This window comes from Paenibacillus sp. USDA918EY (assembly GCF_009870825.1).
GTDB lineage: Bacteria > Bacillota > Bacilli > Paenibacillales > Paenibacillaceae > Paenibacillus_AQ > Paenibacillus_AQ albilobatus.
Map to the genome: position 1 here is coordinate 1 of NZ_WTWY01000004.1, position 57,509 is coordinate 57,509.

Here is a 57,509-nt window from a genome sequence, read left to right on the forward strand (position 1 = left end):
TGATGATCTGCAGTGGGCTCGAACCACTGACCCCCACCCTGTCAAGATGGTGCTCTCCCAGCTGAGCTAGCAGATCGTATCGGAGAACAATTAATATAATATCAGGCTGCGATTTAAGTGTCAACATTTTTTTGAAAAATATAAAACAGCGACCCTTCCGGCGATCCGGAAGGCATATTAGACTACTATTTTTTTGGAATGAACGAATACTTCGCCGCATGATCCGGGAACAATGAGCGATAAAGCCTGTTTCAGGCCGTTGGCGTTTCGAAACGGGCAAAAAGGTTGTATAAGTGAGTAAACCGGCTAAAGGAGTGGCATACCATGCCGAAAACATGGCGGTACAAAATTTGGGGCTGCTGCCTGATCGTTTGGCTTTCCGGCTGTTCGGCGGGCCAGTCCAGCGCGAACAGCGGCGACGGCTCCCCGGTGATGAAAGATATCTACAACCGGTCGGTCCCGGCAGACGTGTACTCCAAAGGCGAAATCACCCCACCATGATCATGCGACCAAGTGCAAGAGAGGCAGCCGCCGCTGCCTCTCTTTATTCTTCATCCCATTTGCGGGAATATCCTTTTTTCGTCACGTAAATAAAAGAATAGATCAATACGGCAGACATTACCGCGCAAAGAAAGATCGTGAACCCCATCCCCATATCGCCCTTTCGGCTCCTCTCCGTGATTATAGCTTAACTATACATGAAATTCATTTTTTTGTATAATAATCGAACCGTGCTTTTTCGCAAATGGAAGCGGCAAACGGAACAATGAATGACGAAGGAGAGGTTTCATCATGGCTGCCGAAATCATCACCGTGACGACGCCGGAACAGCTGCAGCAAGCTCTGGACATCCGGAAGAAAGTATTTGTCGAGGAACAGCTCGTTCCCCTTGATCTTGAGATCGACGAGCACGATACGATCAGCGAAGACGCGCATCATATTTTGGTGCAGAACGAAGACGGGGGGTACGTCGCCACCGGGCGGCTGATCTACTACAATAACGACACCGCCAAAATGCAGCGGATTGCCGTGCTTAAGGAGCATCGCCAAGGAGGGTACGGCCGCATTCTGTTGATGGCGCTCGAGAACCGCGCGCGCGAACTGGGGCTGGCTTACTCCATTTTGGATGCGCAGTGCCAGGCCGAAGGCTTTTACGCCAAACAGGGCTACGAGACCATCTCCAAGGAACCTTTCGACGACGCCGGCATTCCCCATGTCCGCATGAAAAAATCGCTGTAAGGCGAATAACGGCTCTTTTGACAGGGGATGCTAAATGAAGCCCGCAAGCTGGGCATCTCACCTGTAAAGGAGCGATGACACAATGGGAACTCCAGGCCGTGAACATTTTATCGCCGTGCAAAAAAACGGTGACGGAGATTTGACTGCGTTCAAAACCTCGTCGGGGCGTGTCCTCAATTACGAGGAAGCGATGCAGGAAGTCAAGGCCGGTGCGATCGCCGGCGTGAACGTGTTTAAAGGAAGGGACGGGGAAATGTATATCCGCGGCGACGCGGATGGCGATCCATCAAACAATTTGGATAATTTGCCCCGCTTTGAATAGGATAACGCAAAAATCCGGTGCAAGCATGTCCCCATGCCTGCGCCGGATTTTTTTTGGGCTCCCCGAAAAGCATCCGAACCCGCTTCGGAGCCGAAGACGCGCTTTGCGGGGGTTGTTTTGCGAAGCCTCAAACCGTATAAATGCGCCCCTGCTCCATGAAGGTCATGCCGGCCGTTTTGCCAACGAAATCATCTTTGTTGTCCCCGTAATGCATCAAATAAGTCATGCCGCGGATGCGTTCCGGAAGGCTCCTTAGCTCGGTCAGCGTCGTGTGGACGTTGCCCGGACCTTCAAGCTGGCAGTCGTGCATGATCATGCGGCACCCGCGCTGCTCGACCAATCGCTCCAGCAGTTCGGGATCGAAGACCATGTCGGAGCTGTAGAACAGCTTTTCGTTTATGTACAGGGAATAGCTGTTTTTTCCCGGAATATGCCGGTTCGGGATCAGCTCCAACCGGATATGGTCCGAAATGTCATAAGGCTTGTTCGGCGCAAGCGGGCAAACCTCGAACAGATCTTCCAAGCAGGTGATTTCCCCTTCCTGATACAGGCCCCCCTTTAACGTATGCTCCCACAAGATTTCGGTCAACGTCTCGGCAATGTACAACTTGATTTTTCGTTTGTAGGTGAACTTCATTTTAAACCCGAGCTCTTCGAGCCCGCCGACATGATCCGCGTGGATATGGGTGATAAGCACGGCGTCCACGTCCTCGAAGGATTTGCCGAGCCGGTGCAGCGCAAGCGGAGCGGTCACTCCGCAATCGATCAAAAGCGTAAACGCACCGTCCCGAAGCAAAGCGTTGTTGTTGAAATAGTTTTTGGCAAAGGCGCTGCCCGTGCCGATCATTTGCAATTCCAAATTCAAAACAATGTACCTCCCGCGTTGGTTTAGAATTCATTATATACCATAAGTTCCACTTTTGTTTTCATCTCCATACAATGCAGCAAAGGCATTTAGGAAAGCGGGGGCTTAGGGCATGGTTAAAGGCAAAAAACCGGCGAAAGCCAAAGGGGAAAAGGTTTATAAAGGCATGAGGCTCGTCACGTCGGATGTATGCGAAGCTTGCAAAACGCCTTGCGAACGCGGCATGGCCTATGCGGCACGCATGAGGGAACCCGGCGCCGTCGGCAAAGGCGTTCCTTGCATATTAACCAAGGTGAAATAAACGCCTTGCACGAACACAACCCAAACCTGCGCGATTGCGCAGGTTTTTTCGATACCAAGAACGCGCATTTCAATTTTTAGGAAATTTCAGAGTTGAAAAATTAACCTGATAAAAGGATGGTTGGACCGCAACTTGCGTACTTACTTTTAGTATATATATACAACAGCATGAAGGAAATGGAGGGAATTAAAGGATGAGAAACTGGAAAAAGATATTGGTATGCGTCTTCGCCTTCTCCCTGATGGGCAGCTCCGTCATGTTCGCGGATTCGGTGTCCCAGAAGATCCGGGTTTGGATCAACGGCCAGGAAGTGCAGGACGGCGGTTACGTCATCGACGGCAAAACCTATGTCCCTATCAGGGAATTCAACGGTGTGGTCACGTACGACGGCGATTCCAACCAGGTGAAATTCATTAAGCCGAATGTGCATATTTTCCTGTTCAAAGGCGATACGGTGTTCGGCAATGTCAATAAAGGCAAGCTGAAATTCAACGTATTTTGCCAAGTGGACAGCCTTTCGGAGAACGTGTCTTCCGTCAAAGTCGCCATCACCGATCCGTCGGGCAACGTGAAGGACATCCAGTCGCAGGATCTCGGCAGCGGCCAAAAGGACAATTTTTGGTTCCGCACATACGATTTTACATACGACTTTAAGGTGGCCGGCAAATACAAGGTTGGATTTTACATAAAAGCTTCCAAAAACGCCGATTACGAACTGGTTGCCGAAAAAGTGATCACCGCTCTGAATTAAAAACCCCTTTTTGGAATAGGATAAATTGACCAGAGCCTTCCGGCGTGATACGATACGAAGGTATGACTATATAACCTAAAGCGAGGTTTTTGTAATGAGCGATCACACACATGAGCACGGCGATGCATGCGGCCATGACCATGATCACGATCATGAGCATGAAGAATTTGTTTTGACGCTGACCGATGAGCAAGGAAACGATGTAGAGATGGTTCTTGTCGAAACGTTTGACGTTGGCGAGAATTTGTACGCATTGCTGCTCGAGCGTGAAAATCCGGAAGCTGACGGCATCATTCTGCGCGTGGAAGAAGAAAACGATGAGATGATGCTTTACAATATTGAAGACGAAGAAGAATGGAATGCTGTGGAAGCGGCTTACAACGAGCTCGTTGCCCAGCTGGAAGACTGATTCTTCGCGAAGCGCCCCGAACGTAAAGAAACCCGGCACCGCGATAAGCGGTACCGGGTTATTTTGTTTCCTTTTCGGATTAGAAGATCGGATCGGTTTCGACGATGACCTTGACGTTTTGGATATAGCGGTCCTCAGGTCCTTTGACGGGAAGGCCGACATCCACATGATCCACGATGTAATCGATGTTGTCCTGGGAAATGACTTCGCCCGGAAGCAGGATCGGAATTCCCGGAGGATAGACATAAATGAACTCGGCGATGATCCGGCCGGCGGATTCCTTGAACGGAATCACTTCCGTGTCCCCGTAGAAAGCATCCCTTGGAATGAGGGAGAGCTGGGGAATTTCCGGAATTTTGACGATCAGTTCATTGGCCGTGTTGACGTTGTAATACGTTTCCGACAGCTTGCGGAGAGCTTCAAGCAGGATCGAAACCGTCTCCTCGTTGTCGCCCGGCGTGACCAGGCAAAGGATGTTGTACATATCGCTCAGCTCGACTTCGATGTTGAAATGATCGCGCAGCCAGTTTTCCGTTTCGTAACCGGTAATGCCCAAATGGCGGACATGGATGGTCAGCTTGGTCGGATCGTAATCGAACGTGGCTTCCCCTCCGAGGATTTCGTCCCCGAAGCAGTACAAGCCGTCGATTTCGTTGATGCTGCGGCGGGCTTTTTGCGCGAGCTCAATCGTTTTTTGCGCCATGTCGTGGCCGTTGATCGCCAAATTGCGCCGGGACGTGTCCAGCGATGCCAGCAGCAGGTACGAGGTCGAGGTGGTCGTCAGCATGCTGATGATCGTCTGCACGCGCTGCGGGTTGACGTAACCGTTTTTCGTGTTCAGATTCAGCACCGAGCTTTGCGTCATGGAGCCCCCAAGCTTGTGGACGCTTGTGGCGGCCATGTCCGCGCCGGCTTCCATCGCCGACATCGGCAAATCCTCATGGAAATGGATGAGCACGCCGTGAGCTTCGTCCACGAGGACGGGCACATGGCGGCTATGGGCCAGGTCGACGATTTCCTTCAGGTTGGCGCAAACGCCAAAGTACGTCGGATTGATGACGAGCACCGCTTTCGCATCCGGATGGCGGTCCAGGGCGCGCTGTACGGATTTGGTCGTGATGCCGTGGTCGATGCCCAGATTCTCGTCGCGGGCCGGGGAGACGAATACCGGTTTGGCGCCCGAAAAAATGATGGCGGACATGACCGATTTGTGAATGTTGCGGGGGACGATGATTTTTTCTCCCGGCGAGCATACGGACAGGATCATCGTCATGATGGCGCCGCTTGTCCCCTGCACGCTAAAATAAGTATAATCCGCGCCGAAGGCGTCGGCGGCAAGCTTTTGCGATTCTTCGATGACGCCGGTCGGCTGGTGCAGGTCATCCAGCGGCGCAATGTTGATCAAATCTATGGATAGGGCGTTGTCGCCGATAAACTCTCTGAACTCGGCGTCGGTTCCCATGCCCTTTTTATGTCCGGGAATATGAAACTGTACGGGATTTTTTGCCGCATGCTCCTTCAGAGCGGTAAATAGCGGCGTACGGCGATGGTCCATCGTATGCTGTCACAACCTTTCATCTGTTAAAATTACAAGGATGAGTATAGCAAAATGGGGGGCGATTGCAAGCACGCATTTTGCTCCCTCGTGAAAATATGGAAAGATTATGGGGTACATTATAAATATGCTTCATTTTCATGCCTGGATTTATGAATGGAAATTTCGCCAACAAGGAATAAAGGAGTGAGAACATGCCGCCGAAAGCGGGAGCGGCTGCCGCCGTGCAACGGCTGCGGTCCCCCTTTTTTATAGGACTGCTTATCATCATCTTTTTGGTCGAATTCATGAAAGGATCGCTGCTAGTGGCCGTATTGCCCGTATATATGAAAAACTCGCTCGGGCTGTCGGCCCATACGATCGGAATCGCGTTTTCCCTTCAGTATATCGGCGATAACCTGTTTCGGAGCCCGTTCGGATGGATCGGGGAAAGGCTTGGGTACCGGAAAACGATGGCAGGGGCGTTAATCATGACGGTTATTGCCGTTTGCATGATTGCGTTTTTATCGGGGGCGCTTTGGCTATCGTTGGCCTGCTTTATTCTCGGGCTGGGCACGTCGCCGCTGTGGCCGACCGCCATGACGGGGACGACGGAAATATCGGGGCCGCGAGGCAGCAACGGGCAGGCGATGGGGACGCTGGAAATGGCTTCGCTCGCCGGCACCGGCTCCGGGCCGATCGTCATGAATTTTTTGATGGACCGGACAGAAAAAAATTATCATACCGCTTTTTTGATCCTGATCGGCGTCGGCATCATTTTGGTGCTTGTCGCGCTTATGCTGCCGTCAAAAGTGAAAATCCCGCTCCATGCGGCGGCCGCATCGGCGGCTGAAGCGGGGAGAGGTTTTATGGCGGTTTTCGGCGGCAAGCTCGTCCAACTGTTCGGAAGCGTCAAGGCGACGCTGCACGAAGTCAGAACGACGCTGAAGGTGAGCTGGATGGTATATCCCGCGCTGTTTCTTCAATCGTTCGTCATCGGGCTTTTAAGTCCGGTCATCACGTTATACGTGCAAAACGAGCTCCGCCTTTCGCCGAACATGTACAGCCTGCTGCTGATCGCCGGGGGAGGAATTACGGTACTGGCCTTGATTCCGAGCGGCAAGCTCATCGACCGGTTCGGAACGGGACCGTTTTTGAATACGGGGTTCCTGCTGGCCGCGTGTTCGCTCAGCGTCTTTTCGATGGTGCGTTCCTTGCCGCTGATTTTTGTTTTCGTATGCATTGTCGGCGTCAGCTACGCGATGATCCTCCCCGGCTGGAACACCTTCGTGTCGCAGCTGGTTCCCAAAGGCGAGCGCGGGGCGGTATGGGGATTTTTCCTTACGCTGCAAGGGTCGGGAATGGTCGTGGGGCCGATCGTGTCCGGCCAGCTGTGGGACAGGCTGGGGCATTCGTCGCCATTTTTGGCCAGCGCGATCGTGATGGCATTGCTTTTCGTGATCCACCTTATCCTCTCGCGGCGAATGAAGGCCGCACTCCAAGTCTCTTGAACGCGCCATGACCCAGGTAGCCAATGCTTGGAAAACAACAAAAGCTGCATCCGTTCCGGCGATTCGCCGCGAACGGACTGCAGCTTTTTTAACATTGCAGCGTTGCAAATTTCGGGGCTCCCCGCAAAGTACCTGAATCAGCTTCGAAGCCAAGGCACCACGTGTTAGTTAAACGGCTAAAACGCCATTTTGTACAGGGGAAGCAGCGTCTCGAAGGTGGATTGGATCAGGGAGACCAGCTCCGGTCCGTTTTCCAGCACCGCTTCGCCTTTCGGGATGCGAAGGCCGCAAAGCACTTCGGCTTTTTTTACTTTTTCCAGCCTTTCCGCCATCTGCGAGAAGTCTTTTGCGCTCATCTCCGCATGGGGCGTGAAGCCCGGATCCATATGGTCCATAGACCAATAGAAATGGTCCGGCAAGCTTTTTTTCACTTTGCTGCGGTTCTTTTCGAGATGCTTCGCGAAAACCACCTTGTTTTGGCTTTCGTAAATGACGGCAAAAATGATGAACAGATGGGATTCGAACATCCCGACCTGAAAATGGGGCAGCGCTTTGTATCCCCTTTTGCTGGCCGCCCAGGCTACCCAAGTGTCATTGGGCGGATTGATGGTGCGGCGGGCGTGTTTGGCCACATGGGGGAACATTTCTTCGCCGCACAGCGCCGACAGGAACGGAGTCATTTCCCGCCCCAGCTCCTCGAGCTTCGGTCTGACGTTTGCGATCAAAGCTTCCATCCGGGGTTCGAGCCCGGGCACGGTAAAAACTTCAAAATCCTTGGATCGGAATCCTTCAAACGGCATGTTGCGCCTCCTCTAGTACGATGGATGTGACGTTTATTTTAACCTGGCCGCGCACGCTCAGCTGCCTGTTTGGCAGAGGCGGGAGGCGGGTAAAAATAGTCAATAAACCAAGTTACCCTTACATAAGATAAAGTATAAAATAGAACAAAACCTTTTTTCAACGTACCCGGGACGTTAAAACATTCACCCTTTCCCGCAACGCAAAGTCATGCATAATCCTAAAGTCGCAGGTTGTTCGTCAAAGGCGGTCCAAAACTGAAGGAGGGAGTGCCGTGAACAAGAGCTATGAAGTGGAGTATTGCAATCTGGAGCTTCGGTTTAACCGGCGGCATATTCAGGACCTGATTAAGGAATTGATACAGGAGGGATATTCCCTGTACTGGAGCGAAAACGAATCGTTGTTCATCGTTTCCGTCAGAACGGGGCGCAAACTTGTCAAGCTGCGGTTTAACCGGACAAAAAACGGCTACAAAATGGTTGGGGATTACGTCATCCGCGACGCCAAACTGGCGGAGTGGATGGAGAAGCTGATCGAGGATACGCGGGGCCATGCGGTGGTCAAAAGGTTCAAGGACCGCCAGATCCTGGTGGAAAGCATTTTATTCGGCGAAGTCATCCGTTTGGTTGAAATATCCGGATACCAGCAAAGGGTGCTGTATCAAAAGGGGCCGTTCATGACAGAGCAAGAGATATCGAAGCTCTATTTCTCGAAGGAAGGCGAAATGCGCCTGCTTCTGCTGCGGCTGGAAGTGGATGATGAGCTCGAACGGCTTCATGAGGCGCTGCAAAACGGGGATGAGGAAAAAGCGGAGCTTAGCCGCCAAAAGCTGGCCGAAATGTCCAAACAGCTGCTTATGCTTGAATGGTGACGTTTTCGTCGGGATGGATCCGATGTTCCGGATGGTCGGGGATGATATGAAGCAAAATAAAAGCAAGTGACGGAAGCACCTCTGCCGGCAAGCGGGGTGTTTTGTCACGAGATGTTTTAAATCGTGGGGTTCACTTTGGCGCGTAAACACGCTAAAATAGGCTTATTCTAAATTTTTCCCTAAAAAAACAAGTAAAGGATGGAGGACCATATGTCGAAGCAACAAATCGGTGTTATTGGCCTTGCCGTCATGGGCAAAAACTTGGCTCTCAACATTGAAAGCAGAGGTTTTACCGTTTCCGTATTCAACCGTTCCCCGGAAAAAACCGAGGCCCTTCTCGAAGAAGCGAAAGGGAAAAAACTGACGGGCACTTTCTCCATGGAAGAGTTTGTCGAGTCGCTCGAGAAACCGCGCAAAATTTTGATCATGGTACAAGCCGGCAAAGCGACGGACGCTACCATCGAGCAATTGATTCCGCTTCTGGACGAGGGCGACATCATTATCGACGGCGGCAACGCTTATTTCCCGGATACGCAGCGCCGCAGCAAAATGCTTGAAGAAAAAGGCTTCCGCTTTATCGGCGCAGGGGTTTCCGGCGGTGAAGAAGGGGCTCTTAAAGGACCATCGATCATGCCTGGCGGACCAAAAAGCGCTTATGAGCTGGTCGAGCCGATCCTGACATCGATTTCCGCCAAAGTGAACGGCGAGCCTTGCTGTACATACATTGGTCCGGACGGCGCCGGCCATTACGTCAAAATGGTGCATAACGGCATCGAGTATGGCGACATGCAGCTGATCTGCGAAGCCTACCATCTGCTGAAGGATGCGCTGGGTCTCGGCGCGGAGGAGCTGCACCAAATTTTCAGCGAGTGGAACAAAGGGGAGCTTGACAGCTACCTGATCGAAATTACCGCCGACATCTTCTCGCATAAAGATGAAGACACGGGCAAACCGATGGTCGACGTCATCCTTGACGCCGCCGGCCAAAAAGGAACCGGAAAATGGACAAGCCAAAGCTCCTTGGATCTCGGGGTTCCGCTGTCCATGATTACCGAATCGGTATTCTCCCGCTTCCTGTCCGCCATGAAGGAAGAACGCGTCGAAGCAAGCAAAATCCTGAGCGGTCCAAAAGCGGCGCCGTTCCAGGGCGACAAAGCCGAATTCATCGAAAACGTGCGCAAGGCGCTGTTCGCCAGCAAAATCGTATCCTATGCCCAAGGGTTCGCCCAACTTCGCGTCGCTTCCGACGAATACGGCTGGGATTTGAAATACGGCGACCTGGCAAGAATCTGGCGCGGAGGCTGCATCATCCGTTCCCGCTTCCTGCAAAACATCACGGACGCTTACGAAAAAAATCCGGGGCTCAAAAATCTGCTTCTTGATCCGTTCTTCAAAGACATCATCGAGAACTATCAAGACGCATGGCGCCAAACGGTGTCCGCTGCCGTTGGCCGCGGCATTCCGGTGCCGGGCTTCTCGAGCGCGCTGGCTTATTTCGACAGCTACCGCACCGAAAGACTTCCTGCGAACCTGCTGCAGGCGCAGCGCGATTACTTCGGCGCGCATACGTTCAAACGCGTCGACAAGGAAGGCGTCTTCCATCACAACTGGATCCAGGAATAAGAGGAGCGTGAGCCGTTAGGACCGTTCGCCGGAAGCCGGCGGGACAAGCCCGTGCATCGCCTCCCGAAGGCAGATCCGGATCCGCTCGTCTTGCGCATGGCCTGCCGCGGAGCGGTCCAGCAGCAAAAGCGCGGCTTCGCCGAAGAACTGGAAATTTTGCAATAATCGTGGCTTGGGGAGCTCCAGCAGCGCTGGTTCTCCTTGAGCCACTTTTTGTTGCACGTAATGCAAAACCCATAACATATCCTCCCGGCAAAGGATATGGCGCGGGTCGGCAATTTTTTTGATTCTTGACAACGTTTCTGGCGAATGGGAACGGGATTCTGGCATGACGGATGCTTCCACTCCTTACGATACTCCGATTTTTTCCTGAAAATCGCATCGCTAGTCGTCGTATTTATAGTCCATAGAATGTATATGCTAGACTGGCAAAAAATAGACTGCCGATGGATCCAGCTATGGATCGGGCTTCCCATCCGTGCAGCAGCGGCAATTCAGGGTATATTAGCGGGCATATGCGGGATAACCAGGCGAAGGAAGACCGAATGGTTTTGCGAGATTGTCGAAACTTTTTGGCCTGTGTTATGATATGAAAAAGCTTGAGAATGACAGGAAGCAAATGGGGTGCAGGATTGAGCCAGACGAAACGAAACATCATATTGATCGGAATGATGGGGACAGGGAAGTCGACGGTCGGCGACATTTTGGCGAAGAAGCTCGGATATTCGCTGGTCGATTTGGATGCGGCCATCGTGGCCGAAGAAGGCATGACGATTCCCGAAATGTTCGAGCTTCACGGGGAGCCTTATTTCCGCAAGGCGGAAACCGGCGTTTTGCGCAAAATATTGGCGCAGGACGGCAGCAAGGTCGTGGCCACCGGCGGCGGCTGCGTTTTGCGCGAAGAAAACCGCGACCTTATGCTGCAAGGCGGATTCGTGGTCGCCCTCACGGCCGATGCGGAAGCAATCGTAAACCGGGTAAAAGGCGACGCCAACCGGCCGCTGCTCGCCGGCGACGCGGAGGAGCGGGTCCGGACGATTTTGAAAGAGCGCAAGGACGCCTACAGGTTTGCCCACTGCACGGTGGACACGAGCCGTCTCGGCGCCGATGAAGTGGCGTTGAAAATTTTAACGCATTACCGCGTCTAAGCCGTTTTGTGTTAAGATAGTATAAAAGAGGATTTAAGGGACGGGCATTCGCAAGAAAACCGGGAAACATAAGGAAAACGTCTATCGGCGTATTTTGACAGAAGACAGGCCGCACTTTGCGGGGATTTTCCTTGAGATATAGGGAAGGAATTCGCTTCTTATATCTAAAAAAAACGGCAAGCCCTTATCAGGCCTGCCGCTTTCGTCAAGTCATTAAGCTTCGTCTTCGTTCCATTGGAGCATGCCGCCCGTCATGTTGACGCATTCGATGCCAAACTGCTGCAGATATTGACATGCTCTCATGCTGCGGCCGCCGCTGCGGCAAATCATGATGACTTCGCCTTCCTTCGGTATTTCATCCAGGCGGTCCGGAATTTGCCCGAGCGGGATATGTTTCGCTCCGCTGATCATGCCCTGCGCGACTTCGTCATCCTCGCGGACGTCGATCATCTGGAGCGTTTCCCCGGCAAGAAGGCGCCGTCTCAATTCGGACGGTTCTATTTCACGAATGGACGTCATATGCAATAACCTCTTTTCAGTTGTCGTTATTTTGGACTTCGCAAAAATTTCCGATTCAGTCGGTTAAGGGAAACAAGATGCGGACAAAATGCGGTCCGTTCCTTCGAATGCTCCCATGCTTGAAAGCCGCTTGTTTCGGATTTTTGCAAGATCCCTTATGTAATTATATTAATGATAACCAAGCTTTAAACGGGCTGTCAAATCGCACTTGCATTCCGGCTGAAGCGTGAACTTATTCGAGAAGGAGACATGGGGCATATGGATTTGATCGTTAAACCGACTCCGCGGTTACAGGGGGAAATCGGAGCGCTTTCCTCCAAAAACTATACGACGCGTTATTTGCTGGTCGCGGCCTTGGCCGAAGGGACCAGCACGGTATATTTTCCGGCTCATAGCGAGGACAGCGACGCGATGCGCCGCTGCATTCAGGATTTGGGAGCCGTGCTTGTCGAAGACGAGGAAAAAGCGGTCATTACGGGCTTCGGCCGCCATCCGCGGGACGTGAAAGAACTGAACGTCGGCAATGCGGGAGCCGTTCTCCGATTTTTGATGGGCATCGCTTCGCTTTGCCCGGACGTGACGTTCGTGAATACATATCCGGATTCGCTCGGCAAACGTCCGCACGACGACCTGATTGTAGCGCTGGAGCAAATGGGGGTTGAGGTGGAGCATAACGACGGCCGCCTGCCGATCCGGATTCGCGGCGGACGGCCGAAAGGCGGCCGCATTCAAGTCTCCGGCTCGGTCAGCTCGCAATATTTGAGCGCGCTTTTGTTTTTGACGCCGCTGCTTGCGGAAGACAGCGAAATCGAAGTGACCGGCGACCTGAAATCGAAGGTCGTTGTCGGCCAGACGCTGGAGGTGCTGGAGCAGGCGGGCATCGTCATTCATGCGAGCGACGATTACATGCGGTTCCGCGTCCCGGGCAGCCAATCCTACCAGGCGAAAACGTACACGGTCCAGGGCGACTATCCGGGCTCGGCAGCCGTTCTCGCCGCCGCCGTGGTGACGGAATCCGACGTGCTCGTCAAACGCCTGCCGGTGGAAAGCAAGCAAGGGGAGCGGGCCGTCGTAGACGTGCTGCGCATGATGGAAGCGCCGCTGACGCATGAACATGACGAGGTGCACGTCAAGGGCAACGGGAAGCTGAAAGCGGTCGAGTTCGACGGCGATGCTGCGACCGACGCGGTGCTGGCGATGGTGGCGGCCGCCGTGTTTGCGGAAGGAACGTCGCGTTTCTATAACGTGGAGAACCTTCGTTACAAGGAATGCGACCGGATCACCGATTATTTGGCGGAGCTTCGCAAAGCCGGGGCGAACGTGGAGGAGCGACAAGCCGAAATTATCGTCCACGGGCGTCCGGAAGGCGTCGAAGGCGGCGTGGAGATCAACGCCCATTACGACCATCGCGTCATTATGGCGCTGACGATCGTCGGGCTGCGCGCCAAACAGCCGATCACGATTAAGGACGCGCATCACGTCGCCAAATCCTATCCGCAGTTTTTTGAGCATATGAAGGCGCTTGGAGCGCAGGTTGAATGGGTAAAATAAAATAGCGGATTATCATAAGCTCATATCATGAAGTTCATATAATAAGGAAGAAGGGATCGAACATGGCATTCGAAAATCCGACGCGCGACGAAATCAAGGTGATTTTGGAGCAGGCCGGGAACATAGCGGTCGTAGGATTGTCCGACAAACCGGACCGGACCTCCTATATGATCGCCGAGGCGATGCAAAACCGCGGCTACCGGATCATCCCGGTCAACCCGAATGCGGCGGGAAAGCATATTTTGGGCGAAACCTGCTACGCATCGCTGAAAGAGATCCCCGAGCCGGTCGATATCGTGAACGTGTTCCGCCGGAGCAAATATTGCGCGGACGTGGCCAGGGAGGCCGCTGAAATTCATGCGAACGTGCTGTGGCTTCAGCTCGGCATCGTCAGCGACGAGGCTGCGGCGATCGCTCAAGAAAACGGCATGAGAGTGATCATGGACCGCTGCATCAAGGTGGAAGAGGCGGTTACGCAGCCGGACCGTTCCGGTCACCGGTAACCGGCAGGCTAAACATCTCCGGGGAGCGAAGCTTCCCCGGGGATGTTTTTGTGCCTGCCTAAACGGGCGGACGCTAAGATCGGAATATGCAAAATCCTTTTTGACAAAACGTTGATCTAAGCTTACCATTTGAAATATGCGCAGATTTTGCAAGGATAGGCAAGCTGGGATTTTGCAAATTCTGATCTGTTTTTTGAAAGGAGAGTGCCTTTTCTTGAATTGGCTCGGATCACTGCAGCAGCTCGGAAGAGCGGTTATACTGCCCACGATGGTCCTTCCATCAGCCGCCATATTGCTGAGCGTAGGCAGTCTTCCCTGGGCCGCATGGGGTCTTCCTCACGTCGCTGAGGTTTGCACGTGGGCCGGACAGGGCATTTTCTATTTCCTCCCGTATTTGTTTGCGGTCGGCGTGGCCTGGGGGCTTTCGAATCAGGCGGGACCCGCGGGGCTTGCGGCGCTGGCGGGCATGTTTATTTACGACCAAATCACGCGGCATTTGGGCAGCGGCGGCATCCAGCCCACGACGCTGATCGGCGTCCTGTTCGGGATTTTGTCCGGCGTCGCCTCGAACCGTTATAAGCATATCAAACTCCCCGAAGCGGTGCAGTTTTTTGGCGGGTCGAGGTTTGTCCTTTTGTTTATGGGCTTGTTTTCAACGTTGTTTTCTTGGGTGCTGCTTTTCATCACCCCGTATTTGCAGAAAGGCCTGGATGAACTGACGCTGCTCATGAGTCATTTGGGCGGTTTCGGCTTGTTTTTGTATGGCATTTTGTACCGGGTGCTGACCGCATTCGGTTTGCATCATCTGCTCAACAACATTTTCTGGTTCCAGGCGGGTTCCTACCAAACCCCTTCGGGGAACATCGTGCAGGGCGACCTGCCGCGCTTTTTTGCCGGGGACCCGACTGCGGGCGGCTATATGGCCGGCCTGTTCCCGATCATGATGTTCGCGCTGCCGGCCATCGCGCTGGCCATTATACAGGAAGCGCGCGAAGACTTGAAACCGAAGATAAAAAAGACATTTTTGACGGCGGCGCTCGTATGTTTTTTAACAGGGGTGTCCGAGCAGATCGAGTTTGCGTTTTTGTTCGCCGCGCCGTATTTGTTCATTTTGCACGCGGTGCTCTCCGGGGCCGCCATGTGGCTTACCTATGAACTGGACATTCATCACGGCTTCTCCTATTCGGCGGGGGCCATCGATTTTTTTCTCAACCTGCATTTGTCCCATCATGCGTGGCTGCTGATTCCGATCGGCATCGGCTACGGTTTCGTCTATTATTTTTTGTTCCGGTGGGCGATCCGCAAATTCCAGATTCCGACGCCGGGGCGCGAGGAAGGTTCGACGCTCGAGGATTGGGCGGGAAGCATTCCGTATCAGGCTCCGCTTATTTTGGAGGCGCTCGGCGGCAAGGACAACATCGTCCAGGTCGAATCCTGCATCACCCGGCTTAGGCTCACCGTCAAAAACGACAGGCTTGTGGACGGCAACGCGTTGAAGCTGCTCGGCTCGGCAGGATTGATCAAGCTTGGCGGAGGCAACGTTCAGGTCGTGTTCGGCACGTACTCCGAACTGATCCGCGAGGAAGTGAACAAGCTGCTTCAGCGGGATTTGCCGCGGGTGCTGTTCAGCGCGCCGGTGCAAGGCCGGATGCTTCCGATCGAGGAGGTTCCGGATCAGATCTTCGCAGCCAAGCTCGTCGGCGACGGCGTCGCCTTCATGCCGGAGCGGGGAGAACTGGTCTCGCCCGTGTACGGCACGATCGTTCACATCTATCCGACGATGCATGCGATCGGTATTTCCACGCCGGATGGCCTCGAAGTGCTGCTGCATATCGGCATCGATACTTCCCAGCTTAAGGGAGGGCATTTTACGGCGGTCGTTAAAGAAGGCGACGCGGTCGAACCGGGTCAGCTGCTTGTCAAGTTCGACCTGGCTTACATTAAGGCGCATGCCACCTCGATCGCGACGCCGATGGTCATTACGAATCCGGACCGCGTCAAATCGTGGAGCTTCGCCCCGTTCAAAGCGGTCAAAAAAGGGCAGACATCGGTTATGTCCGTAGTATTACACGACAGAAATGTTGGGGGTTTGGAATCATGATACAAGGCATCGGAGCATCTGCCGGCATCGCAATTGGAAAAGCATTCGTTCTGCCGAACTGGGAATGGGATTTGCCCGAAACCGGTATAGACGCAGTTGATCTGGCCAATGAGTTTGAGCGGCTGTATGAAGGGATACGCACCTCCAAAAACGAAATCGAATATATCAAAAACGAATTCCGGGATATCGTCGGGGAAGAGGAGTCCAGCATTTTCGACGCCCACCTGGCCATTTTGGACGATCCGGTGTTCATGAACGAAATCCAGGGCGTGATCGAACGCCAATACAAGGCGGCCGAAGTGGCGGTCAAGGAAGCGATCGACCATTTCGTCACGATGTTTGACCTGCTGGATGACGAATATATGAAAGAACGGGCGATGGACATCAAGGATGTCGGCAACCGCCTGCTGAAGCATCTGCTTGGCGCGCCGGAGATTACCCTTCCGGCGGATACCCAGCCGTACGTGCTTGTGGTAAAGGAATTGTCGCCTTCCCAGCTGGCGCACCTGAACCCTGCCCATGTGCTCGGCGTCGTTACGATGCTGGGGGGCAAAACGTCGCATGCCTCCATTATGGCCCGGGCGCTGGGCATTCCGCTCGTCGCGGGCATCGAAGGCAAGCTGCCGGACCCGATTCAAACGGGCGATCTGATCGTTATGGACGGCGAATCCGGACGGCTGTTCATCAACCCGGACAAAAAAACGGTCGATCAATTTGAATGCGCGCGGACCGAACAGCAGGTACGGAAAGAGCGCTTGGAGCTGCTCGCTTCGGTCGACGCCGTCACGAAAGACGGCACGGAGATGCGTTTGTCGGCTAACATCAGCTCGGTGAAAGAGCTGGATATGGCCGTGAAATACGGCGCGCTTGGCGTCGGTCTGTTCCGGACGGAGTTTTTGTACATGGACCGCGCCAGCTTCCCGAGCGAAGAGGAACAGTTTGAGGTTTACCGTCAAGTCGTACGGAAAATGGAAGGACGCCAGACGGTCATCCGGACGCTGGATATCGGCGGGGATAAGCAGCTCGATTATTTTCCGCTGCCGCAGGAGGACAATCCGTTTCTCGGTTACCGCGCGATCCGGATCAGCCTCGAACGGCAGGAGCTGTTCCAGACGCAGCTGACGGCCATTTTGCGCGCGAGCGCGTACGGCAAAACCAAAATCATGTACCCGATGATTTCCTCGGTGGACGAAGTGAGACAAGCCAACCAGGTGTTGCGCCGGGCCATGGCCGATCTGGACGCGAGGGGCATACCGTATGATCCCGAAATTCCGGTCGGCGTGATGATTGAAATTCCGGCAGCGGTCACCATCGCCGATTTGCTGGCGAAGGAATGCGATTTTTTCAGCATCGGCACGAACGACCTGGTTCAGTACGTACTGGCCGTGGACCGGATGAACGAACAGATCGCCCATATGTACCATCCGTACCATCCGGCGATCATCCGCATGCTGCGCACGATCGTGGAAGCGGCCCGCCATGCGGGCATTCCCGTCAGCGTATGCGGGGAAATGGCGGGGGACGAGCGGTCCATACCGCTCTGGATCGGGCTTGGCGTGCACGACTTGAGCATGTCGATCCAGTCGCTGCTCCGGGTGAAGCACCGGATTCTGAACACGTCCGCCGAAGATGCCCGCGCGGCCGCCGAGGAATGCTACAAGCTGACGACCGGCGCTGAAATCGACAAGCTTCTGACGGATTTTAACGAATCCAGCCGTTTTGAAAATCAAAAACCTTGAAAGACTCAGGGAAAAACAGCCACGTTTCGTGAAGCGAACATCCGCCGAAGCATGTTTATGGCGGATAGGCGACCCAAAACCCCGGTACTCGTAACAGAGTGCCGGGGTTTTTTTGCAGCAGAGGTCTATAAGAAAGTGATGGGCTTTTTGGTAAATAAAACAGCGGCGCGCGGGAGGAAGGAATTGCGGAGGGCAGGGGCGAATACCATCAGCAGCTGAAATATTAGCACTCATTCGAGCAGATAGATAGAAAGAATTAAAGTTTTTACTCGTCCTTCCTTGATCCACGGGGAATATCCGTTTCAAAAATGTGACTTGCTTTAATTCAATCTATATAGATAGAAAAGATTGAGGTGGGGTATTGTGTCAATGAAATGCAGCTGCGAACAAAGCCTGAAGCTGGAGCTTCGGACCGTAAAATACGCCCGGAGCGTAACGATCCGCCATGTGCCGGTGCTTGTTTGCAATCAATGTTTGACGTACGAGCTTATACCTACGATGAGATCCGATTTAAAGAAATATGTCGAATTGCTGGGCCCCCGGCCGAAACAAACGACCTTTTCGATGAAGGATTACCACGAGCTGGCCGATGTGATTTACGGTGTGCTGGCCGATGCCGCATGTCCCAACGAAGGGCTGGACGCCAAAATTGAGCACGAAATACAGGAGCGGATCAACCTTCTTTTGGATATGTATCGATTGGCCGAAAGCATGAACGACGATGGCTGGATTTCAGACATTCGCCAGCGGCTCTCACAGCTGTCCGTAATCCTGCCGGAAATGAATGTCTTCCATGCCGATGTATGAAAACACAAAATTTTCAGAATTATTTTCATAGTTCGTTGGATTTTTCACGAAGTTTTTGATACGATAGAGGAAGGAATGAATCGAAAAAAGGAGATGTATATCAAATGGCGACGATGACCAAACTGACTACTAGCGAGGAGCTTAAGTCCGCATTGGCAGCTTCGGTTGACAAGCCCCTGCTCCTGTTCAAGCACAGCACCCGCTGTCCGATCAGCACAGGCGCCTATCGGCAGATGATGTCATATTTGGAAGACGAGCCGAACGAAGACGTAGAATACGCATTGATTCACGTTGTCGAGGATCGCCCGGTCTCGCTTGAAGCGGCCGATTTGCTTGGCGTGCAGCATGAATCTCCGCAGGTTATTTTGGTCAAAAATCAGGCGCCCGTCTGGCATACATCTCATTCTAATATCACTGAGGATGCTTTGAAACGGCATCTGAAAGGATAGTAAAGCGTTATCATTGCAGAATGCGACAATTTGTCGTATCATAATTTTAATGGGTTGACGAGTGAAAATTTATTGGCAATGGAGAGAAGGAATTTGACGGTAACCATTTACGATGTGGCACGTGAAGCAGGCGTATCGATGGCAACGGTATCGCGGGTTGTAAACAACAACCCCAACGTGAAGCCTCAGACCCGGAAAAAAGTTTACGAAGCAATCGAACGTTTGGGATATCGCCCTAATGCGGTGGCAAGAGGCCTTGCCAGCAAAAAGACGACGACGGTCGGGGTGGTCATTCCCGATATCTCGAACTCTATTTTTGCGGAAATTGCCCGGGGCATTGAAGACATCGCCAACATGTACCACTATAATATCATTTTGTGTAACGCCGACAAGAAGAAGGAAAAAGAAATCCGCGTCATCAACACGCTGCTCGAGAAACAAGTCGACGGCCTGCTTTTCATGGGCGGCACCGTAACGGAAGAACATATTCAGGCATTCCAGACTTCGGCCGTTCCGATCGTGCTTTGCGCGACGCGGGACGAGCAGGGGACCTATCCTTCCGTCGATATCGACCACGAAGCGGCGGCGTTTGACGCCGTTAATACGCTCATCCGCCACGGACACCGCGAAATTGCGATGATCAGCGGCACGCTGCAGGATCCTGCCAACGGCTATTCCCGTTTCCAAGGCTACAAAAAAGCGCTGGAGAATGCGGGCATCGAATACCAAGAGGATCTGGTCCGCATCGGCAATTACCGCTACGAGTCCGGCGTGGAAGCGATGAAATATTTCCTGGGGCTGAAGAAAAAGCCGACGGCCGTTTTTGCGGCCACGGACGAAATGGCGATTGGCGCCATCCACAGCATTCAGGACGAAGGCCTGAAAGTGCCTGACGACTTCTCCGTCATCAGCGTCGACAATACGCGCATGGCTTCCATGGTGCGTCCGCTGCTGACGACGGTAGCCCAGCCGATGTATGACCTCGGCGCGGTTGCCATGCGGCTTTTGACGAAGCTGATGAAGAAGGAAAATGTGGACAACCCTCGGGTGATTTTGCCGCATGAGACGATTTTGCGTTTATCCGTAAGCCACGTGAACGAATAAGAAATAGAAACGATATGAAAAAGGTTAACATACGCTGAAAAAAAGCTCCCGCCAGGAGCTTTTTTCACATGCCGGTCTTGAAACATCAATTCAGAACAAAGGGGAATGAAAGATGCAGGAAACCATCGGAATCATCGGGGCAATGGACGAAGAGGTGGAACTGCTTTTGGCCGGAATGACCAGCTCGGAAACGGTCGAGAAGGCCGGAATCCGCTATCATAAAGGAACATACCGCGGCAAAAACGTCATCGTTTGCAGATCGGGAGTCGGGAAAGTAAACGCGGCGGTGACGACGCAAATTTTGATCGATTTTTTCGGCGTGTCGAAGGTGCTGTTCACGGGAGTCGCGGGTGCCGTCCATCCGGAGCTGAATATTGGGGATATCGTCGTGTCTTCCGAATGCCTTCAGCATGATATGGACGTTACCGCGCTTGGTTTCGAACGGGGAGTGATCCCTTATCAGGAGGTTTCCGCTTTCCAAGCCGACAAGGAACTGATCGCGCTTGCCGAGCAAGCGTGCAGGGAATTGGGCGAAGTGAACTGCCGCGTCGGACGCGTGCTTTCCGGGGACCAGTTTATCGCCAGCGTGGAGCAGGTCGCGTGGTTCTATGAACATTTGCAGGGAGCTTGCGTGGAGATGGAAGGGGCGTCGGTCGCACAGGTTTGTTACATGAACGGGGTGCCTTTTGTGGTCATTCGTTCGATGTCGGACAAAGCCGACGGTTCGGCGCATGCGAACTTCGCCGAGTTTACCGTGGCGTCTTCGCGCCGTTCGCACGCGATTTTGGATTACATGCTTGAACATATGTGAGGATTTTGCAAAACTCTGATGTAACAAAATAAGCTTTTAAAAAAGAAGAAGCTGCCCGAGACGGCCGACATTGGCCGGGGGCGGCTTCTTGCTTTTGAAAAAGAGGTAGGCTGTTAGTATTGATTGCTGCGGCCAAACAAATAGGCCTCCTGCAAGCCATGGCGCTTGAACGCGGGACGGCCTACGTTTCTGGTGCTTAAATGTGTTTAAACAATTGGGATATATCAATAAAATGAACTTTAATACATGAAACGATGCTGAAAACGAACGCGGTCGAATTGTTCCTTCGACGAAAGCGGGACGTCCCGGCCGATTCTGACCATCAGGCAGTTCGCGGGATGCGAGCAAATTTCCGGATCGTCGGTCGCATACCAGACCATGTCGACGACCTTCATCAGCCGTTCCATCATCTTGCGGTAATCCCATACGCTGAGCCCGCTGCTTTTCAAGTCCCAGTGCCAATAATATTCGGTCGTGAACACGATATATTGTTCCATTTGCCCACCCTCGAAGGCGGTTTTGATCATTTTCTGGCCAAGCCCGAGCGAACGGTAGTCGTTGGCCACTTCGATCGCGCCGAGCTCGATCAAATCCTGCATATGGCCTTGGGACCAGCGTTCCTGCTCGTCCGGGTAATGGAAGGTTACGTAGCCGACGATGACGTTTTCTTCCCGGGTGATGATGATTCTGCCTTCCTCCAGGCCGGCGATCTCCACCAGCGCTTCGTGCTGGTCGTTCGGACGGCGGAAAGCGTCAAGGTCGGGATGCATGGTCAACTCGGACAATCTTCCGGGCGGCACGGGTCCTTCAACGACCAGGCAGCGATCGCCAAGAGGCACGGTTTCGACATGGTACAGTTTAAGGTGTTCCATCTGGACGCTCCTTTCAGCTTCTAACCTACTTATAGCAAAAAAACAATTAAATGAAAAGCGATGGCAGGAATTTTCATCCTATGTTATAATGATTTCTGACATAAAACAGTCACAATTTTTGATCTGAACATCTGCCAGACCTGCTGTATCATGTATTTCGCTTAACGGAATCATCGAAGCTTTGTTTTGAAGACTGATTGCGTGTGTATGTTGTCATTATGGCATGAACTCATACAGATTGTAAGCGCTGCCCTATCAATTTTTGGGAGAAACAGAGGGAGGATGAAAGAAATGGATCAAAATCAAAACGAAATTCTGCCAAGCGTCGCGACAACGTCCAACCTGGGCGATTATGAACAAGCCCGCTCGAAGTTCCAGTGGGAGGAAGTGGAGAAGCACTTCAGCTGGTACACGACAGGCAAGGTCAATATGGCGTACGAAGCGATCGACCGCCATGTCGAGGAAGGCCGCGGCGACAAAAAAGCGCTGCTTTACAGCGACGCTTCGCGTGATGAAAGCTATACCTTCGCCGACCTGAAGGAGCAATCCGATAAATTCGGCAGCGTTCTCCGCAAATACGGCATCGGCAAGGGAGATCGGGTGTTTATTTTCATGCCCCGCAGTCCGGAACTCTATGTTTCTCTCATGGGCATTTTAAAAGTAGGCGCGGTTGTCGGTCCGCTGTTTGAAGCGTTTATGGAAACGGCCGTCAAGGACCGGCTCGAGGACAGCGGCGCGGTTGCGCTCGTTACGACCAGCCAGCTGCTTGGACGCGTGAAACGCGACGAACTGCCTGATTTGAAGCATATTTTCGTGGTAGGCGATCAAGTGGAGGATGACGGCCAAATCCACGATTTCTTCGGCGAAATGAAGGAGGCTTCTTCCGAGCTTCAAATCGAATGGCTTGAACGCAACGACGGCTTGATCATGCATTACACGTCCGGTTCGACCGGCAAGCCGAAAGGTGTCTATCATGTGCAGAACGCGATGGTTCAGCACTATTATACGGGCAAAATGGTGCTCGATCTGCGCGAAGACGATATTTACTGGTGTACGGCCGATCCGGGCTGGGTTACGGGGACCTCGTACGGAATCTTCGCCCCATGGCTGAACGGCGTAACAAACGTCATCCGCGGCGGCCGTTTCAGCCCGCAGGACTGGTACGGCACAATCGCCAAAAATAAAGTGACGGTATGGTACAGCGCGCCGACGGCGTTCCGTATGCTGATGGGCGCCGGATCGGACGTCATTTCCCAATTTGATCTGAGCAGCCTTCGCCACGTGCTTTCCGTCGGGGAGCCGCTGAATCCGGAAGTCGTCCGTTGGGGACAAAAGGTTTACGGCCAGCGCATCCACGATACGTGGTGGATGACGGAAACCGGCGGGCATTTGATCTGTAACTACCCATCCATGGCCATTAAACCGGGTTCGATGGGCAAACCGATTCCAGGGGTGGAAGCCGCGATACTTGATGACAACGGCAACGAGGTGCCGCCTTACACGATGGGCAACCTGGCCATCAAAACGCCGTGGCCGTCCATGATGAATCAAATTTGGAAAAATCCCGCCAAATACGAGGAGTACTTCCGTATCCCCGGCTGGTATGTCTCCGGCGACTCGGCCTTCATGGACGAAGAAGGCTACTTCTGGTTCCAGGGCCGCGTCGACGACGTGATCAACTCCTCCGGCGAACGGATCGGACCGTTCGAAGTCGAAAGCAAGCTCGTCGAACATCCGGCCGTAGCCGAAGCCGGCGTCATCGGCAAACCCGATGCGACGCGGGGCGAGATCATCAAAGCGTTCATTTCGCTGCGCGAGGGTTATCAGGAATCCGAAGAACTCAAAAACGAAATCTACAAATTCGTAAAAGAAGGCCTCTCCGCTCACGCGGCGCCGCGGGAAATCGAATTCCGCGACAAGCTGCCGAAAACGAGATCCGGCAAAATCATGCGCCGGGTGCTCAAAGCTTGGGAGCTGAACCTGCCGACAGGCGACCTTTCTACGATTGAGGATTAATCATACAATATCTACCCATTGATCAGGAAGCACCGGATAATGTATCCCGGTGCTTCTTTTTTTCGTGCCGGCCAAGCGCAAAAGGGGAAGGGGCAAAGGGCAAAGCTGCCGTGCTTGCCTTCCCGCCATCGCTTCAAAAAGCGCAATTTCCCGTTGCAGGCTTGGAACGGACACAAAAAAAGCTTACCCTGCACAAGGCAGGATAAGCTTTTCGGAGCGTTATTTTTTCTCGAAATATGACGCCGGAGACGGGGCGGATTCTCCCGCCTTATTGACGGCCGTAACCCGGAAATACCCCGCAACCGGAGCTGCGGATGTATATTGGAAGCCCGGTTCATGGCTTGTGCCGATTTTGGCATACGGCCCGGTTGGTTTCTCGCTGGAATAAACGTAGTATTCCGTAACGTTCTCTTCGGGATTTGACGGATTCCATTGGAACAGGATTCCGTTGTCCAGCGCCGAAATCTGCAGGCTTACGGGCGGTGCCGGCACTTGCGGCGGGTTTGAGTCCGTGTTGGACTGACCCGGAACGTCCTGATCGTTCGAGCCCGGATCGCCCGGATTCTCCGGATCGGTCGGAGGCGTGACCGTTCCATTCCCTTCAGGGCCCCCGACGGTGCCGCTGCCCAAACTGTTTACCGTCGCGCTTGGTCCCGACTCCTTGCCTGCGACATCGACGGCCGTCACATAAAATGCCGATCCGGCGTCTGCAGGGCTGGTGAAGGAGGTCGAAGCGCCTGCCAGCACCACTTTTCCCGTGTTTTGGAACGGACCGCCGTTTTTGGAAAGGTACAGCCGGTAACCGACGACGTCGGCTTGACCGGAAGGATTGAAGGTAATGGTCGCTTTGCCGCCGTTTAGAGCCATTCGAACGTTGATCGGCGCATCCGGCGCGGCTCCGTCATCTACGCGCGGGTCGATTTCGGTCGGCATATCCTCGCCTGCATCCCGCGGAATATAATACGATAACGGCTGATGTCCGCCGCGCATTTTGGCAAAAGCAGCCTCCAGTTCTTTGATCAGATCCGGAATCGGCTTCTCGCGCTTGACTACCGTTTTTTCCGAAAGCATATCCTCAGGCGTTCCATCCCTAGGGATGTAGTTGACCCCGTTATACGTAATGTATTTGACTTTGGCGATGCCGTCATCGCCTTCTTTCGGCACGTATTTAATGTTAAACAGATCCGTCACGAATTTATCGGTTAAGGAAGTCGGAAGCTTTCCGCTGTATGCGGACACCGTTTTGGAGACGATGCCATCGGGTTTATCGAATTTCGCGGTTTTGAACAAATCCGGCTCTTGTTCCGTCACCTCATTCATGATCAACGTCCAGATCGATTGGGCGCGTTTTCTGGCCGGTTTGGTCTCAAGCACGTTTTTCGGCTCCTTGTAACCCGCCCATACCCCGAGCGTGACGTCGGGAGAAAATCCGACGAACCAAACGTCGGCATAGTTTTGCGTCGTACCGGTTTTTCCGACGACCGGCACGGTTTTGAAATGTTTATAGTTTTTGCGGACGACGTCGCCCGTGCCTTCCGTAATGACGGTCCGGAGCATATCGGTCATGAGATAGGCCGTTTGCTTCGAAAACGCCTGAACCGGTTTGGCTTCATGCTGGTACACGATGTTGCCGTTCGAATCCACGATTTTTTCAATCATGTAGGCGTCGTTAAACGTACCCTGATTGCCAATCGCGGAATAAGCGTTGGTCAGCTCCTCAACGGTTACCCCGTACTTTAATCCGCCGAGAACACCGGTTTGGGCCGAATAATCCTGTTTCTGGATGGTGGTGATTCCCAACTTTTTAGCAAAAGCCCACGCTCCGTCAATGCCAACGACGTTGTTGTACAGCTTCAATGCAACCGTATTAACCGATTTGTTCAAAGCCGTGCGCGCTGTCATCAATCCGCTGTAACCCGAAGTCGAGTTTTTCGGGATATGGAAGCCTTTCTGGCCGTCCTTCAAAATGATCGGCGCGTCGTCCACAACGCTTGCAGGCTGGATGGCGCCGGACTCGATGGCGGGCAGATAAGCGGCGATCGGTTTCATGGCCGAACCCGGCTGGCGAACCATCTGCGTCGCGTAGTTCATCTGTTCTTTGTTGAAGTCACGGCCTTCGAGCATGCCCAAAATAGCGCCCGTCTTGTTGTCGATCAACATGGCGGCGGTTTGCTCAGGGCCTTTTGTTTTGCTGTCCGGACCGAAGTTTTTATCGTTTTCGCCGATTTTATGCATGGAATTGTATACGCGTTTGTCGATGGTCGTGTATACCCGGTATCCGCCGGTTTTCAGCTGCTGATTCGCCGCCTCCAGCAGATCGCTGTCTTTTGCGGACGGATCGTTCGGATCTTTGCCGGCTTCCTTCAAATTGAGCTCCATCAAAATTTCCGAAGCTTGGCGTTCCGTCTCCATCATCAGGTAAGGATAGGTCGAATACGCCTTTTCGACGCGCGGAGCCAGCGCTTTGCGGATATCGAAAGCCATGGCCTCCTTGTATTGCGCTTCGGTGATTTTGTTTTCCTCCCGCATGCGGCGCAGCACGAGGTGCTGGCGGTCCAGCGCGCGCTTGAAGGCGTCGGCGTTGAAATCGCCCTTGGAATTAAAAGCGGAATATCTCGTCGGAAGCTGAGGCAAGCCCGCTAGATAGGCCGCTTCAGCCACATTGAGCTGGTTGAGATCATTAATATTGAAGATGCCTTTTGCAGCCGCTTTAATTCCATACAAATTGTATCCGCTGGAGCCTTTGCCGAAAGGAACCTTGTTCAGGTAAGCGGTTAAAATCTCTTCTTTTGTCATGAACCGCTCAAGGCGGAGCGCAAGCAAAATTTCCTTGATTTTTCGGTCATCGGTTTTGTCGAGGCTCAGAAAAACGCGTCTCGCCAGCTGCTGCGTCAGCGTGCTGCCGCCCGTCTGGACGGATTCATGAAGCACTTTTTGCCTGACGGCACGCAGCGTGCCGTTCATGTCGACGCCGTTATGTTCAAAAAAGTGGTTGTCTTCTATGGAAATGACCGCGTCGACGACAAGCTTCGGAATTTGCTTGTATTCCACGGGGCGCCGGTCCTCATCCGTACGGATCTGGCCGATCGGCGTCTGCTGGTCGCGGAAATAAGCGAAGCTGGTGATGGCGTTTTCGCTCATTTTCTGGTCGATCAGTTCCCTGGAACGGACGGGTTCGTCCTTGACGATATGAGCGACATAACCCACGGCGGTCCCTCCGACGAACAGGGCTCCCATCAGGCCTACGACAAACAGCCAAAGGATGACCAGGCCCGTGACCCGGGCGTAGGACCGCCTTGGCTTCGTGGCCGGCTGTTTATCAGGTTTTTTATTGTTATTTTCAACCATTCGCGTGCGTTCCTCCTTTTAACGGAACTATTATAGCATAATTTGTTGATTTTGAATGCAGGGAGCGAATGAGGGTTTTTTTTCGTGAGAATTGACATATTTAGAGGGCAAACAGTACAAAGAATGCGGGGTTTTGCCCGTCCCATAAACGGCAAAAAGCCCGGAACCCCATGGTTCCAGGCTTTCTTTAAGGCAAAGATTAACGGTTGTAGAATTCGACGATTTGTTTTTCGTCGATGTCTTGGGAAAGCTCTGCGCGTTCAGGCAAACGGATGTATTTGCCTTCCATAGCAGCTTCGTTGTATTCCAGGTAGCCAGGAAGATGGCTGCGGTTTTCCAACGCTTCCTTGATGGAAGAAAGGCCGCGGCTTCTTTCGCGAAGGCCGATCACGTCGCCGATGCTTACCGCATAGGAAGCAACGTTGACTTTTTTGCCGTTTACGGTGATGTGGCCGTGGGAAACGAGCTGACGCGCACCTGCACGGGAGTTAGCGAAGCCAAGACGGTAAACGAGGTTGTCCAGGCGGCTTTCCAGCAGGAACATGAAGTTTTCGCCGGCGATCCCTTGCATTTTTTGAGCTTTGTTGAAAAGGGTGCTGAACTGCTTTTCACCCAAACCGTACATGTGGCGCAGTTTTTGCTTTTCAGCGAGCTGCATGCCGTAGTTGCTCACTTTTCTCCGTTGGTTAGGACCATGTTGTCCCGGAGGGAAAGGGCGCTTCAATTCTTTGCCTGTACCGCTCAGGGAGATGCCCAGACGGCGGCTCAATTTAAACTTTGGACCTGTGTAACGTGCCATGTTATAGTAGACTCCTTTATTTTCAAATAATGTGAAATAGGGCTCTATTTGCGCCGGGTTAGTTGATTGTGCTAGCCTTAACTGGCAGCAGCACCTGATTGAAAAGTTCAGCCGCTGTTCGATCAGCAACAAACCGCGAGAGGGTGACACAACGTTACGCCCAAATTAGACTGTCAATGCAGTCTTGTTCAACAATAGATTTTATACGAACGGTTATGGCAAAGTCAAGTCCTGAGAAATATCGAGAAACGTCTAATTTTGTCGATAGGCCTATGGTCCCAAAAAACTAGGACAAAATCTCTGAAATTTTGATGCAAAATCAGATTGAAGAGAGTAGAATAAGATTATTATGATCGTTATTCGAGCAATCTTATCGTTATTTCGACCGTTTGGTGCCGTACAGAACAGCTTTTAACACGGTAAAAAGGAGCGCCCGTTTATGTCAGAACATCAACAAGATTTTTCCAGACATCAAAGCTTATTTCAGACAAATATCGAAATGGCGTCTCCGAGCGAACCCTCCGATTCGTGGTTGAAGGAGATGGACATCACCGTACACGACCTGCCGTACGTTCGCGACGTGCTTCTTCAATCCTTCGAGGATTGGATGAAGGAAACGGGAGAGCTGTCATTTTCGAAGCGATCCGGCTGGGCCGTGTTTGATCACGAGGGTGCTTACGTATGCGGCGAAAAAACGGTACATGATGCGATAACGGGGGATTGCCCGGATCTTTTGCGGAAGTGCGTATCGACCCACGAGATGGTTTGCGGCGTCGTCGAAAACGCCGGCCGTTCCGCGTATGCAGGGCAAAGGCTGTGCCTGGTGCCGGTTCTTTCGCGGAACGGCCGCCTGCTCGTAGCCATGCTCGCCTGTGTGCTTCCGCCGGACCGGCGGAAGGATGCCGGCCTGGATACGGTCCTCGCGACCGCGCTCCATTACCAATCCTGCTTTTACAGGCGGTATGAATACATATTCGTATCCGACGTCATGAAAGTGCAAAGAACCGCCGAACGCGAAGCGAGCCGCCGATCGCTCCTGTTCCAAATCATGCAACGGATGCATGACCAGATCGACGTCGATACGGTACTGACCGAAGTGCTCGACAGCATCGCGATGTTATATCCTTCCGTCGAGCTCAGTCTCATGATGTCCCAGGACCATCAGCACAGCAATCCGAAGGTGAAACCGCTCGTATTCCATCCGTTTGGCGAGGACATTTGCGTGCGCGCCTTCATGGATGGAAGATTGACCGTTCAAGACTGCGCGGAGGGCGGGGATTGCGCCGAAATCGCCATCCCTCTTGGAGGCAAGCAAGGGATCTACGGCGTGTTTCATCTCAAAATGTCCCGGGAGCTCAAGGAAGACCTCGATCTGCAGCTCATCACGATGATGATCGATACCGCCGGCAACGCTTTTGAAAACGCCAAGCTGTACGAGCAGTCGAATTTGCTGATCCATGAGCTCCGGCTGATCAACGAGCTGACGCAGCGGCTTAACCAAAGCCTGCAGCTTGCCGACATTTACAAGCTTGCGACCGGGGAGCTTCTGAATATATTTAACGCGGACTTCTGCTGCTTCCTTCAGTTCAATGAGGAGAGGAGCATGCTCGAGGTCATGTCATGCAACGAACCTTCGCTTTCGAAGGACTTTTTCAGCAAGGATTACGGCTTCGGCGGCCTGGTATACGAAAAAAAAGAGCCGATCATTTTATCGGACTACCATCTGAACACCAAAGTATCCTCCAAGCTGATGGAAGTGACCGGCTCGCAATCGCTGATCGCGACGCCGCTGACCGTCAACGGCAAGGTCATCGGGGCCATATTGCTTACGCACCGAAGCCCGCACTTCTTCTCCTATGACAACTATCGCCTGCTGCAAACGCTCGCCAGCCATATCGGGCTTTCGGTGAGCAACGCTTTGCTGCATGCCGAGCTGAGGCGCATGGCCAACCGCGATATGTTGACCGACATGTACGCCCGCCATTATCTCGACGAAGCGATCCAGCATTCCCAGGCCAAAGATTTCTGCGGCTCCTTGATCGTCGTGGACATCGACCAGTTCAAGCAGGTGAATGACACCTACGGCCACCAAAAAGGCGACAATATTTTGAAGCAGGTCAGCGAAATTTTGAAAACGTCCATCCGGCCCGTCGACATTCCCGCAAGATGGGGAGGCGAAGAACTCGCCGTTTATTTGCCGCAGCTCGGCGTCCATCAGGCGATGAAGGTGGCGGAGACGATCCGGACGCGGGTAGCAAGCGAAACCGACCCGGGCGTGACCGTTTCGAGCGGGATTGCCGAATGGTGCGTCATCGACGGGAAAATCAGCGTGGACAGCCTGTTTTACCGCGCCGACATGGCGCTGTACCGCGCCAAAAACAGCGGGCGCAACCAGATTCAAATCGAGGACATGAACGAATGAGAAGAGCGATTCTGTACGGTCTGCAGACGCTCTTTTTTGCGTTATCGGCATTCCCGGACGGAAGAGCCTGCCGTAGTTTGGCGATGCCACGGCGCCAGGCTTCGTTTAGACGGAACGGGCATTTTCCGGCAAGCGCTGCATAATCGTTTGCGGCAAAGGCAAGCCTAAGCCCAAAAGTCCGAGAAGAGGGATGTCTGATGAACAAAAGGGAGCTCTGCCGCGGATTTGCCGCATTGCTGATCCTGTGCGCGTGTTTGGCGGGCTGCAGCATGAATCCGAAAAGCCCCGAGCAATGGCTAAAACAGACGACCGGCGGATTGGCCGGCATCGATTCCTTTACGTTTAGCGGGGAGGCGGCCGTGCGAACCCAATCGCAAAAAGGCTTTCGCGAAAGCATGGCCTACGAAGGAATTTTGACGGAGCACGACAAGCTGACGATCCGGAGCATGCTGCCTGCGCAGGCGGCCGGCAAAGGGGCAACGCAGACGGTCAGCATGAGCAATTACCATGCGGCCGAATCCGGCTTCCGCCGCCAGGACGGCCATTGGGTCCATCTGTTTAGCGAGGGCAGCACGGCGCTGGGGACGTCCCTGGCCCGCTTTAATCCGCTGGCGCAGCTCGACGCGATCAACAAGCTGCCCAAAGAGGTCAGGGAGGCCTCCGGCGCTGCGCGCGGGACCAAGGTGCTGCGGATCGAGCTTGCCCCTTCGGCGGCCAAAGCATGGCTTTCCGAGCAGCTGGAGACCGAAATGGATGCGATCCGGATGCAGGCCGAGAAAGCCGCTTTGGGCCGCCCCGCCCAGGAAAAAAGGCAGCTGGCGGACGCATGGAACAAAGGCGACGGCCAAATGAAGCAGATGCTGGACCAAGCGGAAGTCGGCATCGTGTATTATTTGACGATCGACAAGCGGTCCGGTTTTCCCGTGAAGCTATCCTCCGAAAGCAATATCCGCTACCTCAATCTGCATCGCCAGGAGGAGCATGAACAATTGGTTAACAACGTCGTTTTCCATCCCTAACAGGCTTGAGCGTTTTTAGCCATAAAAAATTGTCATTTCCGAAAGGCCCCGCAGGCCGCCGAACCGGCTTCAAAGCCAAGGCTTCGCTTGGCGGGGTTATTTTCACTGTTTGAAGCCTGAAGAAAGTGCTACAATAGGAGACGAATAAATTAACCTTTGTTCAAAAAAACATGAAATCAGCGCGGATTTTTTAGGAGGAATAACAGATGCGTGATCCGAGAATTCAGAAACTTGCCGAAAATCTGGTCGGCTATTCGGTCAACGTTCAGCCGGGCGAAAATGTGCTCGTCGAAATGATCGGTCCCGAACGGGATTTGCTCAAAGCCGTGATCGAAGAGGTACATAAACGCGGGGGCAACCCGTTCGTTGAATTGACGGACCGGACGGTACAGCGCGCGATGCTCATGAACGCGACCGAAGAAATGATCCAAACCTGGGCCGAATACGATTTGGAACGCATGAAAAAGATGGACTGCTATATCGGCATCCGTTCCGGCGAAAACGTAAACGACCTTGCGGACGTGCCTGACGATAAAATGCGGTTGTTTAACCGGCTGTATAACCATCCCGTCCATAGCGGACAACGCGTCAACCATACGAAATGGGTCGTTCTCCGTTATCCGAATGCCAGCATGGCGCAGCTGTCCAACCAAAGCACGGAAGCGTTCGAAGACTTTTACTTCAATGTGTGCAACCTGGACTACGCCAAAATGGACAAAGCCCAGGACCCGCTTGCCGAGCTGATGAGAAAAACGGACAAAGTCCGCATCGTCGGACCGGGAACGGACCTGACGTTTTCTATCAAAGGCATCGGCGCAACCAAATGCGCAGGCGAGAAAAACATCCCTGACGGCGAAGTATACAGCGCTCCCGTCCGCGATTCCGTCAACGGAACGATCAGCTACAACACAAGCACGGTTTACCAAGGCATTACCTTCGAAAACATCAAATTTACGTTCAAGGACGGCAAAATCGTCGAAGCCACAAGCAATGACACCGAGCGCTTGAACCAAATCCTCGACTCCGACGAAGGCGCCCGTTATATCGGCGAATTCGCCATCGGCTTCAACCCGTATATTTTGCATCCGATGAAGGATATCCTGTTCGACGAAAAAATCGCAGGCAGCATCCATTTTACGCCGGGTCAAGCTTATGAGGATTGCGACAACGGCAACCGTTCGTCGATCCACTGGGATATCGTTTTGATCCAGCGTCCGGACTACGGCGGCGGCGAAATTTACTTCGACGACGTGCTGATCCGCAAAGACGGCCTGTTCGTCATCGACGAGCTGAAGGGCTTGAACCCCGACCGGTTGGTGTAATCGGGAAAACAAGCCAGAAATCCCTTGCACGGGAAAGCGGATTCAATGTATCATGAAATTGCAGCATGAATATAATACCTGATACCAAAAGCTACGGAGGGATCACTATGTCCAGTAATAACGCAGCTGTAGTGGAAATCGCCCAAACGGCGGGCAAGTTTACTTCGTCCATCGTGCTTCAGGCCGACAACAAGTACATTGACGTCAAAAGCATTTTGGGTTTGTTTACGACCCTTGTAAGCAATAAAGGCTATGAGCTTCACGTTCATGGTCCGGATGCGGACGAGGCAAAAGCGGCCATGAAGGAAGTATTTGCGAAACATGGCTTGAAAGTCGAAGTCGTGGAAGAATAATGATCGAAAGAAAGCGTCCTGCCTGAATAGGCGGGGCGTTTTTTTTAGGGATCATAAGGCTAACATCATATCATTTCAGCCGCGGATCCATGGGAAAATGCCCGCTTAAAAACGGCCCGGACTCTATGAAAGGCAGACTGCCGGACGTTTTTATGACGAGGTTCTTGTATTGGGCTCTGATTTCGTCTAATATTAAAGGAGAGAACAAGGGTGTGACTTTTGGACATAGGGGGGAAGATGCATGACTTCTTCTGAACTTCAGGAACAGTTGAACCTGAAAGCAATCAGTCTTCTGCAAGAAGATGCAGATAAAATACAGAAGCTTATCGAAGTACAAATGGAGAATCTGGCAACCCGCTATTGCCCTCTCTATGAGGAAGTGCTGGACACCCAGATGTACGGTTTTTCTAAAGAAGTGGACTTTGCGGTCAGAGCGGGGCTGCTCCCCGAGACTGCAGGCAAACAGCTTGTCAGCCAGCTTGAACGCAATCTGGCGATCCTCTACGAGGCGCTGAACAACAGGAAGGCGGAATAAGCCCGTTCCTTTTTTGGGTCCGAAGTTAAAAAGCATGAACTTCCATAACGGAGTCCATGCTTTTTTTGTTGGGTCAGACCATAAAGAAAGAAACGCCGAGAATGACGTAAACGACGATGAGCATCAAACCTTCGTACCAGTTGGTTTTACCGTCCTGGATGATCGATTTGGCGATAAACACCGACACCCCGATCGCCAGCAGCTCGATGGCCGTAAATACGAGGTTCATCGTGTTTCCGAAGAAAAAGCTTGCGAACACGAGGACAGGAGCGACAAACAAGGCGATTTGCAAGCTGCTGCCGACGGCGATTTCGACGGCCGCCCCGATTTTGTTTTTCATGGCCAGCATGACGGCGGCGCTGTGTTCCGCGGCATTTCCGATGATGGCTACGAGGAAGGCGCCGACAAACAGCTCGCTGAGGCCGAATTTGCTCGTAAACGTCTCCAGCGTGCCGACAAGCCATTCGCTCACAAAAGCAACCATGACCGTGGCGACGATGAGATAAAGAACGGATCTGCCCTTGGACCACTCGGGTTCATGCTCATGCGGCAGCTCCTCGTCCGAATCCTCCGTCACGTCGGCAAGGTAATCTTTGTGCGTGATCATGGAGAAGACGAGCCAGAAAACGTAAGCCACGATCAGAATCCCTGCCACGATAAGGCTGAGCAGTTTGGAATCGCTGGTCGTGATGGCGTGCGTGTTCAGGAATACGGCCGGAACGAACAAGGAAATGACCGCCACGATCATCAGCGAGCCGTTCATGCCTGCCAGCGAAACGTTGAATTTCTGGATTTTGAATTTGAGCCCGCCCGCAAAAATGCTCAAACCGAGCACCAACAGCAGGTTGCCGATGATGGAACCGGTCAGGCTCGCCTTCACCATATCGAACAGCCCTTCTTTAACGAGAAAAATAGCGATGATCAGCTCGGCCGCGTTTCCGAACGTGGCGTTCAGGAAGCCGCCCAGCCGCTGCCCCGCATAGTGTGAGACGCTCTCGGTGGCTTTGCCCAGAAACCCTGCGACGAAGATGACCGCAATGGCTGCGAGAATGAACTGGATCGTCGAATCCCAGCCGGCGTAATGGGCGATGCCGCTAAGAACGAAAAATACGATCAGCAGCAAAGGGCTTAACCATTTTTTCAAATTTCGACACCTCGTGATATGTAAGATCAACATTCTTTCTCAATATACCCAAAACGTGCTAAATTGTAAACAAAACGCAGGTCCAATATTTGCTTTTGCTCCCTGTCGTGATTTACAATAATTGATAATGAGATGAAGGAGGAAGGGGAATGACTGAACAACTTCAATTGGAGTCCGGAACGATCCGGATCGCAGATGATGTCGTATCGAAAATTGCCGGTTTGGCAGCGCTGGAAACCCCTGGCATTGCCGCTATGTCGGGCGGTCTTTCGGAAGGCTGGGCCAAACGCCTGAGCGGCAAAAACGTGCAGAAAGGCGTCACCGTGGAAGTAGGGCAGCTGGAAGCCGCGATCGATCTCCGGATCATCGTGTTGTATGAAACGCCGATCCACGAGGTATGCCGCATGCTGCAGCAAAACGTGCGCACGGCGGTGGAAAGCATGACGGGATTGCGCGTCGTCGAAGTGAACGTAAAGGTCGAAGGCGTCGCCTTCAAGGACGACGAAATCGAGGACGTGCCTACGCGCGCGAAATAAGGCGATCGGATCAGAGAACATAGGGCTTATCCCCGCAATGTCGGACGGCGTTGACGAATTTTGCGGGATGGCCCGGCAGAAAAAAAGAGACTACACGGATTTCCGGTAGTCTCTTTTGATTTGCACGGATTTGACGACTTCCTGTTTCGCCGGCTGGTTGACCGACCGCGAAATGCTCAGCATGATCCCCATGGCAAACATCATGATCAGCAGGGAACTGCCTCCGTAACTGATGAATGGAAGGGTAACCCCGGTCAAAGGGATGGTTTGCGACACGCCGCCGATATTGACGAAGGCTTGGATGGCGAAAAGGCCCATGACGCCGATGCCGACGAGCGTTCCGAATGGATCGGGGCACCTGAGCGCGATGACGATGCCTCGCCATAGAAAATACAAGTAGACGAGCAGGAAAAGGCTTGTCCCGATAAAGCCGAACTCTTCCGCCATGACGGGAAAGATGAAGTCATTGTACGGGTTTTTGATGTAATTCAGCTTTTGGATGCTTTTGCCGAAGCCCGTGCCTGTCAGCTGCCCGTTTCCGATGGCGGTCAATGACTGGATCAGGTTGTAGCCCGATCCGTCCTCATCCTCGTAAGGATCGATCCAGGCGGTGATCCGTCCCATTTTGTAGTCGGCGCGTTGCGTCTGCGGCTCATCGCTGTGCGTGATCGATTTGATCAGGTAATTGGCGCCGAGCACGAGGCTCGCTCCCAATACGACCAAGGCGAACGATCCGAGCATATGCTTCAGGCTGGCTCCTCCCGCATAGATGATCAGCGCGCTGGTTGCCACCAGGATCAGCGTGGAGCCGAGGTCCGGCTGCATCATGATGAGCCCGGCCACGAAACCGACGATGACCATGACCGGAATATAACCTGTCCGCAAATCCCTGAAACGCTCTCCCTTTTTGACGATCAAAGCGGAAAGGTACAGGATGATGGTGATTTTGGCAAGCTCCGTCGGCTGGATCCCGAGCCCGGCGATCTGCAGCCAGCTTCGGGCGCCGTTGATGCCTTTCGTAAAAGGCACCGCCACAAGCAAGATCACGGTGAAGAAAAACATCGGCACAAACAGCTTTTTATATTTGCTGTAGTGGATGTTCATCGCGACAAACATGATTACGGTGCCGAGAACGGCCCACATAAACTGCTTTTTCGTGAAATAAAGCGGATCGAATTTAAATTTTTCGCTGGAAATGGTGAGGCTTGAACTGGCACTGAACACCATGACCAGCCCAAAACCGACCAACAGAAAAGTAAGGATTAGCAGCTGAAAATCCGGCGTACCTCTCTTCCTCGGTTGGGGTTTCTCCTGGCTCATGAGGGATCCGCCCTAAGCTTCCAGTGCAGCTTTGAATTGCTGGATTTTTTGATTGGCGACGTTCAGAATTTTGGAAGGAATCGGCGTCTCATATTCCAACCCGTGAGGGAATGTCGCTCTTCCCATGTAAACGGCTTCGATTTCCAGCACCGCATGCGGCTTTTCCAGCTTTCCTTCGACGGCGCGCGTGTTCATGCGCAGGAAATATTCCGAGTTCGTGTCTTTGTCTTCGATTTTATAATCGTATGTAGCACGGGTGTATTCCCACTGCCAGCGCACGAATCCCGTTTTTTCAGCTACTTCGTCCAAAAATGCCAGGTCGCTCTTCAGACCGACAAGTCCCGTATTTTCAAAAATCATCCTTCAAAATCCTCCCTTTAATTGCCTGTAAAGTTCTTTACTCATGATATTATGTTTCAAGCGCTTGTGCAAGCTTTGCCGGCGCACGCGGGACATACCCCATTCGCCGGGTTTCTGCTACAATGGAAAAAAGGCATTGTGGCCAGAAAGTGGAAAACAATGCGGTAGACATTCAATTTGGCGAGAGGACGTGTGGACATGAGAGAAGAGGCGATACTGGATGAGCTGCAGCCGCAAATGGTGGAATGGAGGCGCTTTCTTCACCGCCATCCCGAGCTTTCGTACCATGAACGGAAAACGGCGCAATTCGTGGCCGAAAAGCTGGGGGAGCTTGGACTTGGCGTAACGACCGGGATGGGCGGAGGTTACGGCGTCGTCGGCGTTTTAAAAGGCGGCAAACCCGGCAAAACGGTGGCGCTTCGGGCCGATATGGACGCACTGCCGATCCGGGACGAAAAAACATGCGAATACGCTTCCGAAGTCGAAGGAGTGATGCACGCTTGCGGCCATGACGGCCATACGTCGACCCTGCTCGGCGTCGCTGCCTATTTCAGCCGGCGGAAAGCGGACGTGGAAGGCGAGATCCGCTTTATCTTTCAACCGGCGGAAGAAGTGTGCCCTGGAGGCGCCCGCGGCATGATCGATGCCGGCGTGCTCGAGGGCGTCGACGTCATTTACGGGGTCCATTTGTGGACGCCGTTTGCGGCGGGGACGGCGGCAAGCGCTCCCGGACCGCTGATGGCCGCTGCCGACGAATTTTTTATCGATATTACGGGCAAAGGCGGGCACGGGGGCATGCCGCATGTGACGGTCGACAGCGTCGTGGCGGGAGCGGCCGTCGTCATGCAGCTGCAAAGCATCGTCAGCCGCACGGTGGACCCCTTGAAGCCGGCCGTCGTTACGATCGGCACCATCCAAGGCGGCAGCGCGCAAAACGTCATCGCGGAATCCTGCCGCATTACCGGGACCGTCCGCACGTTCGACGAAGAAACCCGGGCACTGATCCGCAAGCGGATTGAAGATATCACCCGTTTGACTGCAGAAGCCTACGGAGCCAAAGCGGATATCGAGTATGTCATGGGTTATCCGCCGCTTGTTAACGACGAAGAGGAAACCCGGCGTTTCTTCCGCGTGGCGCCGGCCGTCTTTGGAGGCGGCCAAGTGAGCGAATGCGCGAAAATCATGCCGGCCGAAGACTTCTCGTATTATTTGCAGCGGATTCCGGGCTGCTTCATGTTCGTCGGAGCGGGCAACGAGAGCCTTCAGGCGGTCTATCCGCACCATCACCCCCGGTTCGATTTCGACGAGTCGGCGATGCTTGGGGCAGCCAAGCTGCTTGTATCGATGACGCAGTCCTATCAGGGCTGGGAGTAGGATTAGCGGGCCCGGCGTTCGGCGCCGGTGCGAGATCAGGAATGATCTGGCGATCGTTGGGAAAACTTATATGTATCCACAAAAACGAAAGTTCACTTCCCAGGTGGGGAAGTGGACTTTTTCCATATGGAAAGGAGCCGAACATGAACGATCTTAAAGCCTGCATCATCCAGCGCGACCGCACGGTGCTGCTGGAATGCGGACATCCCGGATTCGAGGCGGCGCGGGAGAAGCTTTCCCGGTTTGCGGAGCTCGTCAAAAGCCCTTCCGCTTTCCATACCTATAGAATCACGCCGCTTTCTTTATGGAATGCGGCCGCCATGGGCTTCACCGCCGACGACATCGCCCGCGACCTGGAAGCCGTTTCGAGGTGGGGAATGCCGGCCGGGCTGCTGCCGGAAATCCGCGGGCTCGTGTCGAGATACGGCAAATTATGCCTGCAAAAGGAAACGGAGGGCGGGGAAGGCACGCTTTGTTTAACGGCTTCCGACAGCCGTTGTTTGGATGAAGCGTTGGCCGTCCCGGCGCTGTCGGGGATGAAGCTGGAGCGCATCTCTCCCACCCAAGCCCGGATTTCGGCCGAAGCAAGGGGACGCCTTAAACAGGAGCTCATGCGCTCCGGATTCCCGGTCCTGGATTTGGCGGGGTATCATACAGGGCAAGCGCTGCGGCTGGAATGGCGGCAGGCGGGCGGCGGGAAGCCGTTCGCCCTTCGAAGCTATCAGGAGGAAGCCGTGGCGGCGTTCGAGGGCGTTACGGGAAGCGGCGGCAGCGGGGTGCTCGTCCTTCCTTGCGGGGCAGGCAAGACGATCATCGGCATCGCCGCGCTGGAAAGGCAGCAGTGCGAATGCTTGATTTTGACGTCGAACACCACTTCGGTCGAGCAGTGGATCCGGGAATTGACGGAGAAAACGACGCTGGATCCGGCGGAGGTCGGCCAATATGCCGGCGAACGGAAGGAAGTGAAGCCGGTCACCGTCGCCACGTATCAAATTTTGACCCATCGGCGCTCCAAGGATGCCGAATTCGAGCATATGAGGCTGTTTAACGAACGCAACTGGGGACTCATCATTTACGACGAAGTGCATCTGCTGCCGGCCCCTGTCTTCCGGGCCACGGCGGATATCCAGGCGACGCGCAGGCTCGGGTTGACCGCCACCTTGGTCAGGGAAGACGGGTGCGAGGAGGACGTGTTTTCCCTGATCGGGCCCAAACGGTATGAGATGCCTTGGAAGGAGCTTGAAGCGAAAGGCTGGATCGCCCGCGTCGAATGCAGCGAAATCCGCGTTCCGATGGAACCGGCGCTGCGCGACACCTATTCTTTTGCCGCGGGAAAAGAAAAATTCAGGCTGGCGGCGGAGAACCCGGCCAAAACGGCGATCGTCAAGGATTTGCTGAAACGGCATCCGCATGCGGGGGTTTTGGTGATCGGGCAATATTTGGACCAGCTTCAGGCGCTTGCGTCGGCAATCGGGGCGCCGCTCATCACCGGCAGGATGCCCCAGCGGCAGCGGGCGGATTTATACGCGTCATTCAGAAAGGGGGAAACCCCCGTGCTTGTCGTATCGAAGGTGGCCAATTTTGCCGTGGATCTTCCCGATGCGTCGGTGGCCATTGAAGTGTCGGGGAGCTTCGGTTCGAGGCAGGAGGAAGCGCAGCGGCTGGGCAGGCTTTTGCGCCCGAAATCCGGGGACAACCGCGCCTTTTTCTACACGCTCGTGACCGAAGGCAGCAAGGAGGAGGAATTTGCCGTCAAACGCCAAATGTTCCTCATCGAGCAAGGGTATGAATATACGATCCATTCCGCAAGGGAGGTTAGGTCCGGAACATGAGCGTCGACCAATCGGCCGGATTCGAGGAATCGTTCGGCAAGCTCGCGGGTTGCGAGCTGGAGCTTTTAAAAGGGCTGGTCGGCCGGTTCGCCGGACAGCCTTTCGGCGAGCAGGCATGGGAAGGAATCGGCGGCATCGCCCGCACGGGCGCAGAACTGAAGCTGTCCTTCCTCCGGCTCCGAAAATACGGGTGGGTGCATGCCGTCAAAAAAGCCTGGGGCGAGCGGTTGTATTATATCCCGACGGAAAAGCTGGTCCGGCTGCTGCCGGCCCTGTATGTCCCGGAGCATAACGGCGCCGCCGAAGCCGGACTGGTTTTCCGCCAGGAGGCGGGGCCGGGCCTTCCGCTGGATCTGCTGCACGCGCTGGCCTTTGTCGCGGATCAGGGACTTCCCTTGACGGTAAAAGGGACGGTCCATAAAAAAAGCCTGCAAAAGCTGATGGAGCCGGTCTTTTTGAGCGATGAGCACGTGAAGCGCCTAGCGCTGCAATACGCGCACCAGGATGCTTGGGAGCCGGCGCCGGCCGTTTTGCTGGACCTGCTGTTATGCACGGGACTTTTATTCCCCGGAAACGGAGCTTTCGTACTCGAGGGGGAGCGGCTCCGGTCATGGCTCAGCTTGACGGAACGCGAAATGAACCGCATCCTGCTCCGCACCGTTATCGAGCGTTACGGCCCGAATGACGCGGGCCTGCAGCTTTTTCGTTATTTCACTTGCTTCCTCCCGGATGCCGGGGGGCGATGGATCGATGTTTCGTCGCTGCTGCGGTGGATGGAGGGCGAAGGCATGCTGCGCGCGGCAGCCGCCTCGGAACAAGCCGAGGCGTGGCTTTGCGCCCTTGCCGGATTCGGTTGGGGGGATGTCGCGGAAACGGCCGAAGGAGGATGCGCCTTCCGCTGGAACGTTGATGCGGCGCGATTGCTGCTTGAAGACGAACCCGAGGTTGAAGCTCCCGCATCAGGCTTTTTCGTGCAGCCGGATTTTGACGTGCTTTGCCCTCCGGACGTTCCGTTCCTGCTGCGCTGGAAGCTGCTTGCTTTTGCCGAGTTGGTTCAATGCGACCGCGTTTCGGTATACAAGCTGACCCGGGCCGGGATTGCGAAGGCGGCGGAGAAGGGAATCGGCGCCGCGGAGATTGTTCAGGTTTTGTCGGCAGGCGCCGCGGCGGAAATCCCGGGCCATGTTGCCGCGGCCATCGAGCAGTGGGGCAGGGAACTCGGCCGCACCCGGTTCGAGGAGGCGCTGCTTTTGTCATGCCTGACCGAAAGCGAAGCGGACCGGATTGCGGCGGCCCGTTCGCGCATCGAAGGCGCTCTGGAGCGGATCGGCCCCAAACATTTTATCGCCAAAACCTCCGATACGGCCAAAATACGCAAAATTCTTGAAACCATGGGGCTGGCTCCGCTAAAAACGATCGGAACCGGCGAACGCGCGCATCCGTCATATCCGCTGATCGGCGAAGAACCGGACGGGAAGGCCCGCGGCACCATGCCGTGCGAAAGCTTCCATGAGCGGCAGGGCGTCGTTTACGGCGGCCGGCATGTCCGTTTTTTCGATCCGGATCCCGACATCCCGGAGCCTGCTTCGTTGTTTCCCGGGTACGAAGGGATTCCGGCGAGATGGCTTCGGGACTACCGGAGTTATCACAGCTCCACCGCGCAGACGATCGTCGAGCAGGCCCAAAGCTGGCAGACCCGGATTTTGCTGAACCTGGGAGGAAAACAAGCTGAATTCGCTCCCACGGCGGTTCATTCGGGCCCGTGGCGGGCAGAGGGCGTTTTGCATGACTTGGAAACCGGAGCGTACGAGCGGCGCGAGCTGACGGCCGGGGAACTGAGGGAGCTGAAATTGATCGTTCCCGAGTTCGATTGAGGCGATGGAAAAGAGCCGAAATCCCTCTTCTTAAGGGAGACGGGTTATGATATGATAGAAGAGTCCACTGGATGACGGTGGAACTTTTTAAAGAATCGGGTTGAATTTCATGAGCGTATCAGAAGTGCAAACGATGGACATGGCTGCCGTACTGATGAACGCCTATGAATTAGGCGATATGATCAATCAGTCGGTTGAGGTGTCTGATTACTTATATTGGAAGCAGCGCGTAGACAGCAATCCTGCCATTCAGGAGCTGGTCCGGCTGCTGGCAAAAAAGAAAGAACTCTTCGATGAAACCCAGCGCTTCGGGCATTTTCATCCGAACTACCACAGCGCGAAGGACGAGGTGACGGCCGTCGAACAACAGCTGGATCAGTTCGAAGAGGTGGCGCGGTTCAAGCAGGCGGAAAAGGTTCTTGACGACCTGCTTCACCAAATGTCGGAAATGATCGCATATTCCGTTTCGGACACCATCAAGGTGCCGAGCAACGATCCGCTTCCGAAACGCGGCTGCGGCGGTGGCGGCAAGTGCGGCTGCGGCGGCTGAACCGGGCAAGAGACAGGGGACAAAGCGAGGTGGGAAAAGATGTTTGCAGAACGGACAGGTTATATTATATGGGTCACGGATATCAAAGCGGCCAGAAACCTTGAGAAGTACGGGACCGTTCATTATATATCGAGACGCATGCATTATGTCGTCATGTACGTCAATGCGGATCGCGCCGAAGAGACCGCCAAAAACATTCGCAGGCTTTCCTATGTGCGAAAAATTGAGCGCTCCTACCGGAACGAGATCAAAACGGAATATTCGAAGGATGTTCCCGACAAAACAAGATTTTATGGCCTATGACGGAACGGGGCCGTTCGTAGCCGCGGATGAACGCGGATTCCCATCCAAACAGAACGATGAGCTTTTCGCAAAAGCAGCCTAAGGGCTGCTTTTTTTTTTTTGCATGGACCAGCATCAGAAACGTTTCCGTTGGGGACAGCCGCCTTTGGGCGTCGCGGGGAGCAGGGAAGCTTTGTTCTGTTTTGGCGTGGCGCCGCTTTGTCGGATTGTCGCTTTTTAGTCTGAGAGCCATCTAAATCTATCGATTTTAAGACTTTTTTACTTGTGCAACATGTTGTTGTGATGTAATATAATAGGTAAAAATATCTAGATATAAAGTCCTATGTGGTGGAGAGTGATGTTCCATGCGCGACAAAGGAATGGAAAGATGGAGCACCTATGAACCATTCTACGTTGTTCTGGGCGATAAGAAGGTTGCTGACATCGTCATAACCAATCATGCAAAAACAAGATATAACGATCGCATCGAGCGCGGGGATCACCAGACGGACGACATTGCGGCATGGATGTGGGAATGTCTGAAGCAAAGCCGGATGCTCCCTTATTACCGAAATGAACAGGACGTTTATTTGATCGACGAGGATTTGGTCGTCGTTGCCGAGTTTACCGAGCTTGAGGGGGAATATGATATCACCGGCAATCCGTTGCATAAAATGATCGTGGTTACGTTTTTGGGCCGGATGTCCGAAACGATCGAACTGAGAGATTTGAAATCCTATTACTCCTGGCTTCGCCATTCCCGAAGAATGACGCTCATTAAAAATACGCGCAAACGCAGATAGCCTATTATTTTACATACGATGATGCTGCATGGCCGGCATGGGATCCGAGAAGGCGGGTTCCATGCTTTTTTGTGTTTCTTTTTTTTTTCGGCCAGAAGCCCGTCTCCCCGGTTCATTTGGCGGAAGCGTCCCGCTTCCTATACAATAAGGAAAAAGAACGATGGAATCAGGAGGAAAACTTTATGGCTGCTGCAACAGGAAGATGCGACCTGCATACGCACTCGCTGGCGTCGGACGGCATGCAAAGCCCCGCGGAAAACGTGCGGCTTGCCCGGGAGAGAGGGCTGGCGGCCATCGCCATTACCGACCACGATACCGTGGCGGGCGTGAAGGAGGCGATGGACGAAGGCGAGCGCTGCGGCGTCGCCGTCGTCCCCGGCGTGGAAATCAGCACGCGCGCGGGCGGAAAGGACATCCATGTGCTCGGGTATTACGTCGATTGCGGGAATGAAACGTTTCTGAAGAGGCTTGCCGGGTTGCGGAACACAAGGGAAGGGCGCAACGAAAAAATGATCGCGAAGCTGCAGGAGCTTGGCGTGGATATAACGATGGAAGAGGTCATCGCCGGACTCGGGAGGGAGCTGCGGCCCGACGAGACCGTCGGACGCCCGCATATGGCGGATGTGCTGGTAAGGAAAGGATATGCCCGCGATATGCGTGACGCGTTTGACAAATATTTGGGCGAAAACGCCCCTGCGTACGTGTCCGTGCCGCGGATTTCCCCGGAAGAAGCGTGTTTGTGGATCCGCGAGGCCGGAGGGACGCCGGTGCTGGCGCATCCGGGAATTTACGGCGACGATGCGCTTGTGGAGCGGATTTTGGAAAAAGCCAAGCCGGCCGGCATCGAGGTGTTTCATTCGGATCATCGTCCGGAAGACGAGAAACGTTATCAAGCGATGGCCGATGCCCACGGGCTGATCGTGACGGCGGGCTCCGATTTCCACGGGGCCAGGCAGGGCGTCGTGTTCCACGGCGACATCGGCAGCCGGACGGTATCGGCCGCGGTATTGGAGCAATTAAAGCGGGCGTCCGCCGGCGGCGGATCATGCTGAAGTGGACAAAAAAAGCTGCGCGTTTCTGCTTGAAGAGCAGAAGCGGCAGCTTTTTTGTTTTTGGCGAACAAATATGGCTCGGTCGCCTGGCTATCGCCTGAGGAACGGCAAAAGCAGCGCAGGGACGGAATCGTTTGATTCGCCTTATTTCAACGCGTTGGCAAGGCTTTTGATCCGTTTCTCGTCCGGCGTAATCACAAGCGTTTTCTGATGATCATAGATGACGAAACCCGGTTTTGCCCCGTTCGGCTTGTGCACGTGACGGATCAAGGTGTAGTCGACGGGTACGCTGCTGGACTCTTTGGCCTGACTGTAATAGGCGGCGAGCATCGCCGCTTCCTCAAGCGTCGCGTCGCCGTATTCGCCGCCGCGGATGACGACGTGCGAGCCGGGAATGTCTTTGGTATGCAGCCACGTATCTCCGGAGCTGGCCAGCTTGTTGGTCAAATATTCGTTTTGCAGGTTGTTTTTGCCGACATAGATTTCGATGCCCTCGGACGACGTAAACACATGCAGCGTAGGACGGTCGTTTTTTTTCTTTTTCTTCGTCTTTTTGCTGCGGTCGCGGAGATATCCCTGCTGGATGAGCTCCTCGCGGATTTCGTCGATGTCGCTCATGGACGCATAGGACAGCTGCTGCAGCAGCTCGTCCATGTAGCGGATTTCTTCCTTTGTTTTCTCCAGCTGCTCTTGAATGACGACGAGGCTGTTTTTGTATTTGTTGTATTTTTTGAAATACCGCTGGGCGTTGTCCGACGGCGTCAGCAGCGGATCGAGCGGGATGGCGACCGTCTTTTGCTCCTCGTCGTAAAAATTGACCAGCTCCGCCGTCTTGTCGCCTTTTTGGATCGTATGCAGCGAAGCGAACAGCAGTTCACCATAGATCCGATACTTGTCGGCATCATCCGCTTCGGCCAGATCTTTGTGCAGGTGATCGAGTTTTTTAATGTTTTTGGAGCGTTCGTTTTGCAAAAAACGCAGCAGGTCGCTCACCTTTTGCTTGACCGTATCCCGTTCGGCCTTTTCCCCGAAATAATCCTCCATGCAGGCGCTGATCGAATCGTAATGCTTGATTTCGTCCTGCAGCAGCGTCAGGTTGACGGCGGAAAAAACGATTTTGCCCTTGGCGTTTGCTCCGGATACCGGCGCGTAATCATGCGTTCGGACGGGCTCCATCACCGAGGCGAAAGCCTCCCATAATGCGGAGCAGCGCGCATACGTCTCCTCCTCGTTTAATTGTGGTTCGGATACCGCCTGGATGCCGGCACGGTGCGCGATTTCCTGGGCGACCAGCGGGCTCACCCCGCTGAACGTATCGACGATCCACGAAACCGGATCCTGCGCGCCGGAGCATTTGACGATAAAATCCTTCCGGTCCGCCGCCAGCGGATCGACCTTATTTTGCTGCGGTGGCTCGGTATAGGCAAACCCCGGCATGACGATCCGGTAGCTGCTGATGCTCGGCGTGACATGGTGAATGCCGTCGAGAATGGTTTCGCTCGCATGGTCGGTCAAGATGATGTTGCTGTGGCGCCCCATCAGCTCGACGATGATTTTTTTGGTCGACACGTCCCCGAGCTCGTCGCGCTGGCGAACCGTCAAATGGATGATGCGTTCCATGCCGACCTGGGCGACGTCCTCGATGATACCGCCTTCGCAATGCTTGCGCATGAGCATGCAAAACATCGGCGCTTCCTGCGGGTTCATGAAACTCCGGTCCGTAAAATGCACGCGCGGGTATGTCGGGTTTGCCGACAACAGCAGCTTGGCGTTGCCTTCGCGCGTGCGCAGGTGAAGCAGCAGATCATGGTCTCCGGGCTGGTATATTTTGCTGATCCGGGCGCCGCGGCATTTCTCCAGCTCGTGCACGATCGCCCTCGTTACGATTCCGTCCAATGACATGTTTTATATCTCCTATCTATCGTATATGTAATAAGTTGGATGATTGCGGGTGACTTGTTCGGATTTTGCGTCATTCGGTACGGCCGATTTATGGATTTCTGCAAAATCCCCTCTTCAAAACCAGTCCTCTCTATGATGCCATAGTTTGCCCAAAAACTTAAGAGGCCCGTGCTGTGATATTTCAGGCCCTGTCCGAATACATTTACGTTAGAACAGGTGGAAAAGCTGTCCGGCGCCTTGCCGGCAGCAGCATAAAGAGCGGGAGGGAAAGGGAAGCATGGAACAAAAAGCATGGCATCAGATGAATGCCGAAGATCTGCAGCAGATTCTGAACGTGCAGTTGCAGCGCGGCCTGACCGAAGAACAGGCTGACGAGCGAAGAAAGCAGCATGGAAGCAACGAGCTGTCCGAAGGCAAAAAGATCTCTTTATTCGCACTGTTTTTGAACCAGTTCAAGGATTTTATGACTCTGGTGCTGATGGGGGCCACCTTGGTGTCCGGCCTGCTGGGCGAATATCTGGATGCCGTTACGATTATTGCCATCATTTTGCTGAACGGAGTGCTGGGGTTTATCCAGGAATTCCGGGCCGAGCGTTCCCTGCGCGCGCTGAAGCAGCTGTCGGCTCCGTCCGCCAAAGTGCTCAGGGAAGGCAGGGTCGTCTCGATTCCGGCGAAAATGCTCGTTCCCGGAGACGTCGTCCTGCTGGAGAGCGGCGATCGGGTTCCGGCCGACGTGCGGTGGCTGGAGACAAGCAGCTGTTACATCGAGGAATCGGCGCTGACGGGCGAATCGGTTCCCGTCGGGAAGCACAGCCAGGCGATATCGGAATCCGAGGTGCCTCTCGGGGATCAGAAAAACCTCGGCTTCATGGGCACGATGATGACGCGCGGCACCGCCAAAGGGATCGTCGTCCGGACCGGCATGGATACGGAGATGGGCAAAATCGCCGACCTGATCCAAAATACCGACACGCAGCAAACCCCGCTGCAGCATCGGTTGGAGCAGCTCGGCAAACTGCTTATTATGCTCGCGCTCGGCCTGACCGTCATGGTCGTGGTGGCGGGCATCCTGCATGGACAGCCCGCGGTCGGCATGTTCCTCGCCGGCGTCAGCCTTGCCGTCGCCGCCATACCGGAAGGGCTGCCGGCCATCGTGACCGTCGCATTGGCGCTTGGCGTGCAGCGGATGATTAAACGGAAGGCGATCGTCAGGAAGCTTCCTTCCGTCGAAACGCTCGGCTGCGCGTCCGTCATTTGCTCGGATAAGACAGGCACTTTGACCCAAAACAAAATGACCGTCACGCGGCTATGGGTCGGCGGCAGGGATCTGGAAGTGACGGGAGACGGGTACGCCCCGACGGGCCAAATTCTCGAAAAGGGCAAAGCCATCGATGTCCGGAACGACCAAGCGCTGCGCCGCCTGCTGCAAATCGGGGCTCTGTGCAACAATGCCGAAATTTACGAGGTGCAGCAGACGGAGCCGAAGGGCAAACGCAAAGGGAAAGAAGAGCCGGCAGGTTCCGTATGGGGGCTTAAAGGAGATCCGACCGAAGGCGCGCTGATCACGTTGTCTTCCAAAATGGGCGTGACCCCGGATTCGTTGTCGGGATTGTACAAACGCGACCAGGAATTCCCCTTCGATTCCGAGCGCAAGCTGATGTCCGTTGTGGTCAGCCATCAAGGCGGCCGGCTGCTGTGCACGAAAGGCGCCCCGGACGTGCTTTTGAACCAGTGCGCTTATATTTTATGGGAAGGAAACGTCGTGCCGTTTACCGCCACCTTGAAGCAAAAAGTGCTGGCGGCCAACGAGCAGATGGCCTCGAACGCGCTCCGGGTGCTGGGGACCGCGTACCGCGACGTACGCGCAAACGATTCGTTGAGCAGCGAAAAGGATGCCGAAAGCCAGCTCGTATTCGTCGGCTTGGCCGGCATGATCGATCCGCCGCGGCGCGAGGTCCGCGACGCGATCAACACCTGCCGCCGCGCCGGCATCAAAACGGTCATGATTACCGGGGACCACGGCACCACGGCGGAGGCGATCGCGCAGCAGCTCAGCATCATGCCCCGCGGCGGGTTGGCGATGACGGGCCAGGAGCTGAACCGGATCGACGATGCGGAGCTGGATTCGAAGGTGGACAACATCTATGTATACTCCCGCGTTTCGCCGGAGCATAAGCTGCGGATCGTGAAGTCGCTGCAGCGCAAAGGCCATGTCGTGGCGATGACGGGAGACGGCGTGAACGACGCGCCGGCGATCAAAGCCGCCGACATCGGCATCGCCATGGGGATCACGGGAACCGACGTTACCAAGGAAGCTTCGGCGCTGGTGCTCAGCGACGACAACTTCTCCACGATCGTTGCGGCGATCGAGGAAGGCCGGAGCATTTACGAAAATATCCGCAAGTTTATCCGCTACCTGCTGGCGTCGAACGTGGGCGAAATTTTGACGATGTTTTTTGCGATGATGCTGGCGCTGCCGCTCCCGCTGCTGCCGATCCAGATTTTGTGGGTCAACCTGGTGACCGACGGCCTGCCGGCGATGGCGCTTGGCGTCGACCAGCCGGAGAAGGATTTGATGGAGCATAAACCGCGCGGCGCGAAAGAAAACATCTTCGCGCGGCGGCTCGGCTGGAAAATCATCAGCCGCGGTTTTTTGATCGGCTTTTGCACGCTGGGAGCCTTCTGGCTGACGCTTCGGATCGATCCCGGCAACGCGGGGCAAATCGCCAAGGCCCAATCGGTCGCGTTCGCCACGCTCGTTTTGGCGCAGCTCATCCACGTATTCGACTGCAGAAGCTCGCGGTCCATTTTCCACCGCAATCCGCTGCAAAACAAATATTTGGTGCTGGCGGTGCTCTCCTCGGTCGTCCTGATGCTAGGCGTCATGTACATCGAGTCGCTGCAGCCGATCTTCAAGACGGTGCCGCTCGGTTTCCGCGAATGGGCGATTTCGATCGTTGCCGCGGGCATTCCGACATTCCTCATGGGCGCGGGCAGCGTTTGGGGCGGCAGACGCCAGAAGCGCAGACGCTTCGTGGCGAAAAGTACAAACATTTCGGCATAAAGTTTATACATTTCAGCCATTCCTTAAGTTATGCTAGGGAACAGAAAAAACAAGCAACTTAAGGAGTGGCAGCAGCCGATGGAATTTACGAAAATGCATGGTCTTGGCAATGACTTTATTGTGATATACGGCGAGCAGGCTCTTCCGGGCAATGCGGCGGAGCTTGCCGTCAAATGGTGCGACCGCTATTTCGGGATCGGGGCCGACGGGCTCGTTTACATCCTGCCGTCCGAGCGGGCGGACTACCGGATGAGAATCATCAATTCGGACGGAAGCGAAGCGGAGCAATGCGGGAACGCGATCCGCTGCGTCGCCAAATACGTATACGACCACGGTTACGTTAAAAGGGAAGAGATCACGATCGAAACGCTCGGAGCCGGCGTGCAAAAGATCGCCATTCAGGCGGAGAACGGCAAGGCGGCGTTGATGACGGTCGATATGGGAGAACCGGTGCTTTCCGGGCTTCGGATCCCGACGACGATCGATGCCGCGCAAGTGGTGGACGTTCCGCTGGAAGCCGATGGTGAAACCTTCCGGTTTACGGCCGTTTCCATGGGCAATCCGCACTGCGTCATTTACGTCGACGACGCTGTTCATTTCGATCTCCATGCCTGGGGGCCGAAGCTGGAAGCGCACCCCCTTTTTCCGAAAAAAGTGAACGTGGAGTTTGCGACCGTGTTGGACCGGAAGACGATCGACATGCGCGTCTGGGAACGGGGAGCGGGCCCCACGCTAGCATGCGGCACGGGAGCTTGCGCGACGCTGGTCTCCTCGGTGCTGAACGGGAAAACGGACCGCGAGGCGGAGGTGCGTTTGAAAGGCGGCAGCCTCTTCATCAAGTGGAACGAGGCGGACAACCGGATCTATATGACGGGGCCGGCCGCGTTCGTGTTCGCGGGACATACCGATCCGGCGGCCTGATGGCCAAAATGACGGGCAACGACGAAAAGCCTGCCGAACGCTCCTTTAGGGGAGCGGTCCGGCAGGCTTTTTTTGTCCTTACGCACCGGCGCAGAGGAGACCGTCGATTCAGTCCGGGCAGGGCAGCCTTTCGCTTTTTGAATTCCTTGCGAACTAGTGGGAATTTGGAGGCATTTGTGATACATTAGATGAAAACTACGGGTTGGGGGAATAACTGATGAAGCCGGATTTGCGAGTGGTGTTGGACAATAAGGTGCTTGTCGGGGACGGCGCGATGGGTACTTTTTTATATCAAATGGGTTTTCCTGTGGGGATTTCGTACGAGGAGCTGAACTTAACTTCGCCGGAGGTCATTCGGGACGTTCACCGGCGTTATGTCGATGCGGGCGCGCAGGTGCTGGAGTCCAATACGTTTTCGGCCAATTTCGATAAACTGTCCAAATACGGGCTGGAATCCAAAGTCGCCGAGATCAACCGGGCCGGCGTGCGGATTGCGCGGGAAGCGGCGGGAGAAGCCGGTTACGTCGTCGGGGCCGTCGGCTCCATCCGCGGCGGCAAACGGACGAACATTTCGAACGCCGAGCTGAAGAAGTATTTCGAGCAGCAGCTGCAGGCGTTATTGTCGGAAGGCGTGGACGGCGTCATGCTCGAAACCTTTTACAATGTCGAGGAGCTGGTGCTCGCTTTGTCCATTACGCGCCGGTTGACCGACATTCCGGTCATCTGCCAGTTTGCGGTCGAGGACGTCGCCAGGACGCTGGACGGCTACACGATGCAAGACGCCTTCCGGATCGTGCAGCAGGAAGGGGCCGACATCATCGGCTTCAACTGCCGCACCGGCCCGAACGGGATTTTGAGCGCGATCAAGTCGCTTGACGGCCATCTGCCGGCCCCGGTTTCGGTTTATCCGAATGCGGGCGTGGCCGATTACGTGGACGGGGAATACCGCTATGGAGCGGGTCCGGAATATTTCGGGCAAATGGCGGTTCAATTTGCCGACGCGGGCGCGCGCATCATCGGGGGCTGCTGCGGCACGACGCCTGCCCATATCGAAGCCATTTCCCGGGCGCTCGGGAATTACGTGCCGCAGCCGGCCGTGTACGAGCCCATCCCCGAGCACGCGGCGCCGGCAATCGTCCTCGAACCCGCCCCGGAAGAAGTTACGGGCAGCCGCGAACCGAACCTGGTCGATTTGGCGAAGCAGCGGCACACGGTCATCGTGGAGCTGGACCCGCCGCGCGACCTGGACATCTCGAAATTTATGCAGGGCGCGCAGCGGCTGAAAGAGGCCGGGGCCGACGCGCTGACGCTTGCCGACAACTCGCTGGCCGTCACGCGCATGAGCAACATGGCGCTCGGCCATCTCGTCCAGGTCGAGACCGGGCTGCGGCCTTTGGTGCATATCGCCTGCCGCGACCGCAACCTGATCGGCACGCAGTCGCACATGATGGGCTTCGACGCCCTCGGGATCGACCACGTGCTGGCCGTGACGGGCGATCCTGCCCGGTTCGGGGATTTGCCGGGCTCGAGTTCGGTGTACGACCTGACGTCGTTCGAAATTATCCGGATGATCAAGCAGCTGAACGAAGGCATTTCCTTCTCCGGGAAACCGCTCAAGCAAAAAGCGAAATTCGTGGTAGGCGCCGCCTTTAACCCGCACGGGAAACATTTGGATAAAGCGGTGGCCCGCCTGGAACGGAAAATCGCCGCCGGCGCGGATTACATCATGACCCAGCCGGTGTACGATCCCGAGCTGATTCGGGCGGTGAGCGAAGCGACCCGTCACCTGGATACGCCGATCTTTATGGGGATCATGCCGCTCGCCAGCGGCAGAAACGCGGAATATTTGCACAACGAAGTGCCCGGCATCCATTTGTCGGACGACGTCCGCAGCCGGATGGCAGGCCTTGAGGGGGAAGAAGGCAGGGCGATGGGCGTTCAGATCGCGAAGGAACTGCTTGATGTCGCAATGGAGCATTTTAACGGGATTTACTTGATGACCCCGTTCATGCTGTATGAAATGAGCGCCCAGCTGATCGAACACGTATGGGCCAAATCCGGCCGCCAATTGTCCCCCTTGTTTCGTTGATCGTAATCAATTACAATAGTGTAATGGATGTGGTGCCGATGTCTTTTAGCATGACCGGATACGGTCGATCCGCCCTTCAGCACGGAGGGCGTAAAGTGGTATTTGAAGTGAAGTCCGTCAATCACCGATACTGCGAAGTCGTGCTTCGTCTGCCGCGTGAGTGGACTTGCTTCGAGGACGCTTTGCGGAGAACGGTGCAGCAGTACGTCAAGCGCGGACGCGTCGATGTGTTCGTCACGAAAGAAGAAGGCGACGACCATGCTCCGCATGCCTTGCTTAACGACCATGCCGTGAAGATGTATCTGCAGGCGGCGCAGGAAATTTCGCAGCGGTACGGCCTCGACGGCGAATTGACCGTGAAGGATTTGTTGTCCTTTCCCGACGTGTGGATCACGCCGGATCACGGCGCTTTCGCGGACGACTCCGACGTGGACGAATGGGGGCCTGTGCTGGAAAAAGGTCTGCGATCCGCCCTGGATGGCCTTACGGCGATGCGAAGCATGGAGGGCAAGCACTTGGCGGCGGACGTGGAGCAGCGGTTAAGCAAGCTGCAAGCTCTGCATGCCGAAATGCTGCAGTTGGCGCCAACAGTAGTCGAGGATTACCGCAATAAGCTCAAACAAAGGCTGTCTGATCTTCATGACGGTTCGTTTGCCTTTGATGAACATAAATTTGGCATGGAAATTGCAATTTTCGCAGACCGTTCCAACATAGATGAAGAACTGATACGGCTGCAGAGCCATTTTGAGCAATGCAAGGGTTTGCTTCGTGCGGATGAACCGGTCGGAAGAAAACTGGATTTTCTGATTCAGGAAATGAACAGGGAAGTCAATACGATTGGATCGAAGGCCAATCATCTGACTCTGGTAAACCGTGTTGTCGAAATGAAGGCGGAGCTGGAAAAAATTCGCGAACAATTGGCCAATATAGAATAAAAGGCGCTTTCGACATAGAACAGGCGAGAGTCAAATGTGTATAGGGGGAAGAACCTGATTATGGCAATCAAACTCATTAACATCGGCTTCGGGAATATTGTGTCGGCTAACCGAATCATTTCCATTGTAAGCCCTGAATCAGCACCCATTAAAAGAATCATTCAGGAAGCAAGAGACCGTCATATGTTGATCGACGCGACATACGGACGCCGGACCCGTGCCGTCATCATTACGGACAGCGATCACGTCATCCTGTCCGCGGTACAGCCGGAAACGGTGGCTCACCGTCTGTCCAGCAAAGACGACGATCATGACGAATAACGAGTTGGGGAGTACTATGTCAAAAGGATTATTGTTTGTTTTGTCCGGGCCGTCCGGAGTTGGGAAAGGAACCGTATGCACCGCGCTGAGAGGCAAACTTCCGGAGCTCGTGTATTCCGTTTCGGCCACGACGCGGAGTCCGCGGCTCGGCGAGGAAGACGGCGTGAATTATTTTTTTAAATCCCGCGAGCAGTTTTTGGAAATGATGCAAAACAACGAGCTGCTGGAATATGCTGAATACGTCGGCAATTATTACGGCACGCCGCGCGATTTCGTGGAAAAAACGCTTGAAAGCGGCAAGGACATCATTTTGGAAATCGAGGTGCAAGGCGCGCTGCAGGTAAAGGAAAAATTCCCGCAAGGCGTCTTTATCTTCCTGCTGCCGCCGTCGCTGGATGAGCTGAAAGACCGGATCGTGGGACGCGGAACGGAAAGCCAGGCGACGATCGATCACCGGATGTCGGTGGCGGTTGACGAAATCGGCCTGATGGAGCATTATGACTATGCCGTCGTCAACGACGAGATCGATTGCGCGTGCAAAAGAATAGAATCGATTATCGTAGCCGAACATTGTAAGGTGAAGCGGTAATCGGAAAGCTCAGCGTAAATATTTTACTTTGGATAAAAGAGGTGGCAGTAACGTGTTGTATCCTTCGATTGATGAAATGATGAACAAGGTCGACAGCAAGTATTCGCTGGTGGTCGCTGCGTCCAAACGCGCCAGACAGCTGCGCGAGGGAGAGAAAACCGAACTGAAAAACCCGCGCTCCCATAAATTCGTCGGCGTGGCGCTTGAGGAAATCTACAATGACATGATCCGTGTCGTGCCTCAGCCCGAAGGGGAACGGGACGAGATCAAGAAGCCTTGACGCTTTAAGATCGGCTTAAACGAAGACGGCCTTCAGCGGTTGCTGAACCAATCTATAACCGAAGGGGGAGGCGGGCTTGCTTTCCTGCCTTCGTGTCCATAGAGTCAGGAACGAATACAACCGCAAGGTTGTATTTTTTTTAAGATAACATCAGATCGACCATCGTATGAACCCCGCAAAGGAATGGAACGGGAACGGAGCGCCGTTTCCGCTTTGTGGGGGTGTTTTTTCTCTATTCCGAAGCGAAAGAGGGCGGATAACTATGTTAAACGGAAAAACGATCGTGCTTGGCGTGACCGGCGGCATTGCGGCATTCAAGGCGGCAAGCCTGTGCAGCAAGCTGGTTCAAAAAGGGGCGGACGTCCATGTCATCATGACATCCTCGGCCAAACAATTCATCACGGAGCTGACGCTGCAAAGCTTGTCCAAAAACGCGGTGTTCAGCGACACGTTCGACGAAAGGGATCCCGCCGTCGTATCCCATATCCGTTTGGCCGATGCGGCCGACCTGGTGCTGATCGCCCCGGCGACGGCCAACATGATCGGCAAAATGGCCCACGGACTGGCGGACGACATGCTGTCGACGACGCTTTTGGCGACGACCGCGCCGGTGATGGTCGCTCCCGCGATGAACGTCCATATGTACGGGCATCCTGCCGTCCAGGAAAACATGAAGACGCTGGATCGGCGGGGCGTCATGATGATCGAACCCGGCGAAGGGTTGCTGGCCTGCGGTTATGTCGGAAAAGGACGGATGGAAGAGCCGGAGACCATCGTGGCCGTGGTCGAGCAATATTTTGCCCGCAAGGAGCAGGCGGAGCCCGGTCTTCTGCAGGGGAAAAAAGTCGTCGTCACCTCCGGCGGGACGATCGAGCGAATTGATCCGGTCCGTTATATCACCAACGACTCCTCCGGAAAAATGGGGTTTGCCATTGCGAAAGCGGCGCGCGAGATGGGGGCGGACGTGCGTTTGATTTACGGGCGCACCGACGTGGCGCCTCCGGCCGGCGTCGACGCCGAGCCCGTTCAATCGGCGGAAGAAATGTACCGGGCCGTGCTGAAGCATTGGGAAAGCAGCGATCTGGTCATTAAAGCCGCGGCGGTGGCGGATTATCGTCCGGCCGAAACGGCAAGCAGCAAAATCAAGAAAAAAGGCGACACGATGACGCTGGAGCTTGTCAAAACGGTCGACATCCTGGAGGAGCTCGGCAAAAGCAAAACGCATCAGTTTTTGATCGGGTTTGCCGCGGAAACCCACGACGTCGAAACGTATGCGAAAGACAAGCTGCGCCGGAAAAACGCAGACTTGATCGTCGCCAACGACGTGACGGCGGAGGGTGCAGGCTTCCGTTCGGACACGAACATCGTGCAGGTGTTTGACGAGGCGGGGCTTGTGGAGCAGATGCCCGTCATGTCCAAAGACGACATCGCGCGGAGGCTGCTTGCGATTGCGGCCGGGCGCATGAAAGAAGCGGGGAACCGATGATGCTGCCGCAAGTGGCCAAAGTCATCGTCGATGTGCCGGTAAAAGATACGGACCGTCCGTTCGATTATTTGATTCCGGAATCGATGCGGGCATGGCTTGAAGTCGGAAGCCGGGTCGGCGTTCCTTTCGGCCACAGGACGGTTCAGGGGTTCGTGGTCGGATTGCAGGATCACCCCTCCCCCGGCGGGATGCGCCTGAAGAGCATACAGGAGGTGCTCGACGTCGTTCCTCCGCTCTCCCCCGAACTCGTCGAGCTTGCGCAATGGATGAGCCAAAGGTACGCCTGTCGCTTCATTACGGCGCTTCAGGTGATGGTGCCGACGGCGCTGAAGGGCAAGGCCGAACGATATATTTCGCTTGGCGATCCCGCGGACCGGACGGAGGAAGAGGACGATTATTCGCTGGTGCGGGTCGTCGCCGAGCCGACGAAAGAAGCAAAAACGATCATGGCTTACGTGGCGCAAAAGGGAGAAGTTCCCGCGCAGCAGCTCAGCCGCCTTTTCCCGGATAGCGCCGAAACGATCAAAACGCTGCTCCGAAAAGGGATTTTGCAGGAAAACCAGTCCATTAAGGACAAGCTGCAAAAGAAAACGCTCAAAGCGGTCGATCTTGCCGTCGAGGCGCATGAGGCGGAAGCCGCTCTGCCGGATTTTCCGGCCAAGGCCCAGCGGCAGCGGGAAGTCCTTCAGTTCATTTTGGAGATGAAAGAGCTGCTCCCCCTCCCGCTAAAAGAGGTTTTGACGACGCTGCAAGTTTCGGCGGCCACCGTCAAAGGGCTGGCGGACAAGGGATTTATCGCGATCGAAGACGTGGAAGTGTTCCGCGATCCGTACCGCGGCCGCCGCTTCAAACCGTCGGAGCCGCTTCGGCTGAACGATGAGCAGCAGCATGCGTACGACAGCATCCGCGATACGCTGGATGCGAGCAGGCACGGCGTATTCCTATTGCACGGCGTGACGGGCAGCGGCAAAACCGAAATTTATCTGCAGACGATCCAGCACTGCATCGGGCAGGGGCGGCAGGCGATCGTGCTTGTCCCCGAAATTTCGTTAACCCCGCAAATGGTGGAGCGGTTCAAAGGGCGGTTCGGCGACCAGGTGGCGGTCATGCACAGCCGCCTTTCCGGCGGCGAGCGTTACGACGAATGGCGGAA

Annotated in this window: 53 protein-coding genes and 1 tRNA gene (1 of these 54 running past the window's edge); 41 read left to right on the forward strand and 13 right to left on the reverse strand. The window is 54.6% G+C overall.

Going from position 1 to position 57,509, the window contains the following annotated elements; all coding sequences use genetic code 11:
- Positions 1 to 3: 3 nt before the first annotated feature.
- A tRNA-Val gene (locus tag GQY55_RS09925) sits at positions 4 to 76 on the reverse strand.
- Positions 77 to 324: 248 nt separating this feature from the next.
- Here GQY55_RS09925 and GQY55_RS09930 point away from each other — a divergent pair.
- The 3 genes from GQY55_RS09930 to GQY55_RS09940 all read left to right on the forward strand — a co-directional run bounded on the left by GQY55_RS09930 (position 325) and on the right by GQY55_RS09940 (position 1,561).
- Positions 325 to 501: a hypothetical protein gene (locus GQY55_RS09930; protein ID WP_160040810.1), complete on the forward strand. Its 177-nt coding sequence runs from the start codon at positions 325 to 327 to the stop codon at positions 499 to 501.
- A 291-nt stretch (positions 502 to 792) separates the two neighbouring features.
- Complete coding sequence (locus GQY55_RS09935) at positions 793 to 1,239, forward strand: GNAT family N-acetyltransferase (RefSeq protein ID WP_160040812.1); 447 nt, start codon at positions 793 to 795, stop codon at positions 1,237 to 1,239.
- Between the two features lie 82 nt (positions 1,240 to 1,321).
- Entirely contained in the window at positions 1,322 to 1,561 is a 240-nt protein-coding gene (locus GQY55_RS09940) for a DUF3892 domain-containing protein (RefSeq protein WP_160040814.1), read from the forward strand.
- A gap of 127 nt (positions 1,562 to 1,688) precedes the next feature.
- On the opposite strand, the gene GQY55_RS09945 is transcribed toward GQY55_RS09940, so the two are convergent.
- Complete coding sequence (locus GQY55_RS09945) at positions 1,689 to 2,426, reverse strand: MBL fold metallo-hydrolase (protein ID WP_160040816.1); 738 nt, start codon at positions 2,424 to 2,426, stop codon at positions 1,689 to 1,691.
- Between the two features lie 112 nt (positions 2,427 to 2,538).
- Here GQY55_RS09945 and GQY55_RS09950 point away from each other — a divergent pair, with 112 nt between their 5' ends.
- From GQY55_RS09950 to GQY55_RS09960, 3 genes are all read left to right on the forward strand, one after another.
- A complete protein-coding gene (locus tag GQY55_RS09950) occupies positions 2,539 to 2,727 on the forward strand; it encodes a hypothetical protein (RefSeq protein WP_160040818.1) in 189 nt (62 codons plus the stop codon).
- Between the two features lie 193 nt (positions 2,728 to 2,920).
- Positions 2,921 to 3,478: a copper amine oxidase gene (locus GQY55_RS09955; protein ID WP_160040820.1), complete on the forward strand. Its 558-nt coding sequence runs from the start codon at positions 2,921 to 2,923 to the stop codon at positions 3,476 to 3,478.
- 94 nt (positions 3,479 to 3,572) lie between these two features.
- Positions 3,573 to 3,887, forward strand: a complete 315-nt coding sequence (locus GQY55_RS09960) for a DUF1292 domain-containing protein (protein ID WP_160040822.1) — start codon at positions 3,573 to 3,575, stop codon at positions 3,885 to 3,887.
- Between the two features lie 79 nt (positions 3,888 to 3,966).
- Here GQY55_RS09960 and GQY55_RS09965 read toward each other — a convergent pair whose 3' ends face one another.
- Positions 3,967 to 5,442 (reverse strand): aminotransferase class I/II-fold pyridoxal phosphate-dependent enzyme, encoded by a 1,476-nt coding sequence (locus GQY55_RS09965; protein ID WP_160040824.1) that lies wholly within the window; start codon positions 5,440 to 5,442, stop codon positions 3,967 to 3,969.
- A 194-nt stretch (positions 5,443 to 5,636) separates the two neighbouring features.
- Between GQY55_RS09965 and GQY55_RS09970 the strand changes: the two genes are divergently transcribed.
- Entirely contained in the window at positions 5,637 to 6,932 is a 1,296-nt protein-coding gene (locus GQY55_RS09970; protein WP_160040826.1) for an MFS transporter, read from the forward strand.
- A gap of 176 nt (positions 6,933 to 7,108) precedes the next feature.
- On the opposite strand, the gene GQY55_RS09975 is transcribed toward GQY55_RS09970, so the two are convergent.
- A complete protein-coding gene (locus tag GQY55_RS09975) occupies positions 7,109 to 7,732 on the reverse strand; it encodes a DUF1054 domain-containing protein (protein WP_160040828.1) in 624 nt (207 codons plus the stop codon).
- 272 nt (positions 7,733 to 8,004) lie between these two features.
- Between GQY55_RS09975 and GQY55_RS09980 the strand changes: the two genes are divergently transcribed.
- Complete coding sequence (locus GQY55_RS09980; protein WP_160040830.1) at positions 8,005 to 8,601, forward strand: hypothetical protein; 597 nt, start codon at positions 8,005 to 8,007, stop codon at positions 8,599 to 8,601.
- 210 nt (positions 8,602 to 8,811) lie between these two features.
- On the forward strand, positions 8,812 to 10,224 hold the full coding sequence (gndA, locus tag GQY55_RS09985) for an NADP-dependent phosphogluconate dehydrogenase (protein ID WP_160040832.1): 1,413 nt from the start codon (positions 8,812 to 8,814) through the stop codon (positions 10,222 to 10,224).
- A 15-nt stretch (positions 10,225 to 10,239) separates the two neighbouring features.
- Here the strand turns inward: gndA and GQY55_RS09990 are convergent, their stop codons facing one another.
- The gene (locus tag GQY55_RS09990; RefSeq protein WP_236575524.1) at positions 10,240 to 10,521 is read right to left on the reverse strand and encodes a hypothetical protein; all 282 of its coding nucleotides are present in this window, start codon (positions 10,519 to 10,521) and stop codon (positions 10,240 to 10,242) included.
- A 308-nt stretch (positions 10,522 to 10,829) separates the two neighbouring features.
- On the opposite strand from GQY55_RS09990, the gene GQY55_RS09995 reads away from it, so the two are divergent.
- Entirely contained in the window at positions 10,830 to 11,372 is a 543-nt protein-coding gene (locus GQY55_RS09995) for a shikimate kinase (RefSeq protein WP_160040836.1), read from the forward strand.
- 213 nt (positions 11,373 to 11,585) lie between these two features.
- Here GQY55_RS09995 and GQY55_RS10000 read toward each other — a convergent pair whose 3' ends face one another.
- On the reverse strand, positions 11,586 to 11,891 hold the full coding sequence (locus tag GQY55_RS10000) for a rhodanese-like domain-containing protein (RefSeq protein WP_160040838.1): 306 nt from the start codon (positions 11,889 to 11,891) through the stop codon (positions 11,586 to 11,588).
- 258 nt (positions 11,892 to 12,149) lie between these two features.
- Here GQY55_RS10000 and aroA point away from each other — a divergent pair, with 258 nt between their 5' ends.
- From aroA to GQY55_RS10040, 8 genes are all read left to right on the forward strand, one after another.
- On the forward strand, positions 12,150 to 13,442 hold the full coding sequence (aroA, locus tag GQY55_RS10005; RefSeq protein ID WP_160040840.1) for a 3-phosphoshikimate 1-carboxyvinyltransferase: 1,293 nt from the start codon (positions 12,150 to 12,152) through the stop codon (positions 13,440 to 13,442).
- Positions 13,443 to 13,504: 62 nt separating this feature from the next.
- Positions 13,505 to 13,945: a CoA-binding protein gene (locus GQY55_RS10010; RefSeq protein WP_160040842.1), complete on the forward strand. Its 441-nt coding sequence runs from the start codon at positions 13,505 to 13,507 to the stop codon at positions 13,943 to 13,945.
- A gap of 214 nt (positions 13,946 to 14,159) precedes the next feature.
- Positions 14,160 to 16,046, forward strand: a complete 1,887-nt coding sequence (locus GQY55_RS10015) for a glucose PTS transporter subunit IIA (protein WP_160040844.1) — start codon at positions 14,160 to 14,162, stop codon at positions 16,044 to 16,046.
- Positions 16,043 to 17,785, forward strand: coding sequence for a phosphoenolpyruvate--protein phosphotransferase (gene ptsP, locus GQY55_RS10020; protein WP_160040846.1), 1,743 nt, complete (start codon positions 16,043 to 16,045; stop codon positions 17,783 to 17,785). The genes GQY55_RS10015 and ptsP overlap by 4 nt, the downstream gene beginning before the upstream one ends.
- Positions 17,786 to 18,148: 363 nt before the next feature.
- The gene (locus tag GQY55_RS10025) at positions 18,149 to 18,592 is read left to right on the forward strand and encodes a hypothetical protein (protein ID WP_160040848.1); all 444 of its coding nucleotides are present in this window, start codon (positions 18,149 to 18,151) and stop codon (positions 18,590 to 18,592) included.
- A gap of 104 nt (positions 18,593 to 18,696) precedes the next feature.
- The gene (gene ytxJ / locus GQY55_RS10030) at positions 18,697 to 19,041 is read left to right on the forward strand and encodes a bacillithiol system redox-active protein YtxJ (RefSeq protein ID WP_160040850.1); all 345 of its coding nucleotides are present in this window, start codon (positions 18,697 to 18,699) and stop codon (positions 19,039 to 19,041) included.
- 93 nt (positions 19,042 to 19,134) lie between these two features.
- Positions 19,135 to 20,145: a catabolite control protein A gene (gene ccpA, locus GQY55_RS10035; RefSeq protein WP_160040852.1), complete on the forward strand. Its 1,011-nt coding sequence runs from the start codon at positions 19,135 to 19,137 to the stop codon at positions 20,143 to 20,145.
- A gap of 112 nt (positions 20,146 to 20,257) precedes the next feature.
- On the forward strand, positions 20,258 to 20,956 hold the full coding sequence (locus GQY55_RS10040) for a 5'-methylthioadenosine/adenosylhomocysteine nucleosidase (protein WP_160040854.1): 699 nt from the start codon (positions 20,258 to 20,260) through the stop codon (positions 20,954 to 20,956).
- Between the two features lie 239 nt (positions 20,957 to 21,195).
- On the opposite strand, the gene GQY55_RS10045 is transcribed toward GQY55_RS10040, so the two are convergent.
- Positions 21,196 to 21,828: a GNAT family N-acetyltransferase gene (locus GQY55_RS10045; RefSeq protein ID WP_160040856.1), complete on the reverse strand. Its 633-nt coding sequence runs from the start codon at positions 21,826 to 21,828 to the stop codon at positions 21,196 to 21,198.
- Positions 21,829 to 22,119: 291 nt separating this feature from the next.
- On the opposite strand from GQY55_RS10045, the gene acsA reads away from it, so the two are divergent.
- Entirely contained in the window at positions 22,120 to 23,844 is a 1,725-nt protein-coding gene (gene acsA, locus GQY55_RS10050) for an acetate--CoA ligase (RefSeq protein WP_160040858.1), read from the forward strand.
- 219 nt (positions 23,845 to 24,063) lie between these two features.
- Here acsA and GQY55_RS10055 read toward each other — a convergent pair whose 3' ends face one another.
- On the reverse strand, positions 24,064 to 27,192 hold the full coding sequence (locus GQY55_RS10055) for a penicillin-binding protein 1A (protein WP_160040860.1): 3,129 nt from the start codon (positions 27,190 to 27,192) through the stop codon (positions 24,064 to 24,066).
- 199 nt (positions 27,193 to 27,391) lie between these two features.
- Complete coding sequence (gene rpsD / locus GQY55_RS10060; protein WP_160040862.1) at positions 27,392 to 27,991, reverse strand: 30S ribosomal protein S4; 600 nt, start codon at positions 27,989 to 27,991, stop codon at positions 27,392 to 27,394.
- A gap of 439 nt (positions 27,992 to 28,430) precedes the next feature.
- On the opposite strand from rpsD, the gene GQY55_RS10065 reads away from it, so the two are divergent.
- The 5 genes from GQY55_RS10065 (at position 28,431) to GQY55_RS10085 (ending at position 33,642) form a co-directional block, all read left to right on the forward strand.
- Positions 28,431 to 30,413, forward strand: coding sequence for a sensor domain-containing diguanylate cyclase (locus GQY55_RS10065; RefSeq protein ID WP_160040864.1), 1,983 nt, complete (start codon positions 28,431 to 28,433; stop codon positions 30,411 to 30,413).
- A 197-nt stretch (positions 30,414 to 30,610) separates the two neighbouring features.
- Positions 30,611 to 31,432: a hypothetical protein gene (locus tag GQY55_RS10070; protein ID WP_160040866.1), complete on the forward strand. Its 822-nt coding sequence runs from the start codon at positions 30,611 to 30,613 to the stop codon at positions 31,430 to 31,432.
- A gap of 206 nt (positions 31,433 to 31,638) precedes the next feature.
- The gene (locus GQY55_RS10075) at positions 31,639 to 32,754 is read left to right on the forward strand and encodes an aminopeptidase (protein ID WP_160040868.1); all 1,116 of its coding nucleotides are present in this window, start codon (positions 31,639 to 31,641) and stop codon (positions 32,752 to 32,754) included.
- Positions 32,755 to 32,861: 107 nt separating this feature from the next.
- Complete coding sequence (locus GQY55_RS10080; protein WP_036707782.1) at positions 32,862 to 33,107, forward strand: HPr family phosphocarrier protein; 246 nt, start codon at positions 32,862 to 32,864, stop codon at positions 33,105 to 33,107.
- A 241-nt stretch (positions 33,108 to 33,348) separates the two neighbouring features.
- Entirely contained in the window at positions 33,349 to 33,642 is a 294-nt protein-coding gene (locus tag GQY55_RS10085) for a YlaN family protein (RefSeq protein ID WP_160040870.1), read from the forward strand.
- Positions 33,643 to 33,715: 73 nt separating this feature from the next.
- On the opposite strand, the gene cax is transcribed toward GQY55_RS10085, so the two are convergent.
- On the reverse strand, positions 33,716 to 34,786 hold the full coding sequence (gene cax, locus GQY55_RS10090) for a calcium/proton exchanger (RefSeq protein ID WP_160040872.1): 1,071 nt from the start codon (positions 34,784 to 34,786) through the stop codon (positions 33,716 to 33,718).
- A gap of 149 nt (positions 34,787 to 34,935) precedes the next feature.
- Here cax and GQY55_RS10095 point away from each other — a divergent pair, with 149 nt between their 5' ends.
- A complete protein-coding gene (locus tag GQY55_RS10095) occupies positions 34,936 to 35,322 on the forward strand; it encodes an Asp23/Gls24 family envelope stress response protein (protein ID WP_160040874.1) in 387 nt (128 codons plus the stop codon).
- Positions 35,323 to 35,412: 90 nt separating this feature from the next.
- Here GQY55_RS10095 and ftsW read toward each other — a convergent pair whose 3' ends face one another.
- Both ftsW and GQY55_RS10105 read right to left on the reverse strand, forming a co-directional pair.
- Positions 35,413 to 36,642: a putative lipid II flippase FtsW gene (gene ftsW / locus GQY55_RS10100; RefSeq protein WP_160040876.1), complete on the reverse strand. Its 1,230-nt coding sequence runs from the start codon at positions 36,640 to 36,642 to the stop codon at positions 35,413 to 35,415.
- A gap of 12 nt (positions 36,643 to 36,654) precedes the next feature.
- Positions 36,655 to 37,002 carry a YugN family protein gene (locus tag GQY55_RS10105; RefSeq protein WP_160040878.1) on the reverse strand — a complete coding sequence of 116 codons (348 nt, stop codon included), beginning with the start codon at positions 37,000 to 37,002 and terminating at the stop codon, positions 36,655 to 36,657.
- 198 nt (positions 37,003 to 37,200) lie between these two features.
- Here GQY55_RS10105 and GQY55_RS10110 point away from each other — a divergent pair, with 198 nt between their 5' ends.
- The 7 genes from GQY55_RS10110 to GQY55_RS10140 all read left to right on the forward strand — a co-directional run bounded on the left by GQY55_RS10110 (position 37,201) and on the right by GQY55_RS10140 (position 44,769).
- Positions 37,201 to 38,376, forward strand: coding sequence for an amidohydrolase (locus GQY55_RS10110; RefSeq protein WP_160040880.1), 1,176 nt, complete (start codon positions 37,201 to 37,203; stop codon positions 38,374 to 38,376).
- Positions 38,377 to 38,519: 143 nt separating this feature from the next.
- Positions 38,520 to 40,208 (forward strand): DNA repair helicase XPB, encoded by a 1,689-nt coding sequence (locus GQY55_RS10115; protein ID WP_160040882.1) that lies wholly within the window; start codon positions 38,520 to 38,522, stop codon positions 40,206 to 40,208.
- Positions 40,205 to 42,082, forward strand: coding sequence for a helicase-associated domain-containing protein (locus GQY55_RS10120; RefSeq protein WP_160040884.1), 1,878 nt, complete (start codon positions 40,205 to 40,207; stop codon positions 42,080 to 42,082). Before GQY55_RS10115 ends, GQY55_RS10120 begins: the two co-directional genes overlap by 4 nt.
- 109 nt (positions 42,083 to 42,191) lie before the next feature.
- Positions 42,192 to 42,632 (forward strand): YlbF family regulator, encoded by a 441-nt coding sequence (locus GQY55_RS10125; RefSeq protein WP_160040885.1) that lies wholly within the window; start codon positions 42,192 to 42,194, stop codon positions 42,630 to 42,632.
- A gap of 39 nt (positions 42,633 to 42,671) precedes the next feature.
- Complete coding sequence (locus tag GQY55_RS10130; RefSeq protein ID WP_160040887.1) at positions 42,672 to 42,935, forward strand: YlbG family protein; 264 nt, start codon at positions 42,672 to 42,674, stop codon at positions 42,933 to 42,935.
- Between the two features lie 344 nt (positions 42,936 to 43,279).
- Positions 43,280 to 43,717 carry a hypothetical protein gene (locus GQY55_RS10135; protein ID WP_160040889.1) on the forward strand — a complete coding sequence of 146 codons (438 nt, stop codon included), beginning with the start codon at positions 43,280 to 43,282 and terminating at the stop codon, positions 43,715 to 43,717.
- Between the two features lie 182 nt (positions 43,718 to 43,899).
- Entirely contained in the window at positions 43,900 to 44,769 is an 870-nt protein-coding gene (locus GQY55_RS10140; protein ID WP_160040891.1) for a PHP domain-containing protein, read from the forward strand.
- A 144-nt stretch (positions 44,770 to 44,913) separates the two neighbouring features.
- On the opposite strand, the gene GQY55_RS10145 is transcribed toward GQY55_RS10140, so the two are convergent.
- A complete protein-coding gene (locus GQY55_RS10145) occupies positions 44,914 to 46,671 on the reverse strand; it encodes an Rqc2 family fibronectin-binding protein (protein ID WP_160040893.1) in 1,758 nt (585 codons plus the stop codon).
- A gap of 277 nt (positions 46,672 to 46,948) precedes the next feature.
- Here GQY55_RS10145 and GQY55_RS10150 point away from each other — a divergent pair, with 277 nt between their 5' ends.
- From GQY55_RS10150 to priA, 9 genes are all read left to right on the forward strand, one after another.
- Entirely contained in the window at positions 46,949 to 49,735 is a 2,787-nt protein-coding gene (locus tag GQY55_RS10150) for a calcium-translocating P-type ATPase, SERCA-type (protein ID WP_160040895.1), read from the forward strand.
- A gap of 78 nt (positions 49,736 to 49,813) precedes the next feature.
- A complete protein-coding gene (gene dapF / locus GQY55_RS10155) occupies positions 49,814 to 50,656 on the forward strand; it encodes a diaminopimelate epimerase (RefSeq protein WP_160040897.1) in 843 nt (280 codons plus the stop codon).
- Positions 50,657 to 50,873: 217 nt separating this feature from the next.
- A complete protein-coding gene (locus GQY55_RS10160) occupies positions 50,874 to 52,745 on the forward strand; it encodes a bifunctional homocysteine S-methyltransferase/methylenetetrahydrofolate reductase (protein ID WP_160040899.1) in 1,872 nt (623 codons plus the stop codon).
- A 38-nt stretch (positions 52,746 to 52,783) separates the two neighbouring features.
- Positions 52,784 to 53,680 (forward strand): YicC/YloC family endoribonuclease, encoded by an 897-nt coding sequence (locus GQY55_RS10165; protein ID WP_160040901.1) that lies wholly within the window; start codon positions 52,784 to 52,786, stop codon positions 53,678 to 53,680.
- Positions 53,681 to 53,740: 60 nt separating this feature from the next.
- Positions 53,741 to 54,001 (forward strand): extracellular matrix/biofilm regulator RemA, encoded by a 261-nt coding sequence (gene remA, locus GQY55_RS10170; protein ID WP_036707683.1) that lies wholly within the window; start codon positions 53,741 to 53,743, stop codon positions 53,999 to 54,001.
- Between the two features lie 16 nt (positions 54,002 to 54,017).
- Positions 54,018 to 54,590: a guanylate kinase gene (gene gmk / locus GQY55_RS10175; RefSeq protein ID WP_160040903.1), complete on the forward strand. Its 573-nt coding sequence runs from the start codon at positions 54,018 to 54,020 to the stop codon at positions 54,588 to 54,590.
- A gap of 52 nt (positions 54,591 to 54,642) precedes the next feature.
- Positions 54,643 to 54,870 (forward strand): DNA-directed RNA polymerase subunit omega, encoded by a 228-nt coding sequence (rpoZ, locus tag GQY55_RS10180; RefSeq protein ID WP_160040905.1) that lies wholly within the window; start codon positions 54,643 to 54,645, stop codon positions 54,868 to 54,870.
- Between the two features lie 262 nt (positions 54,871 to 55,132).
- Positions 55,133 to 56,356 (forward strand): bifunctional phosphopantothenoylcysteine decarboxylase/phosphopantothenate--cysteine ligase CoaBC, encoded by a 1,224-nt coding sequence (gene coaBC / locus GQY55_RS10185; protein WP_160040907.1) that lies wholly within the window; start codon positions 55,133 to 55,135, stop codon positions 56,354 to 56,356.
- Positions 56,356 to 57,509 carry the 5' end (the start) of a primosomal protein N' gene (gene priA / locus GQY55_RS10190; RefSeq protein WP_160041556.1) on the forward strand. The gene runs 1,387 nt beyond the window's last position, so only the first 1,154 of its 2,541 coding nucleotides appear in the window; the start codon lies at positions 56,356 to 56,358; its stop codon lies off the right edge, out of view. The genes coaBC and priA overlap by 1 nt, the downstream gene beginning before the upstream one ends.

Bases quoted from the DNA above. Each gene is read 5' to 3' on its own strand.
- GQY55_RS10130 (WP_160040887.1), top strand. From the start codon at position 42,672: ATGTTTGCAGAACGGACAGGTTATATTATATGGGTCACGGATATCAAA.
- gmk (WP_160040903.1), top strand. From the start codon at position 54,018: ATGTCAAAAGGATTATTGTTTGTTTTGTCCGGGCCGTCCGGAGTTGGG.
- gndA (WP_160040832.1), top strand. From the start codon at position 8,812: ATGTCGAAGCAACAAATCGGTGTTATTGGCCTTGCCGTCATGGGCAAA.
- GQY55_RS10120 (WP_160040884.1), top strand. From the start codon at position 40,205: ATGAGCGTCGACCAATCGGCCGGATTCGAGGAATCGTTCGGCAAGCTC.
- GQY55_RS10110 (WP_160040880.1), top strand. From the start codon at position 37,201: ATGAGAGAAGAGGCGATACTGGATGAGCTGCAGCCGCAAATGGTGGAA.
- GQY55_RS10165 (WP_160040901.1), top strand. From the start codon at position 52,784: ATGTCTTTTAGCATGACCGGATACGGTCGATCCGCCCTTCAGCACGGA.
- GQY55_RS10150 (WP_160040895.1), top strand. From the start codon at position 46,949: ATGGAACAAAAAGCATGGCATCAGATGAATGCCGAAGATCTGCAGCAG.
- GQY55_RS09955 (WP_160040820.1), top strand. From the start codon at position 2,921: ATGAGAAACTGGAAAAAGATATTGGTATGCGTCTTCGCCTTCTCCCTG.
- acsA (WP_160040858.1), top strand. From the start codon at position 22,120: ATGGATCAAAATCAAAACGAAATTCTGCCAAGCGTCGCGACAACGTCC.
- ytxJ (WP_160040850.1), top strand. From the start codon at position 18,697: ATGGCGACGATGACCAAACTGACTACTAGCGAGGAGCTTAAGTCCGCA.
- GQY55_RS09965 (WP_160040824.1), bottom strand. From the start codon at position 5,442: ATGGACCATCGCCGTACGCCGCTATTTACCGCTCTGAAGGAGCATGCG.
- rpsD (WP_160040862.1), bottom strand. From the start codon at position 27,991: ATGGCACGTTACACAGGTCCAAAGTTTAAATTGAGCCGCCGTCTGGGC.
- GQY55_RS09930 (WP_160040810.1), top strand. From the start codon at position 325: ATGCCGAAAACATGGCGGTACAAAATTTGGGGCTGCTGCCTGATCGTT.
- GQY55_RS10085 (WP_160040870.1), top strand. From the start codon at position 33,349: ATGACTTCTTCTGAACTTCAGGAACAGTTGAACCTGAAAGCAATCAGT.
- GQY55_RS09940 (WP_160040814.1), top strand. From the start codon at position 1,322: ATGGGAACTCCAGGCCGTGAACATTTTATCGCCGTGCAAAAAAACGGT.
- GQY55_RS10010 (WP_160040842.1), top strand. From the start codon at position 13,505: ATGGCATTCGAAAATCCGACGCGCGACGAAATCAAGGTGATTTTGGAG.
- remA (WP_036707683.1), top strand. From the start codon at position 53,741: ATGGCAATCAAACTCATTAACATCGGCTTCGGGAATATTGTGTCGGCT.
- GQY55_RS10075 (WP_160040868.1), top strand. From the start codon at position 31,639: ATGCGTGATCCGAGAATTCAGAAACTTGCCGAAAATCTGGTCGGCTAT.
- GQY55_RS10140 (WP_160040891.1), top strand. From the start codon at position 43,900: ATGGCTGCTGCAACAGGAAGATGCGACCTGCATACGCACTCGCTGGCG.
- GQY55_RS10125 (WP_160040885.1), top strand. From the start codon at position 42,192: ATGAGCGTATCAGAAGTGCAAACGATGGACATGGCTGCCGTACTGATG.
- ptsP (WP_160040846.1), top strand. From the start codon at position 16,043: ATGATACAAGGCATCGGAGCATCTGCCGGCATCGCAATTGGAAAAGCA.
- ftsW (WP_160040876.1), bottom strand. From the start codon at position 36,642: ATGAGCCAGGAGAAACCCCAACCGAGGAAGAGAGGTACGCCGGATTTT.
- GQY55_RS10055 (WP_160040860.1), bottom strand. From the start codon at position 27,192: ATGGTTGAAAATAACAATAAAAAACCTGATAAACAGCCGGCCACGAAG.
- GQY55_RS09950 (WP_160040818.1), top strand. From the start codon at position 2,539: ATGGTTAAAGGCAAAAAACCGGCGAAAGCCAAAGGGGAAAAGGTTTAT.
- GQY55_RS10080 (WP_036707782.1), top strand. From the start codon at position 32,862: ATGTCCAGTAATAACGCAGCTGTAGTGGAAATCGCCCAAACGGCGGGC.
- GQY55_RS10070 (WP_160040866.1), top strand. From the start codon at position 30,611: ATGAACAAAAGGGAGCTCTGCCGCGGATTTGCCGCATTGCTGATCCTG.
- GQY55_RS10095 (WP_160040874.1), top strand. From the start codon at position 34,936: ATGACTGAACAACTTCAATTGGAGTCCGGAACGATCCGGATCGCAGAT.
- GQY55_RS10145 (WP_160040893.1), bottom strand. From the start codon at position 46,671: ATGTCATTGGACGGAATCGTAACGAGGGCGATCGTGCACGAGCTGGAG.
- GQY55_RS10000 (WP_160040838.1), bottom strand. From the start codon at position 11,891: ATGACGTCCATTCGTGAAATAGAACCGTCCGAATTGAGACGGCGCCTT.
- GQY55_RS09975 (WP_160040828.1), bottom strand. From the start codon at position 7,732: ATGCCGTTTGAAGGATTCCGATCCAAGGATTTTGAAGTTTTTACCGTG.
- coaBC (WP_160040907.1), top strand. From the start codon at position 55,133: ATGTTAAACGGAAAAACGATCGTGCTTGGCGTGACCGGCGGCATTGCG.
- aroA (WP_160040840.1), top strand. From the start codon at position 12,150: ATGGATTTGATCGTTAAACCGACTCCGCGGTTACAGGGGGAAATCGGA.
- GQY55_RS10115 (WP_160040882.1), top strand. From the start codon at position 38,520: ATGAACGATCTTAAAGCCTGCATCATCCAGCGCGACCGCACGGTGCTG.
- GQY55_RS10135 (WP_160040889.1), top strand. From the start codon at position 43,280: ATGCGCGACAAAGGAATGGAAAGATGGAGCACCTATGAACCATTCTAC.
- GQY55_RS09995 (WP_160040836.1), top strand. From the start codon at position 10,830: ATGACAGGAAGCAAATGGGGTGCAGGATTGAGCCAGACGAAACGAAAC.
- GQY55_RS10040 (WP_160040854.1), top strand. From the start codon at position 20,258: ATGCAGGAAACCATCGGAATCATCGGGGCAATGGACGAAGAGGTGGAA.
- GQY55_RS10160 (WP_160040899.1), top strand. From the start codon at position 50,874: ATGAAGCCGGATTTGCGAGTGGTGTTGGACAATAAGGTGCTTGTCGGG.
- GQY55_RS09970 (WP_160040826.1), top strand. From the start codon at position 5,637: ATGCCGCCGAAAGCGGGAGCGGCTGCCGCCGTGCAACGGCTGCGGTCC.
- GQY55_RS10045 (WP_160040856.1), bottom strand. From the start codon at position 21,828: ATGGAACACCTTAAACTGTACCATGTCGAAACCGTGCCTCTTGGCGAT.
- dapF (WP_160040897.1), top strand. From the start codon at position 49,814: ATGGAATTTACGAAAATGCATGGTCTTGGCAATGACTTTATTGTGATA.
- GQY55_RS09960 (WP_160040822.1), top strand. From the start codon at position 3,573: ATGAGCGATCACACACATGAGCACGGCGATGCATGCGGCCATGACCAT.
- GQY55_RS10105 (WP_160040878.1), bottom strand. From the start codon at position 37,002: ATGATTTTTGAAAATACGGGACTTGTCGGTCTGAAGAGCGACCTGGCA.
- GQY55_RS10065 (WP_160040864.1), top strand. From the start codon at position 28,431: ATGTCAGAACATCAACAAGATTTTTCCAGACATCAAAGCTTATTTCAG.
- GQY55_RS09935 (WP_160040812.1), top strand. From the start codon at position 793: ATGGCTGCCGAAATCATCACCGTGACGACGCCGGAACAGCTGCAGCAA.